We start from the raw sequence: 41,742 nt of genomic DNA, 5'->3' as shown, positions 1-41,742 counted from the left end.
CCCCACAGAAACAGAGAGAATCCCAAATCATGAAAAAACTCAACACCCAATCGCCCGATTTCCAAGCCGAACTCAAAGCCCTGTTGGCTTTTGAAACCGCGCAAAACCCCGAAATCGACCGCATCGTCGCCGACATCTGCGCCGACGTGCAAAAACGCGGTGATGCGGCGCTCATCGAATACACCAACCGCTTCGACGGCACGTCCGCCCAAACCATAGCCGACCTCATCCTCACTCAAGACGACTTGCAGGCCGCGTTTGAGCGTTTGCAGCCCGAAATTCAAACCGCCTTGAAAACCGCCGCCGCACGGGTCGAAAGCTACCACCAACGCCAAAAAATGGAATCGTGGACCTACGAAGACGAAGACGGCACGCTGTTGGGACAGCAGATTACACCGCTTGACCGCGTCGGCATTTACGTCCCCGGCGGCAAAGCGGCGTATCCGAGTTCCGTCATCATGAACGCCATGCCCGCCCATGTCGCAGGTGTGAAAGAAATCATCATGGTCGTCCCCACGCCCAAAGGCGAACGCAACGACATCGTGCTTGCCGCCGCCTTCGTCGCGGGTGTCACCAAAGTCTTCACCGTCGGCGGCGCGCAGGCGGTTGCCGCCCTCGCCTACGGTACTGAGTCCGTACCGCAGGTCGATAAAATCACCGGCCCGGGCAACGCCTTCGTCGTCGCCGCCAAACGCCGCATGTTCGGCGTGGTCGGCATCGACATGGTGGCAGGGCCGTCTGAAATCCTCGTCATCGCCGACGGCACCACGCCCGCCGACTGGGTGGCGATGGATTTGTTCAGCCAAGCCGAACACGACGAAATCGCCCAAGCCATCCTCATCGGCACGTCGCAGCCCTATCTCGACGAAGTCCAAACCGCCATGAACCGCCTCATCGAAACCATGCCCCGCCGCGACATCATCGAAGCCTCGCTCGGCAATAGGGGCGCGATGATACTCGCCAAAGACTTGGACGAAGCCTGCGAAATCGCCAACTACATTTCCCCCGAACACTTGGAATTGTCGGTAGAAAACCCGCAGGAATGGGCGAAAAAAATCCGCCACGCCGGCGCGATTTTCATGGGACGCTACACCAGCGAAAGCCTCGGCGACTACTGCGCCGGCCCCAACCACGTCCTGCCCACCAGCCGCACCGCCCGCTTCTCCTCGCCGCTGGGCACTTACGACTTCCAAAAACGCTCCAGCCTGATCCAAGTCTCCGAACAAGGCGCGCAGAAACTGGGTAAAATCGCCAGCGTGTTGGCACACGGCGAAAGCCTGACCGCCCACGCGCGCTCTGCCGAATTGCGTTTGAAAGACTGATTCGGGACGCAACTTGCCGCGAGGCCGTCTGAAAGCCTGTTCCGAATTGCCGGAACGTGTTTTTCGACGGCCTCGCGGCATTTTTGCGGCGTCTCAAACGAATATTCGCCCCGCCGTTTCCATACGGGCGGAACGGAATATGTAGTGGAAGCACTAGAAATAAAGGCCGTCTGAAATCTTTTCAGACGGCCTCAAACACTGCGTTACTCCACATCCAGCGGCACCCGGCGTTCAGGTACCGGAAAGGCGCGGTTAAGCAACGCCAGCTGTTCGTCCGACAGCTTTATCTGCAAACAGGCGGCCAGTTCCTTCATGTGCGCCAGCTTGCCGGTACGCGGAATCGACACCATGTTTTCCTGCGCCAGCGCAAAACAGAGCAGCACTTGGCAGCCGCTGACGCCCTGCTCCTGCGCCACCTGCCTGACCGCGGGGCTGTCTATCAGCCCGCTGCGCAACCCGCCTGCCTGCGCCAGCGGGCAATAGGCCATCGTCGGAATGCCGCGTTCGTCCTGATAGGGTTTCAACACGACTTCGATACCGCGCGACCCCAAGTGATACAGCACCTGGTTGGTCCGGCATCTGCTGCCGCCGTCGGTATCCTCCAGCAACTCCTGCATATCTTCCAAATCAAAATTCGACACGCCCCACGATTTGATTTTGCCCTTCGCCGCAGCCGCCTCCAGCGCGTCAACCGTTTCCTGAAGCGGCGTGCTGCCGCGCCAGTGGTAGAGGTACATATCCAGATAATCGGTTTGCAGCGCCTTGAGCGAAGCGTCGAGGCTCTGCTCCAGACGGTGGCGGCCGGCATTGGCGGGCAATACTTTGGAAACCAGATAGATTTCCTCGCGCGCAAACGGTTTGACGGCTTCGCCGACCAAACGCTCCGAGCGGCCGCCGCCGTAAAGTTCCGCCGTGTCGATAATCGTGATGCCCTGCTCCAATCCATAGCGCAGTGCGGCGATTTCCTCCGAACGCATTTCCGGACGGTCGCCCAAGCACCATGTCCCCATTCCCAATCTGCCGTGCCGCAATATGCCGTCTGCCATCGCCCTGCTCCTTTCAGTCCTGTGAAAATCCGTTCCGTTCGGACGGAACCCGGTATATTCGATTCAGACGGCCAAAAAAAGTTGCCTGTGGGCAGGAGGGCACCAAGGCAACAATTATCCAAAGAAAGTATATTTAGCTATAAAGTCTAGTAACCGTCTAGCTACAAAGAACTATATTATAAAACTTGCCTGATTGCAACTGTTTTTATTATTCATCCAATACCAGTCTCTGCTCAAACAGTTTTTTGATTTCAGATTGATGGCTGATACCGATGACGAGGGTGTCGGGTAAAGCACGTTTGAGGGTTTGCATCAGCGCCAATGCGGATTCGCCGTCGAGCTGGTTGGTGGCTTCGTCGAGGAACAGGATTTGCGGTTTGTGCAGCAGCGCGCGGGCGAGGCTGAGGCGTTGCTGTTCGCCGCCGGAAAGGATGCCGTGCCATTCGTATGGTTCGTCTAAATTATCTTTCAGGCGGTCTAGCCCGACCTGCTCCAAGGTCGTCTGAATAAGTCGGTCGTCTTGGCAGACGGTGTGGGGATAGCTGACGGTGTGGCGCAGGGTGTCGGCGGGGAGGTAGGGGCGTTGGGGCAGGAAGAGGAGGCTGCCGCCGAGGGCGAAGCTGCCTTGGTAATACGGCCATAAGCCTGCAAGGGCGCGCAACAGGGTGGATTTGCCGATGCCGCTTCTGCCTTCGAGCAATACCCATTCGGGGGCGTGGGCTTCGAGGTTGATGTCGGTGAGCAAGGGGCTGCCGGTTTGGGTGTGGACGGTGAGGTTTTGCAGGACGAGGATACCGCTTTGGCGGTGGTTGTTTAAAGTCAGGGCGGGTGCTGGGCGGGCGGCGCTTCTGCCTTCTTTTTCTACTTGTTCCAAGGCCGTCTGAAAACCGGAGAGGCGTTCGACGACTGCCGCCCATTCGATGAGGCGGCGGTAGGAGTCGGTGAACCAGCCGAAGCTGTCTTGGACGCGGGCAAACGATGTGCGGGTCTGCATCATGTCGCCGAAGGTCATGGTTTTGGCGAGGTACATGGGCAGGGTGGCGAGGATGGGGATGAAGATGCTGATGCGGACATAGGCCGCCCAGAAGGTTTCTTGGCGGAATTCGCAGTTGGTGAGCCGCCGCCAGTTGTCGCGGATGCGGAGGTAGCGTTGTTTCAGACGACCTGTTTCGGCTTCGCCGCCGTTGTAGAAGGCGATTTGTTCGGCGTGGTCGCGCACGCGCAGGAGGGCGGCGCGGTAGTCGGCTTCGCGGTGCTGACGGTCGATGTTGAGGTTTTTAAGTTTGCGGCCGACGAGGTGGGCAATCAGGGTGCTGATGACGGAATAAATCAGGGCAACCCAGACGAGGTAGCCGTGTATGGTGATGTCGCGCCCGCCGATGTTGAAGGTTTGCACGCCGGAGAGCGTCCACAATACGGCGACGAACGCGCTGAATTTGGCAATATTATTGATGAAAGAGCGGAACAGCCCGATGCTTTGGTCGGCGAGGAGGTAGATGTCTTCGGCGATGCGCTGGTCGGGGTTGTCGGGTTCGCCGGTCAGGCGCAGGCGGTAGTGTTTGTGGCCTTCGAGCCAGTTTTGCTGGAATTGTTCGGTCAGGTGGGTGCGCCAGCGGAAAATGAGGCGTTTTTGCAGCCAGTCGCCGCAGACGATGCAGCCGATTATCATCGCCATGTAGCCGAGGTATTCGACGATGAGTGCGGGCATGGACGCACCGTCAAACGCAGCCAGCGCGTCGTAGAAACGTTTGTCCCACGCGGCGATCCAAACGCTGATGGTGATGGAACAAAGGGTGAAGCCGATGAGGACGGCGAGCATCAGCCATTGAATGCGCCCGTGTGCCCCTGTCCAAAAAGGGCGGGCGAGTCGGAAGAATTTTTTGAGGATGTTCATGGATTTGTGTTTGTATCGATAATGAAAGGCCGTCTGAAATCGGGATTGTACTTTCAGACGGCCTTATTTCATACGGCGGCTACATCTTCCACTTCAGGCTGAACACGGCATTGCGCGGTTCGCCGTAGAAGCTGCCGCTGTTGGCGGCACGGCTGTATTGGTTTTCGTAGTAGCGTTTGTCGGTCAGGTTGTTGACCGCCAGCCCCAGTTGCAGGTTTTTGCTCGGGCGGTATTGTACGTTGGTATTCCAAACCGTGTAGCTGCCTTGCTTGATGGAACCGTAGGAGTTGGCAGTTTTGCTGCTGCTCTTTACTCCCAGTCCGACCGTCCATTTGCCGTCATCCACCGGCAGGATATAGCTGGTGTAGAGACGGAACATATGTTTCGGCGTATGGCTGCTGAAGTTGTAGCCTTTTCGGCGCGATTCAACATTGTCACCGACGCTGTTGCGGTTGGTACTGCGGTTGAAGGTGTAGCCTGCGTAAACCTGCCAACGGTCGGTCAGGCTGCCGGAAATTTCGGCGTCCAAACCGCGGCTGCTTTGATCCAGCGGTTCCCAATAAGGGTGCGGACGGGCATTGACGCGTTGGTTGTTGTTGTCTTTGTCGGTGCGGTAGAGGGCGACGGAAGTATTCAGACGACCTTCGTTCCATTCGCCTTTCCAGCCGATTTCGTAGTTGCGTCCCATAATCGGCGGCAGAAGGTTGTCGTTGTAGTCGCGGTTCATCGTTTGTTTGAAGATGGATGTATAGGCGGCGTAAACGCTTTGTTTAGGTGTAATGTCGTAAGTGATGCCGGCATAGGGGATGAAGCGGTTGCGTTTGAGCGCGTAATACGTGCCTTCCGAGCTGTCTTTGAGGTTTCTGTCCCAATAGAGGTTGCGGTGCCAGTTGGTATAGCGTCCGCCGACAATGACGTGCAGTTTGTCGGTAGGATTGATGCGCGCGCCCAAACCGAAGGCGTGGGTGCGGTAGCTGCCGTTGCCGCCGCGTGACTTGGCGGTATCGGCATTCCAATCGGGTTTGGCTTTTTCGCTGCCGTTGAATGCATCCGCGTTATAGGTGCTGCTGTCGTCGAACCAGCGGTTGCCCGTGTTCATCTTCTCTTTGGAATAGCTGTGCATGAAGAAGAGGTCATGGCTTTGGCCGAAGGCGAAGATGCGGCCGGTCAGGTTGTTTTGGAAAGTAAACTGGCGGCTGTCCGTGTCGTAGCGGTCGAAGCTGTAAGTTTTGCCCAAACCGTCCGTACCTATACCGTTATCTGTGCCGCCCAGCGTGTAATATTCTTTTAAGCTGTCGCTTTTGCGCCAGTCCAGCTTGCTGCTCAGTTTCCAGTTGTCGTTGAAATAATGTTCAAATTCGGCAAAGAGGTTGTGTTTTTTCAGACGGGCTTCGTTCCAATCTGCGCCGAGATAGCGGCTGCGTTTCCATTCTTTGCCGTCAGCGCGCATGGGCAGACCGTCGGGGTCGGGCGTTTTGGTTTGGTTGAGATAGCTTGCGCCCCAAGTGAGCTTGCTGTTGTCGCCGATGTCTTTGTCCATCACGCCGTAAAGCAGGATGTCGCGGCCGCCGGATTGGTCTTGGAAGGTTTTGTTGCTGCCAGCCGAGCCGACAAAGCGTCCGCGCAGGCCGTGTTCAGGACTTAAAGCGCCTGACGCGTCAAACGTGCCGCCCACTTTGCCCCATGTGTTGACCGTCAAATCGGCGGAAAGCTGGCGTTTGGAGGTCGGTTTCTTACGGACGGCGTTAATCGTGCCGCCCGGTTCGTTGTTTGCCTGCGTCAGCCCGGCCGCGCCGCGTACCACTTCGATGCGGTCGTACATCGCTATATCGGTTACGCTGGTCGGGTCGCCGGACGGACCGCCCAAGCCGAATCCGCCGGGCGAACCGATTTGAGTGGCAATGCCGTCTTCTTCAAGTTGCTCGATAAAATAGCCGCGCGACATGAAATGCGTGCGCCCGCCGCTTTTGAAGACGTTGACGCCCGTAGCGTTTTGCAACGCGCCTTCGAGACTGGTCACGCCTTGGTCTTCAAGTTGTTTTTTGGTGATGACGCTGACGGATTGGGGAATTTCCCTCGGAGAAAGCACCAATCCCGTAGTCGAACGCATCGCGGATACGGTGTAGCTGTTTTGATTTTCGGTACGCAAGCTGCGGTTTTTGCCGACCACATTGACCTGCTTTAATTCCACCTGCTGCACTTCTTCAGCGGCGTGAACGGCTTGCGGCAGCGCGGCAAGGCAGAGTGCCAAGGTGCTGAGTTTGAAAAGTTTCTCTTTGTTTATATTGTTCATTTGATTGATTCCAGATAAAGCTGTTGTCGTAAAATGTTTATTTTTATTTGATATTTATAACCATAAAAACTATAAATATTCAAAGTATTATGTTTTTCAGACGACCTGCGTCAGATAAAACGAATAAAATTTATCAAACCCTTGCGGATAAAAAAATGTTGCCGCCGGGCGGAATACCCAATGGCAACTACTTATCCAAGGTTGCAAAGATAGATATAAGGAACTAGCTGAAAATTAGTTATAAAGAACTATACTCTAGCTGTAAAAATTGGCAATCGTTTTTTTCAGACGGCCTCACGTTTTTTCACACATCTTGTCATAAATCAAAGTGGAGAGGATGGTTTTACGACCTTTGTCCGTGCATCCGAAAACCGCCATCCTAACCTTCCCCCGCCGGATCAGGGAAGATACGGGATGACTGTCGTGGTTAAGGTGGGCGTATGAAACCCTCTTTTTTGTAAATCCAAAGGCCGTCTGAAAACCCGACATGAAACTGAATTTCAGACGGCCTCCCAATCAGATACATATCGTTTTTTCTTTCCGTCCGCCAAAGCTATATGGGTTTTCAAGCGGTTTGGTTTTATAATCCGTTTTTTCGATCCTGCCCTGCCTCCTCCCATGCAAACCGCCCTTATCCTTCAGTCCCCGTCTCTGACAGACCGCAATTCAAACGTATTGGCCCATTTCAACCTTCCCGCCCCCGTCGCGGGCAATAACAGCCTGCGATTTGCCGTGGATTCGGCGTTCACGCTGCCGGCCGGAGAAAAGGAAGTCTTGGCCCGCCAACAAATCGACCATGCAATCCTGCCCGATATGGCTTTTGAAGATTTGGGACTGATTGTGAGCGATATGGATTCGACATTGATTACCATCGAATGCGTGGACGAAATCGCGGAAGGAGTCGGTTTGAAAGACAAAGTGGCGGAGATTACCGAGCGTTCGATGTGCGGCGAACTGGATTTCGAGCAGTCTTTACGCAGCCGCGTGGCATTGTTGGAAGGCTTGGACAGCCGCGTGTTGGAAGAAGTGTATGAAAACGTGCTGCAACTCTCGCCGGGCGCGGAATTTCTGTTGGACGAATGTAAAAAGCACGATGTGAAATTCATGTTGGTATCGGGCGGATTTACCTTCTTTACCGAACGTCTGCAACAACGTTTGGGCTTCGAATACCACTACGCCAACGTATTGGAAATAAAAAACGGCAGGCTGACAGGCCGTCTGAAAGGAAAAATCATCGACGCGCAGGCCAAAGCGGATTTGCTGCGCGAATACCGTAGCCGTCTGGGTTTGCAACCGCACCAAGTGCTGGCGATGGGCGACGGCGCCAACGATATTCCGATGCTGAAAGAAGCCGGTATCGGCGTAGCTTACCATGCCAAACCGAAAACCCAGGCCAATGCCGATGCCTGCATCAACTTCGGCGGCTTGGAGCGTGTGCGCGGCTGGTTCAGGTAATCAAGCAAAAGGCCATCCTGCAACGCCCGCCTTACCGGAATGGACCAAAAGGCCGTCTGAAAACAGTGTTTTCAGACGGCCTTTCATTTGAATCCGATAAAAATCAGGCTTCTTTATTTTCGGTCGCTTTTTGACGCAGGCGCAAACTCAATTCTCGCAGCTGTTTGTCGTCCACCGCATTCGGCGCGTTGGTCAGCAGACATTGGGCGCGTTGGGTTTTCGGGAAGGCAATCACGTCGCGGATGGATTCGGCGCCGGTCATCAGCGTCACCAGACGGTCGAGGCCGAATGCCAAACCGCCGTGCGGAGGCGCGCCGAATTTCAGGTTGTCCAAGAGGAAGCCGAATTTTTCCTGTTGCTCTTCGGGGCTGATTTTCAGAGCGGCGAACACTTTTTCCTGTACGTCGGCACGATGGATACGGATGGAACCGCCACCGATTTCCCAGCCGTTCAACACCATGTCGTAGGCGCGGGCCAGGCAGTTTTCAGGATCGGATGCCATCAGGTCTTCATGGCCTGGCTTGGGCGAGGTGAACGGATGGTGCATGGCTGCCCAGCGGTCGCCGTCTTCATCGTATTCGAACATCGGGAAATCAACGACCCACAAAGGTTTCCATTCGTCCACGAAGTAGCCGTTTTCCGCGCCGTGTTCCAAACCGACTTTGATACGCAGCGCGCCGATGGCTTCGTTCACGACTTTGGCTTTGTCTGCGCCGAAGAAGATGATGTCGCCGTTTTGCGCGCCGGTACGCTCAATGATTTCTTTCAGGGCGTTTTCAGACAGGAATTTCACGATTGGAGATTGCAGACCGCTGTCTTCGCCGTTGGAAAGGTTGCTGACATCGTTCACTTTGATGTACGCCAAACCTTTCGCGCCGTAGATGCCGACAAATTTCGTGTATTCGTCGATTTCTTTACGGCTGAATTTCGCGCCGTTCGGTACGCGCAGGGCAACCACGCGGCCGCCCTTCATGTCGGCTGCGCCACGGAAGACTTTGAATTCTTCCGTTTTCATCAGGTCGGTCAGCTCGGTGAATTTCAGGCTGATGCGCATATCGGGTTTGTCGGAGCCGTAGTAGAACATGGCTTCGGCGTAAGGCATACGCGGGAAATCGCCCAAGTCCACGCCCAACGCGTCTTGGAAGACTTGTTTCGCCATGCCTTCGGTGATGTCCATGATTTCATCCTCGTTCAAGAACGAGGTTTCCAAGTCGATTTGGGTGAATTCAGGCTGGCGGTCGGCACGCAAGTCTTCGTCGCGGAAGCACTTAGTGATTTGGTAGTAACGGTCGAAACCCGCCACCATCAACAGTTGTTTGAACAATTGCGGCGATTGCGGCAGCGCGAAAAACTCGCCCGGATGAACGCGGCTCGGCACGAGGTAGTCGCGCGCGCCTTCGGGAGTGGAGCGGGTCAACATCGGGGTTTCGATGTCGATGAAGCCTTGCGCATCCAAATAACGGCGAACACCCATAGCGACTTGATAACGCAGGCGCAGGTTGCGCTGCATCACCGGACGGCGCAGGTCGATAACGCGGTTGGTCAGGCGCACGTTTTCGCTGATGTTTTCGTCGTCGATTTGGAACGGCGGCGTAGCGGCGGTGTTCAACACTTCGATTTCTTTGGCCAGGATTTCGATTTTGCCGGAAATCATTTTGTCGTTGGTCGTGCCTTCGGGACGGTTGCGCACGCGGCCGGTAATGCTCAAAACGTATTCGTTGCGGGCGGAATCGGCAGTGGCAAACGCTTCGGGCGTATCGGGGTCAATCACGACTTGGACGATGCCTTCGCGGTCGCGCAGGTCGATAAAAATCACACCGCCGTGGTCGCGCCGGCGGTGTACCCAGCCTTTGACGGTTACGGTTTGGTCTAAGTATTGCTCGCTGATCAGGCCGCAATAGTTGGTACGCATAAAATCACCTTTTGATAATGTTTGATTTGATATTTAACAGGCTAGGCCGTCTGAAAACCCGTTTCAGACGGCCTGAAGTGGTATTTTAGGAAATCCGCCCTCCAGACTGCCCACCGTCTTCCGAAAGTTTGACGGGCAATTCGTCCGGCATCACCATTCCCAGCGAAATCACATATTTCAAGGCCTCGTCCACGCTCATGTCGAGTTCGCGCACGTCGCTCTTTTTCACCATGATGTAATAGCCGCCGGTCGGGTTGGGCGTGGTCGGAACATATACGGAAACGTATTCTTCATCCTGCGGCAAGCTGTTTTGCAACGCTTGGGGAATGCTGCCGGAGACAAATGCCAACGTCCAGATTTCAGGCTGGGGAAACGGCACGAGAACGGGCGTTTTAAACGAGCGGCTGCCGTCTGAAAGCAGCGACTCGGATACTTTTTTAACGCTGGTATAGATGGATTTGACGACGGGAATATGGCTCAGCATCCCGTCCCACGCGGAAATAATCCGCTTGCCCAATACGTTGGCCCCGAACAACCCTGTGATAAACAACGCCGCCACGGTCAGGATGACGCCCAATCCGGGCACATCGAATCCGATAAGGTTTTTCGGCTGCCACCGCAGCGGCAACAGATTAATCAACTGGTCGGAAGCCGACACGATATAGTTGATGACCCAAATGGTTACGGCAATGGGCAGCCATACCAGCACGCCCGTTATCAGGTATTTTTTCAATGCCTTGCCTATTTTGCCGCTTTCGGCTTTATGTTCTGCCATTTTATTCCGTATTTTGCATTCCGACGGTTTTTGCCAAACGCGTCATTATACGCGCTAGGCCGGTAGGAAACGAATGTTTTTGCGCACCGGCCGTTAGATTCCGTCCCAATCGTTGAACATCAGGCCGATGCCGATACCGTTCTGTTTGTGATTGTAATCAATAAGGCTTTCGCCATAGCCGTGGAAGCCGCGCACCACACCTTTCAGACGGCCTTTAAGCGGGAAGGTATAAGCCGCCTCCACTGCGCCGTGTCCGATTTTCGGGTTGTAACGCCAAACCGAATAAATATTTTTCTTGTCGTCCAAGCGGTATTGCACCTTCAGGTCGCCATAGCCCATGTAGTCTTTAATGTCGGGATTGTCGTTGTCGTCGTTACTTTTGTCGAACACGGGCAGCCACAGCCGCGGCACCAGCGTCAACCTGCCCCATTCCATGCCCGCCATCGTATATACCCTGTTCCACGAACGCGATTCCGGACGGCTCTGACCGTTGGATGTGTGCAGGAATCCCGCGCCTATCATGCGCAACTTGCCGCCGAAGGGCAAATCAGCCTTCACCGGCTGGGTGAGGAAAATTTCCGGCTCGTAGTCGGTATTGCGGAAAGGCGCAGATTTACGGCCTTGATTGTAAATCTGCCAATCGGATTTCTGAGTATATCCGAACCATAAATCGGCACGGCTTTTAAACAAATCTTCTGCAATTTTGCTTTTAAAGGAAACCTGCATTTTGACTTCGGCGCGCTTTTGCTCGGAGAAACGTTCCGCAGACGTCGTACCGCGGGTCGGTGAATGCGGGGAATAATTCGGGCTGCTGTTGTACCACACGGGTAAAAGGTACATGGGATTGTGTTCGCGTACAGACAAAATCCCGCGGGTGTCGTTTTTGTCCAAATCATACATGGCGCTCAGCGGCGAATACGATTCGGCGGCTTTGTGCAGGTCTTCCTCGGCAACATTATGTTCAGGCTTGTCGAAAACAATGACTGCTTCTTTCTTTTCCAAACCTTCGCTGACTGTTTTCTTCAAATCGACAGGTGTTTTGACCTCGGCCTTTTCCGTCGCGGCAGGAAGCGGTTTGACCGGCGGCAACTGCGCAGCATAGACTTTGTCGTAACAGGCCAAACGCAGCGCATTGTCTTCCACTGTCGTGCACTGCAAGGCGGCATCCGCCGCCCATGACATCGGCGACAGCACGGCAAATCCCGCGCCCAGAACCATATACTGTTTGAATTTCATACTGTTACCGTTTCTAAAAATCATTTTCAGACGGCCTCCGAAAATCCGTAACCCAAACAGCCGTTACCGCAAGACCATCTTGTTTTCGAAGTATATAGGCAGACAGGCCGTCTGAAAACATTTCCGCCGGACAAAGCAAAGCCCCTGGGAATATTCCGCTCAGGGGCATCTGCATCGTGCCGCGGCCTTTCCGCAGCGAAACCAGTCAAAATCAAGCCAATGCTTTAATTTTGGCAGACAGGCGGCTCTTGTGGCGGGCCGCTTTGTTTTTGTGATAAACACCTTTATCGGCGATACGGTCGATAACTTTTACCGACTCTTTGTAAACAGCCTGGGCGGCGGCTTTATCGCCTGCTTCGACAGCTTTCAGCACCTTCTTAACCGCAGTACGGAAAGCGGTACGCAGGCTGGCGTTGTGGGCGCGTTGTTTAACCGATTGGCGGGCACGTTTGCGGGCTTGTGCGCTGTTTGCCATATTGAATATCTCCTGAAAAAACTAATTTCATAAACGTGCTATTGTAAAGACTAAGGTATTTATGCGCAAGTAGTTTGTCTGTAAAAGCCTGTTTCCCCTTATCCTGCGAATCGGCCGGAATCCGGCTGAGATACGATGCCGAAGCCTTTTCCGCTCGGTATCGAACCCCTTATATCGCTTTGATTTTTATCGTTCATTACATTACAATAGCCCCACACCGCTCCGGGGTGTTTTGGGGCGCCGGTGTTGTTTTATTCCCTACAACCTTTCATCAGGAAAATAACCCGTATGAAAAAATCCGTATTAGCCGTATTGGCGGCATTGTCGCTGGCCGCCTGCGGCGGCGGGCAGAAAGCCGAACCTCAAGCCGGTGCGCAAGCATCTGCTGCCAACGCCGGTACGCCTGCCGCAACCGATACCCTCAATATCTACAACTGGTCGAACTATGTCGACGAAAGTACGGTTGACGATTTCAAAAAGCAGAACAAACTCAAACTGCGCTACGATTTATATGAAAACAACGAGACTCTGGAAGCGAAAATGCTGACCGGCAAATCGGGGTATGACCTAGTGGTGCCGGGCATCGCCTTCCTGCCGCGCCAAATCGAGGCCGGAGCGTATCAGAAAATTAATAAGGACCTGATTCCCAACTATAAAAATATCGACCCCGAACTGCTGAAGATGCTGGAAACCGCCGATCCGAGCAATCAGTATGCAGTGCCGTATTTCTCCGGCGTGAACACTTTGGCGATTACGGCGAAAGGCAAAGAAATCTTGGGCGACAAACTGCCTGAAAACGGCTGGGATTTACTGTTCAAACCGGAATACACCAACAAACTGAAATCCTGCGGCATCGCGCTGTGGGACACGCCGAGCGAAATGTTCCCGATTGTCCTGAACTATCTAGGTAAAGACCCCAAAGGTTCGAATCCTGCCGACATCAAGGCGGCGGCGGAAGTGTTGAAAGCCATCCGTCCCGACGTTAAACGCTTCAGCCCGTCCATCATCGACGAGCTGGCACGCGGCGAAATCTGTCTGGCGGCGGGCAACGGCGGCGATTTGAACTTGGCCAAAGCCCGCTCGGAAGAGGTGAAAAACAATGTCGGCATCGAGGTGTTGACTCCGAAAGGCATGGGCTTCTGGATTGAATCGTGGTTGATTCCGGTCGATGCGAAAAACGTCGCTAACGCCCACAAATACATCGACTACACGCTGGACCCCGAAGTGGCTGCGAAAAACGGTATTGCCGTTACCTTTGCGCCCGCAAGCAAACCGGCGCGTGAAAAAATGCCGGCCAAATTGGTTGCCACCCGTTCCATCTTCCCGACTGCGGAAGACATGAAAAACGGTTTCGTGATGCCGCAAATGAGTTCGGACGCAAAAAAACTGAGCGTGAACCTGTGGCAGAAAATCAAAGTAGGTTCGCACTAAGCGTTTGATGCCGTGAGGCCGTCTGAAATCGGTTTTTCAGACGGCCTCTGTTTTTTTTGCGCTTCCCTACCCGCCCATACAAACGCCCCGCCCGAAATTCTCTATATAATGGCGGCAACCTATTTCCCTCCGATTAGCCATGACCGTTTATTTCATTGCCGACCTGCACCTGAGCGAAGCCCGCCCGGACCTGACCGAACTCTTCCTGCACTTTATGTATGGCGAGGCGGAAAAAGCGCAGGCGGTTTACATACTCGGCGACCTGTTCGACTTTTGGATAGGCGATGACGAACGCTCCGTCCTGACGGATACGGTCAAACAGGCCATCCGCCATCTGACCGGACGCGGGGTAAAATGCTATTTTATCCACGGCAACCGCGATTTCCTGCTCGGCAAACGTTTCGCCGCGGAAACCGGCATGATTTTGCTGCCCGAATACCAAACGGTTGATTTGTTCGGACGGAAAACGCTCATCTGCCACGGCGACACCTTGTGTACGGACGATGTCCGCTACCAGCAGTTCCGCCGCAAAGTGCACCAAAAATGGCGGCAGAAGCTGTTTCTGCTGCTGCCGCTGCCGCTGCGAGTCAGCATCGCAAAAAAAATCCGCCAAACCAGCAAGCAGGACAAACAGCGCAAAGCGGCCGAAATCATGGACGTCAACCCGCAAACTGTGGCCGAAACGGTCGGCAGATACGGGGCGGACCTGCTGATACACGGCCATACCCACCGCCAGAACATCCACCGCAACGACGGATTTACGCGGATTGTATTGGGCGACTGGAAAAAGGACCAAGCGTCCATCCTGAAAATCGACGAACACGGATTTGGATTTATCTGAAACAAACCGCAGGCCGTCTGAAAATTGTTTCAGACGGCCTGCGGTTTGTTCAGCGGCTCCGTTGTAACAAAGTCAGACGGACTCCGTCAGAATGCTTCGCCCACTTTCACACCGCCCTCGGTGTCTTTCGGCGACGCCAGCCGCGCGGTGACTTCCCGGGCGGCTCGGAATGCCTCGGTCCGTATTGTTTTTTCTGCCTCGTCCGCCCCCAACGTATTGGCCATATACTGCCAGCGGGCGGCGAGTTCGGCATTGTCGGGCATATCGAAACCGTCCCTCAGTTCGTCAACCAAATCGGGGCGGTTGCACACCAGCACGATGTCGCAGCCCGCATCGAACGAAATCCGCGCCCGCTCTTTGATGCCGCCTGCGCCGCACGCGCCTTTCATCGTCAGGTCGTCTGAAAAAATCACGCCTTTGAAGCCGATGTCGCGGCGCAGGATGTCTTTCAGCCATTTTGCGGAAAATCCGGCCGGATTGCCGTCTACCTGCGGATAAACCACATGGGCGGGCATAACCGCCGCCATGCCTGCCGCGCTCATTCTGCGGAACGGCACGATGTCTGCGGCTTCCAGCTCCGCCATACTGCGGCCGTCCTGCGGCAGGACATGATGGCTGTCGCCTTCGACGAAGCCGTGGCCGGGGAAGTGTTTGCCGCAAGACTTCATGCCGCCGCGGTTCAGCCCTTTCTGTAAGGCCAAAGCCAGCTCGGCCACGGTTTCGGCATCATGGTGGAAACTGCGGTTGCCGATAACGGCGCATTGCCCCCAATCCAAATCCAGCACGGGGGTAAACGACAGGTCGATGCCGCAGGCGGAAAGTTCGGCAGCCAGCACCCAGCCGACCTGTTCGGCTTGCGCCTTGGCCGCATCGGGGCCTTGTTCGTCCCAAATCCGGCCCAATACGTTCATGGCGGGCAGGCGGGTGAAACCGTCGATAAAACGCTGCACGCGGCCGCCTTCGTGGTCGACCGCCACAATCAGTTCGGGCGTGCGCACGGCTTTGATTTCGCGCACCAGTTCTTTGAGCTGCGCCACGTTTTCGAAATTGCGGCGGAACAGAATCACGCCGCCGACGGCAGGGTCAAGCAGACGCTGTTTTTCTTCGTCGGTCAGACGGAAGGCGTTGACATCGGCCATTACCGGGCCACGCGGGATGATGGGTAGGGTCATTTTGTCCTTTCGGAGTCAGGGCGGCTGTGTTTCCCGCCGCTTTGAGTCTGTTTTGCATTTTCAGACGGCCTCCGGATACACGGAAGGCCGTCTGAAACAACGATTAATCAAGATTTCTGCGCGGCATTCTTACTTTTCAGCATTAAAATCAATGCGGTCAACACCACGCCTGTTACAGCAAAACCCAGCAGTGCCGATTTGGCGAAACCCAAAGCCAGATAACCCGCACCCGCCGCCGCCGCCACCGTCAGCGCATAAGGCAGTTGCGAGGTAACGTGGTCCATGTGGTTGCAGCGTGCGCCGGTGGACGACAAAATCGTCGTGTCGGAAATGGGCGAACAGTGGTCGCCGCACACTGCGCCGGCCATGACTGCCGACATACAGGGAATCACCAGCGTGGCGTCGACTTTGACCGCCATTGCGGCGGCAATCGGCAGCATGATGCCGAACGTGCCCCAGCTTGTGCCGGTAGCGAACGCCATCACGCTGGCCAATAGGAACAGGATAACGGGCAGGAAGCCGGAATTGATGTTGCCGGCAACCAGCGTGGAAAGGTATTCGCCGGTGTGCATTTCGCTGACCACGGTACTGATGAGCCACGCTAAAATCAAAATGGTAATCGCGCCGAACATGGATTTTATGCCCTGCCAAACCGCTTTGCCGTAATCGGAGGGTTTGATGGCGCCGACGGTGGTCAGCAATACCGCCGCCACACCCGACAACCCGCCGACCACCAGCGAAGTGTTCACATCGGTATTTTCAAACGCCCCCAAAATACTGAAAGTTTCCAGCGAACGGCTGCCGGTGTACAACATGGCGGACACGGTGGCAAAAATCAGCACCAGCATGGAAATAATCAGCGCGTAAACCCGCCCTTTCACGCCGTCTGAAATCTGGGCCTCGTCGTGGTTTTCATGTTGTGCGGCATGTTCGAGGCGCGCCATCGAGCCGATGTCGAAGGAAAACCAAGCGACGACAAACACCATAATCAGCGCGAACAAGGCGTAGTAATTCATCAGGCTCATGGCGACGAACGTGCCCATCGGCGTGTATCCGGTGATTTTGTAAGTAACGAGCAAACCGGCCAGCGTGGCGATAATCGAGGCGCCCCAGCTTGAGACGGGCATCAGCACGCACATCGGCGCGGCGGTCGAGTCAAGGATATAGGCCAGCTTGGCGCGGGAAATTTTGAATTTGTCGGCAACAGGGCGAGCAATCGCACCCACGGCGAGGCTGTGGAAATAGTCGTCGATGAAAGTAACGAATACCAGTCCCGCCGTCAGCATTTTCGCCCCGCGTTTGTCTTTGATATGGTGCTTCGCCCAATCTGCAAACGCCTGATTGCTGCCGGAATAAGTGAGCAGCGAGGTAAACACGCCCAGCAGCAGCAGGAAAATCAGGATTTTAAGCTTGCCCAGCGACCAGCCGCCGTCCGTCCAGACCAGCCCGACCGCCATATCTTTCAAGTGCAGCAGGGTGTTTGACGGATTCCCGCCCGCCAGCAGCACCGCACCGAGAATAATGCCGATTCCCAGCGACAGCAGCACGCGGCGGGTAACGACTGCCAGCAACAAGGCCAGCGCGGCGGGGACGACGGATAAGAACGAATGTGAATAATCGGCCAATTCCATAAGTTGTCTGTTTTCTTGTAATTTTCAGACGGCCCGACCAAGCCTCCGGGGCCGTCTGAAATATTGAACATACGCAGCGGGGCGCGGCCCCCCTGTCGTCGGGAAACGGACGGCAGCAAAATACCCGCCGTTTTGGAGCGGGTATTCTACCATCGATACAGGCTTTGATGCCGTCTGAAATGTTTTTTATTGCAGGTTCAACGCCAAAAACAGCGTGTTGCCGTCGCGCTGCACCAAGAGCGGCACGTTTTTACCCGCATTTTCCAATGCGCTGCGGAAGGTGGATTCGTCGTCTACCGTAATCTGGCTCACGGCTAAGATTTCGTCGCCGCGCTTCAAGCCTGCACGTTCGGCGGCCCCCGTTACCCGCGTTACAATCAAATGCTGTTTGTTATCGGAATTCTGCACCTGCAAGGTCAGTCCGGTATTTTCGACGGTAAAACCCGCCGCATCCGGCTGTTTGGCGGGATTGCTGCTGCCGGAGCTGCCGGTTTCCACCGATGCGCCGACGCTGCCGAGCTGTACTTTGACGGAAATTTCTTCGCCCTTACGCCATACGCCCAACCTGACTTCCTTACCCGGGGCAATCGCACCCACCATAACGGGCAGGTCGCTGGAGGCGCGCACTTCCTCGCCGTTGACGCTGCGCACGATGTCGCCCACCTGCAAACCGGCCTGGGCCGCCGGACTGTTGGGCATGATTTTGGCGACCAGTGCGCCGCCGGCCTTGTCCAAACCGAACGATTTGGCCAAATCATATGATACTTCCTGAATAATCACCCCGAGCTGGCCGCGCTGCACCTTGCCGGTTTTCTTGATTTGGTCGGCCACATTCATCGCCACATCAATCGGGATGGCGAACGAAATGCCCATAAATCCGCCGCTGCGGCTGTAAATCTGCGAATTGATGCCGACCACCTGCCCTTTCAGGTTAAACAGCGGCCCGCCCGAATTGCCGGGGTTGATGGCGACGTCGGTCTGGATGAACGGCGTATAGTTTTCGTTCGGCAGGCTGCGGCCCTTGGCGGACACGATGCCGGCGGTGATGCTGTTGTCGAAGCCGAACGGTGCGCCGATGGCCGCCACCCATTCGCCCGGTTTCAAATCTTTCGGATTGCCGATTTTGACCACGGGCAGGTCTTTGGCGTCGATTTTAATCAGGGCGACGTCGGATTGCTGGTCGGAACCGATTAATTTAGCCGAATACGCACGTTTGTCGTTCAGCAACACCTTGATATTGGCCATATTGGCAACGACGTGGGTGTTGGTCAGGATGTAGCCGTCCTGGCTGATGATGAAGCCCGAACCGAAATTCAGTTCGTCGCTGCCTTCGTCCTGTTCGGGCATATCGGGCATGTTCGGCACCAGACGCTTGAAAAACTCGTAAAACGGATCGTTGTCGGGAAACTGGCTCAAATCCATGCTGTTTTCTTCGGAATTGTCGGCACTCTTCACCGCTTTGGTCGCCTGGATATTGACCACTGCCTGCCCTTCCTGCTCGAACAGTTGGGCAAAGTCGGGCAGCAGCATGTTGACGCTGCCGTCGTTTTTCTTGGTTTCGATGCGTTGTACCAGCTCACCGCTTTTATCGTTGTTGCCGAAAAAACTTTCCACTTTGTCGCACCCGCCCAGCACCAATGCCGAAGCGGCTACCACTGCTAAATATGCGTGCTTTTTGTTCACGGAGTGTCCTTTTATTACCGTTGGCTGCTTTATTGTTTGAAGCTAAAGCCGGATTGTAAACGAAATCCGCCATATCCGCATCCGCCGGATATGCCGCCTTTCTTTTCAAAATAAACGATTGCCGAAGCGGATTTTGCCCTGAAAACAGCAGGTTCCAAGGCAGGTTGTTTCCAAATTGCCAATCCGCCCTTCGGCTCCATACTGCCCCATGTTGAGGCGGACGGTGCGTTCCGCAATAGCCGCCTGCCTGTTAGTCGCTTCATTTTATTAAAATTTACCGTTGCACACGCCGATTCCGCCCGATGCGGCAAACCGTCCCGGTTTCAGACGGCCTCTTTCCCCTGACTACATCAGTTTGGCCGGATATTCGCACAAATCGTTGATAATGCAGGTTTTACATTGCGGTTTCAACGCTTTGCAGGTGTAGCGGCCGTGCAGGATGAGCCAATGATGCGCGTCCATCAGAAACTCTTTCGGCACAAAGCGCATCAGCTTGTCCTCCACCTCGCGCACGTCCTTGCCCGGCGCGATTTTGGTGCGGTTGGAAACGCGGAAGATATGGGTGTCGACCGCCATGACCGGCTGCCCGAACGCCGTGTTCAGCACCACGTTTGCCGTTTTGCGCCCCACTCCGGGCAGTGCTTCCAGCGCGGCACGGTCGGCGGGCACTTCGCCGTGATATTTTTCCAGCAGGATGCGGCAGGTCTGCATGATATGTTTGGACTTGGTTTTGTAAAGCCCTATGGTTTTGGTGTATTCCATCACGCCGTCCAACCCCAAATCCAGCATCGCCTGCGGCGTGGCGGCCACGGGAAACAGTTTTGCCGTCGCCTTGTTCACGCCTACGTCGGTGGCCTGCGCCGACAAGAGGACGGCGATAAGCAGCTCGAAGGGCGAGTTGAAGTTGAGTTCGGTGGTCGGGTGCGGATTGGCGGCGCGGAAACGCTCGAAGATTTCTTGTCGGATGCGTTTGTTCATGATGCGGGTGCGGTTTGTATGTTTTTGAAATGAGTGGGATTATAACGCAAAAGGCCGTCTGAAACCCGACGTTTTGGGGTTTCAGACGGCCTCTATGCTTGGTTAGGCCTGTTCTGCCAACACCGCTTCAATCAATTCCTGCGCGCCGTCGTCCGCCAGCTTTTTGGCAACCGCGCGTCCGAGCGCGTCGGCGTAGGCGGCGGGGGCTTGCGCGTCTGCCTGCAAGATTACCGAGCCGTCGGGGTGTCCGACCAGTCCGCGCAGGGTGAGCAGGCCGTTTTCTTCGGTGCAATACGCGGCAAGCGGTACTTGGCAGCTTCCGCCCAACGCGCGGGCGAGGGCGCGTTCGGCGGTCACGCAGGCGTGTGTTGTGTCGTGGTTTAAGGGTTTCAATACGTCGAGAAGGTCGGTGCGGTGTGCGGCGATTTCGATGCCCAACGCGCCTTGTCCGGCAGCGGGCAGGCTGTCGGCTTCGGAGAGAATCAGGCGGATGCGTTCATCCAGTTCCAAACGCTGCAATCCGGCGGCGGCGAGGATGATGGCATCGTATTCGCCGTTATCAAGTTTGGACAGGCGGGTTTGCACGTTGCCGCGCAGGGGTTTAATCACTAAGTGCGGGTAGCGGGCGCGCAACTGGGCTTCGCGGCGCAGGCTGGATGTGCCGACGATGGCGCCTTTGGGCATTTCCTCCAAACGCGCGTATTGGTTGGATACGAACGCGTCAAACGGATTGGCGCGCTCGCCGATGGCGGCAAGGGCGAAGCCTTCGGGCAAATCCATCGGCACGTCTTTAATCGAATGCACCGCCAAATCGGCGCGTCCGTCTTGCAAGGCTTGTTCCAGCTCTTTGATAAACAGGCCTTTGCCGCCGATTTTCGACAGGGTTTTGTCCAAAATCTGGTCGCCGCGCGTGGTCATGCCCAAGATTTCGACTTCGCAGTCGGGATACAGGGCTTTCAGACGGCCTTGGATATGCTTCGCCTGCCACATGGCAAGCAGGCTTTCGCGGCTGGCAATGACGAGTTTTTTCGGATTCATAACGATGCTTAGGCAATTAAAACAGACAGGGCGTAAGTCTAACATAAACGGCCCGCCGCCACCTCACCGCGAAAGCCTGCCGAAATTTGATTTTACTGTTTTAAAAACCGCGCCCGAAATGATATATTCTGCATCACCCTCCTCCTTACGGCCTACCCCATGAAGCGTGCTAAAAAATACCCGTTCCTGCAATTACAGCGCCGGCGTTTTGTTTTAAACTTTGAAAACGCTTCGACCGCTTCGGGCGTGCCGTCTGAAAAAGACTTCTACCGCTGGGCATGGCTGGCGGTCAAACAACGCTACCGCCGCGCCGACATCAGCCTGATTCTTCTGGACGAAGAAGAAGCCCGCGCCTACAACCGCGATTACCGCGGCAAAGACTACGCCACCAATGTTTTGAGTTTCGCCCTGAATGAAGGCGAAATCCTGCCCGACCAGTTTTCAGACGGCCTCTGCGGCGATTTGATTATCTGCCCGCAGGTCGTGTTTAAAGAAGCGGCCGAACAGGGCAAAACCGCCGAACAGCACTTTGCCCACCTCACCCTCCACGGCACGCTGCACCTGATGGGTTACGACCACATCGAAGAACACGATGCCGAAGAAATGGAGGCACTCGAAATCCGCCTGATGCAGGCATTGAATTACCCCAACCCTTACCGAGAGGACGAATACTGAAATGGACGACAGCCAGTCGAAGCCCAATTTTTTCGAACGCCTGATTTCCCGACTGTCGGGAGAGCCGGATTCCGCCGAAGACGTCGTCAACCTGCTGCGGCAGGCGCACGAACAGGAAGTGTTTGATGCGGATACGCTTTTCCGTTTGGAGAAAGTATTGGATTTTGCCGAACTGGAAGTGCGCGACGCCATGATTACGCGCAGCCAGATGAACGTAATCAAAGAAAACGACGGCATCGACCGCATTGTGGCCTACATTATCGAGACTTCACATTCCCGTTTCCCCGTTATCAGCGGCGACAAAGACGAAGTGCTGGGCATCCTGCATGCCAAAGACCTGCTGAAATTCATGGCCAATCCGGAGCAGTTCAACCTGCAAAACATCCTGCGTCCGGCCGTATTCGTACCTGAGGGCAAATCGCTCAATTCCCTGTTGAAAGAGCTGCGCGAACAGCGCAACCACATGGCCATCGTCATCGACGAATACGGCGGCGTGTCCGGCCTCGTTACCTTTGAAGACATCATCGAACAAATCGTCGGCGACATCGAAGACGAGTTCGACGAAGACGAAAGCGCCGACAACATCCACGCCGTGTCCGCCGAGCGTTGGCGCATCAACGCCGTTACCGAAATCGAAGACGTCAACGCCTTTTTCGGCACGGATTACAGCGACGAGGAAGCCGACACCATCGGCGGGCTGGTCATTCAGGAACTCGGCCGCCTGCCCGTGCGCGGCGAAAAAGTCGTCGTCGGCCCGCTGCAATTCACCGTCGCCCGCGCCGACAAACGCCGCCTGCACACGCTGATGGCGGTGAGGGTGAAAGAAGAAAATTAACCGCGCCGGACAAAGCCTGCCAACCGTTTCGCAGGCCGTCTGAAAACGGTAAAAATTTGACCCAAATCGCAAAGCCGTCCGAAAACAGCCCCGCCGGGGTTAAAACTGTTTTCAGACGGCCTCTTTTGTATATAAAATCAAATAATAACCGACAAAACGGCCGGACACCGGCAAGTAAGGACGCACCATGAAAACCACCACGACCGCACTGACCGCCCTCATCCTCTTTTCTTCCGCCGCGTATGCCGCACCCGCAGCCGATGCCGCGCTGATGGCGAAGGGCAAAACCGTTTACGAAAAAAACTGCGCCGCCTGCCACGGCAAAAACGGCGAAGGGCGCGCGCCCGTGTTCCCGCCGCTGACGAAGGCGGACTATATCGAAGGCAAACCGCAGGTGCTGGCGAAAGCCATCGTCAAGGGCATCCGAGGCCCAATTACGGTCAACGGCAAACCCTACAACGGCATCATGCCCTTCATCGCCATGAGCGACGCCGACGCGGCCGCGCTGTCTACCTTTGTGATGAACGCGTTTAACAACGGCGGCGGTACGGTAACCGAAAAAGACATCAAGCAGGCACGGTCGCAGAAATAGGCGTCAATACGCGCTGAATTCCACTTGGAACACTTCGCCGCCGATATAGATGTCCGCCAGATAATCGCGGCGGTTTTCCACGCAAAACGGCAGGCGTATCTGTTCGGCCATCCATACGCCGCCGCCCTGCTGCACAAATTCGAAGCGGTTGAACCCCATATCCATCCCCTTCATGGAGAAGCTGATACCGGTTTCGCCGACGGCGGCGGGTACGTTTTTCAATTCGACGTCAAACGGCTGCTTCGCCGCGCCGGTGCCGCCAAACTTCACATACACGCCGTTAGGCAGCGTGCAGCCCCGACGCACGTCGCAGGCCGCGGCCTTTGCCGCCGGCTGCCGCTCCTGCCACCAGACCAGCGCGCCGACCTTGACGGCGGCGAACACCAGCAGCAGAACGCCCGCAAGCAGCAGTTTCTTTCGCTTATCCATGTTTCAGACGGCCTCTGTCTCTTCGCAGGCCAATACCGCGTGCGCACCGGCATCCAGCCAGCGGCGGCGGTATGACGCATTCCATTCGGGCGCGGCCGCAACCACCAGCGGCATGGAAACACCGCCCGCCAGCACGCCGCACACGGCTTCCGCCGCCTCCCTGTTTCCCACCTGCCACAATACCACGTCGGCATCCTGCACGCGCGGCCATTGCGAGGCCGTCTGAATCTTGACCCACACGCTTTCCGCCTCCGGCATCCTGCCCCTTGCGCGCAAAACGGCTTCGTCTATCAGGATGTGTTTGTGTTGCGGTTCGGCAAGTCCGAACGGCACGACGCGGTAAGCGCCCGAAGCGTTTTCGCCTTCCAGCCCCGTATCCGGCCGACCCGTAAACGACCGCGGCACGGACAGGGCTTTCAGCAGCGGGCCGTTGGCGGGCAGCATCGGCGACACGGTGAAATCGCCCGCCTTCTGCCAAGACCACGCCTGCCCTTCCCTAGCCTGCAATTCGCCCGTCCACCAGCCGGCTTCGACCCGCATAAACCGCAGGTGCACGCGCGCGTGTTCGTAAGAATGGATTTTGGTCAGCCACGGTACGGCGCGGCGGATGCGGATGCCGAGTTCTTCTTCAAACTCGCGTTGCAGCGCCTGAAATTCGGTTTCACCCGCCTCGACCTTGCCGCCGGCAAATTCCCAATACCCCGCGTAAGGTTTTCCTTCGGGGCGCGAACTGAGCAGGTAGTCGCCGTGTTCGTTCAGGATGATGCCGGCGACGACGCGGATGAGGGGGCGGGTGTCTGGTTCTGTCATGGTTGTCAAATCGGCCGGAATGCTCCGGCCTTCGTTCGGATTGGAAAAACAGGCCGTCTGAAACGCCGACGTTGTTTTCAGACGGCCTCCCGTTCGGCTACGGCAAAGGCCGAAACGGTGTCTTCTTCGTCGCTCATGCTCAAATGCACCCGCGCGATGCCTTGTTCTTTCAGCCACTGCGCCAGCGGGGCGGCGTAGAAAAATTCGGGCTTGCCCAATGCGTCGTGGCCGACGCCGACATTGCGGAACGTTACCGCGCCGCGGATGCCCGTGCCGACGGCTTTGGCGAAGGCTTCTTTGGCGGCGAACCGTTTGGCGAGGTAGTTAATCGGTTTGCCCACCTGCGGAAACTCCAGCAGCTCTTCGGGGCTGAGGATGCGTTCGGCAAAAGACATGCCGAATTTTTTATTGAGCCGCACGATGCGTTTGAGGGAAACGAGGTCTGTTCCGACGCCGTAAATCATGAAATTCTCCTTGGGAAGGCAGACGGCGCGGCAGGCCGTCTGAAAATGTCCGTTTTTAAACCGTATCCTACGGCATCATGCGTGCGCGGAACATGGCTTCCTTCATCTGGCGCACGGCTTCGGGCAGCCCGAGGAATACGGCCTGCGCAATCAGCGAATGGCCGATGTTCAATTCCCTGATAGCCAGAATCTGGGCTATCGGCGTCACGTTGTGGATGGTCAGGCCGTGTCCCGCGTTGACGACCAGCCCCAAATCGGCGGCGAAATGCGCGCCGTTTTCAATGCGGGCAAGCTGGCGGGCGCGTTCGGCGTGGTTCGGGGCGTCGGCATACGCGCCGGTGTGCAGCTCGATGACGGGCACGCCGACTTCGTGCGCGGCCTGAATCTGGCCGCCGTCGGCGTCGATAAACAGCGAAACCCGTATGCCCGCGTCGGTCAACGTTTTAACGTATTGCGCCACTTTGTCCTGCTGCGCCAACACGTCCAGCCCGCCCTCGGTGGTGATTTCCTGCCGTTTTTCCGGCACGATGCACACGTCTTCGGGCATGACGTTCAGTGCGTTTTCCAACATTTCTTCGGTCAGCGCCATTTCCAAATTCAGCCGCGTGCGGATGGCGTTTTTCACGGCGAACACGTCGGCGTCCTTCATATGGCGGCGGTCTTCGCGCAGATGCAGCGTAATCAGGTCGGCCCCGTGGGTTTCCGCCACCAGCGCGGCCTCCACCGGACTGGGATAAGTCGTACCGCGCGCATTGCGCAGCGTGGCGACATGGTCGATATTGACACCCAACAGCATTTTGTTTCCTTTCTCCTTAACGATATGTCCGGATGCGTTCAGACGGCCCCGATGCAGAAAGGCCGTCTGAAAACCGATACTCCGATGATAGGGGATTCGGCGGCGGATGGGAACCCTGCGTCCGGATTTCCCGCACATTCCGAACCGTCAGGCCGTGCGGTGTTTCCTGTGCTTGAGCCATTTGGTGAGCATCCCGCCCTCTTTGCCGAACACCACGGAAAACAGATACAGCGCGCCGCACCACAAAATAATCGCCGGACCGGAAGGAATCTCGACATGGTAGGAAAACAGCAGCCCGCCCAGACCGCACACCAAGGCGAAGGCCAGCGAGGCCAGCATCAGCCCGCCCATGTTCCTCGCCCAAAGCCGCGCGGTAATCGCCGGCAGCATCATCAGGCCGACCGACATCAGCGTGCCGAGCGCCTGAAAGCCCGCCACCAGATTCATCACCACCAGCACCAGAAACAGCACGTGCCAAACCCCGCCCCTGCCGTTGACCGCCCTTAAAAACAGCGGGTCTATGCTTTCCAGCATCAGCGGGCGGTAAATCACCGCCAGCGCGGTAACAGTCAGGCTGGCCACCGCCGCCACCAGTTGCAGCGCGGGCACGTCCACCGCCAGCACCGAACCGAACAGCAGATGAAGCAAATCGACGCTGTCGCCGTTTTTACTGACCAACACCACGCCAATGGCAAGGCTGCTCAGATAGAAAGCGGCGAAATTCGCGTCTTCCTTCAAAGAAGTGAAACGGCTGACCAGCCCCGCCAGCAGCGCCATCAGCATCCCCGCCGCAAATCCGCCGATACTCATCGCCGGCAGGCTCAGTCCCGCCGCCATATAGCCGACGGCCGCCCCGGGCAGCACCGCATGGCTCAAAGCGTCGCCGACCAGGCTCATGCGGCGCATCACCAGAAACACGCCCACCGGCGCGGCACTGAGCGCCAAGAAAACGATAGACGCCAGCGCATAACGCATAAAGTCAAATTCGATAAAGGGGGAAATAATCAAATCGTAGAAATTCATAGGGAATTTTCGCAGAGAAACGAAACCGGCGGATGCCGTGTTTCCGATAAAAAGGCCGTCTGAAAAATCACGCCTCGCACCAATCCGCCGAACCGTGCCGCTGCATCGCGGCATCGGCCTGCCGCAGGTATTCCTCGGTCAGCACGGCCTCCGTCGCCCCCGCCGCAATCTTCTCGCGCGCCAGCAGCAGCGTGTCGGCGAAATAGGCGCGCACCTGCTCGTAATCGTGCAGCACGGCAATCACTGCCCGCCCTTCGGTGTGACATGCCGCCAACACTTCCAGCAGCGCGTAAGTCGTTTTGGCGTCGACCGCGTTAAACGGTTCGTCCAGCAGCAGGAATTTCGCATCCTGAACCAGCATCCGCGCAAACAACACGCGCTGAAACTGCCCGTTGGACAAGTGCGCAATCTGCCGTTCGGCAAAATCCGCCATCTCCACCCGTTCGAGCGCGTCGAAAACACGCTGCCGCTGTCCGGCATTGACGCGGCCGAAAAAACCGATTTCGTACCACAGCCCCATCGCCGCCAGTTCGAAAACCGTCATCGGCTGGCTGCGGTCGGTTTCCGACTGCTGCGGCAGATAGGCGATGTCTCCGCGTTTCAGCCCGATTCGGCGGACGCAGCCGGTATCCGCCTTTTGCAGCCCCATCACCGCCTTGAGCAGCGTCGATTTTCCCGCCCCGTTCGGCCCGAACACCGCCCACATCGATTGGTCGGCAAACTCCGCCGAAACGTGGTGCACCGCGGGCCGGCTCCGGTAGCTGACGGTCAGGTTGTCCACAATAATGCTCATACGCCCGCCGCCCAAAAATAGATGCCCCACACGACGGCAAGCGCAATCAGCACGATGAGCAGCCGCTGGAACAATCCGGCCAGTAAAATGGATTTCATAACAGCCCCAAAATTTCAGACGGCCTTTGCAGTCCCAAAGGCCGTCTGAAAAACATTAAAGACAAACGGATGATACTGTATAACATCATGGTTGTAAACGGATTTGCCTGCCCGCCCCAACTAATCACTTCCTAATTTTATCCGTGTATCGTAGTATCTATTCCACCTATAACATACTTTCGGGAGAACCTAAAATGCGCGTACTGATAGTCGAAGACGACAACATGATTGCCGAGGCCGTCTGTGCCAACCTGAAAGACAGCGGCTACGCGGTGGACAGAGTGAAAAACGGAGCGCAGACCGCGGCGGCGGTACAGGCGCAGGAGTACGACTTGTTGCTGCTCGACCTGGGGCTGCCCGGGCTGGACGGGCTTCAGGTGTTGGCACGGCTGCGCAGCAGCGGCTGCCAGGTGCCGGTATTGATCGTTACCGCCCGCGACGACCTCCACAGCCGCCTGCACGGTCTGGACGGCGGGGCGGACGACTATATCGTCAAGCCTTTCGACATGGCCGAACTGCAGGCGCGGATGCGCGCCATCCTGCGGCGCAACAACGGCCAAAGCCAGCCGCTCCTGAGCAACGGCGTCCTCACGCTCAACCCCGCCACCTATCAGGTTCAGATTGCCGGACAAACCGAACCCGTCGCCCTGAGCAACAAAGAATTCGCCGTGTTACAAGCGCTGATGATGCGGCCGGGCACCATTTTTTCGCGCAGCGACCTGGAAGACAAAATCTACGGCTGGGGCGAAGAGGTGGAAAGCAACGCGGTCGACTTCCTTATCCATTCGCTGCGCAAGAAACTCGGCAAAGAACACATCCGCAACGTCCGCGGCGTAGGCTGGCTGGTGGAAAAGGGCGACGCCTGAAACACCCGCGCAGCGGAAAATTTCAGACGGCCACGCCTGCCGCGCCGACAACCATAACCCAATCCGCAGTACCATGAACGACTTTATCCACACAATTAAAAATTCCCTGCAAGCCCGCCTCAGCCTCGCACTGACGGCGGCCACGCTGCTGCTGGCCGCCGCCGCAGGCGGCTTTTCGTTTTACGCCACCTATCAAGAAACCGAAGAATTGCAAGACGACCTGCTGCGGCAGACCGCCGCCCACATCAGTCCTGCGTCCGACCATATGGCGGAACTGCCCGAAAGCGACAACGACGCCCATATCTTCGTCCAACTTCCGGGCAGCGACGGCCGCTTTGACATTCCCGCCCATCTTTCAGACGGCTTCCACAACCTGACCGACGACGACGACAACTACCGCGCCTACCTGCACCGGACCGGCCAAGGGCAGATAGCCGTCATACAAGAAAGCGAATACCGCGAAGACCTGGCTGAAAACGCCGCATGGCGCAGCACCCTGCCTCTGTTGCTCTCCATTCCGCTGTCTGTCGCACTGACCGTATGGATTGCCCACCGCACCATGCGCCCCGTCAAAAAACTGTCGCGAAGCCTGGGGCAGCGGCAGGACAACGACCTCTCGCCGCTCGCTACCGACGACGTTCCCAGCGAAATCACCGGCTTCGTTACCGCCATCAACCGCCTGCTGGAACGCACGCAGGAAAACATGCGCCAGCAGCAGCGGTTTATCGCCGACGCCGCCCACGAACTGCGCAGCCCGATGACCGCCCTCTCGCTTCAGGCCGAACGGCTCAACAGCATGTCCCTGCCGCCGGAAGCGCAGCAGCAGTCCGCCGTCTTGCAGCAAAGCATCAGCCGCAACCGCCACCTGCTGGAACAGCTCCTCTCGTTCGCCCGCGCCCAAACGCTCGAAGTGCAACGTCCGAAAAGCCTCATCAGCCTGCAAACCCTGTTCCGCCGCACCATCGAAACCCTGCTGCCGCTGGCTACCGCCAAAAACCAAGACATCGGCGCGGCGGTGGAAACCGAGTGCGAAATCTGGGCGGACGACACCGAAATATTCACCCTTGTCAAAACGCTGGCCGACAATGCCGTGCGTTACACGCCCGAAGGCGGCCGAATCGATTTGGGGTTCGACGAAACCGCCACGCATCTGGTTTTGTGGGTGGAAGACAACGGCAACGGCATCCCCGCCGCCGAACGCAGCCGCGTACTCGACCCGTTTTACCGCATCCTCGGCACGGAACAGCAAGGTACGGGGCTGGGGCTTCCCATTGCCGACGCCATCGCCAAACGCTACGGCGGCCGGCTGGTTTTGACCGACAGCAGGCAGTTCGCACACGGCCTGCTGGTTAAAGCGGAATTGGACAAAAAACGGTTGCAGCAGTGAACCGCCTTTGCGGAAATCCGTTCCTCCAGCCTCCTCGCCGCAATACGATACAGGCCGTCTGAAAATGTTTCAGACGGCCTGTATCGTATTGCGGACGCTTAGTAATCGATTCGCTCTCTAATGATTCTCAAATCGGGATAAGACAAAATAATGTCGTATTCGCGGCCGTCTCTAAAGGCTTCCACTTCCAGCACCGGCTGGCCGCGGAAGTCGTCGGCATCGACATCGTGCACGCGATAGCCGCGGTCTTTCAGCATCCTCACCGCTTTGGCGCGGTTTTGCTCGAAGTTTTTATCGCTGTAAATCCGGTGTTCGATATAGTCGTTGGCAAACGCGGTTGCGGCAGACAGGGCGATAACGGCGGTCAGCAAGATTTTTTTCATCATGTTTCCTTTCGTGTGTATCAGGTTTCGACATACACATTAAAACATCATCAAATTAGTGTTGAATTAGCGCGGGCCGGCATTTCGGAAAAAACGTTGTTTTTTTCAGACGGCCCCACCCACCGCCTTTAAACGACTACATTTCCTGCGCGTCCACATCCACCGACCATCGGATTTTGCCGTCGCGGTTTTGCTGCAACACCTGCACCCACAAACTCACGGCGCGGTGCAAATCCTGTCGGGATGTCGATTCGAGGAAGATTTGCGCGCGTTCGCGTTCGGCGAGGCGCACCATCAGCATGGGGGCGGCGCCGAACTGGGAGACGCTTGCGGGCAAAAGCGGGGCGAGGGTTTCTTTGGCGGTGTTGAGAAATTCCATCGCATCGGCAACGCGCGGCGCGTCGGCGCGGACGGCGGTCTGAAAACCGAAGGGCGGCATGGCGAACATTTGCCGCTCGTTCAATTCGTTTTCGGCAAACACGGCGTAGTCCTGCGCTTTGACGGCGGCGAAGACGGGATGTTCGGGCAGTTGGGTCTGTATCAGCACCTTGCCGGGTTTGTCGGCGCGCCCCGCCCTGCCGGACACTTGCATCAGCTCGGCGAACAGCCTTTCCGGCGCGCGAAAGTCCGCACTGTACAGGCTGCCGTCGGCGTTCAATACGATAACGAGGTTGAGCCGCGCGAAATCATGGCCTTTGGCGAGCATCTGCGTGCCGACCAGAATGTCGATTTCGTTGTCGGCGATGCGGCGGTACAAATCCGCCCAGTCGTTTTTGTGCGCGGTGCTGTCCCTGTCGACGCGGACGACGGCGGCCTTGGGCAGGAAGGCGCGCAGGGTTTCTTCGACGCGCTGCGTGCCGTGGCCGACGGCGGTCAGGTCTTGGTTGCCGCAGTCGGGGCATTTGAACGGGATGGGTTCGCGGTGATCGCAGTGGTGGCAGCGCAGTTGGCGGGCGCGTTGGTGCAGCACCATTTTGGCGGAGCAGTTCGGGCAGCCGAAGGTATGACCGCAGTCGCCGCAAAACAGCGCGGGCGCGAAACCGCGCCGGTTGAGGTACACCAGCGACATGCCGCCCGCTTCGAAGTTCTGTTTCAAAAGCTGCAAGGCTTGCGGCGAGAAGCCGTTGTCGAGTTTCAGACGACCCACGTTGAGGATGTCCACTTGCGGCAGTTGCGCAGCGGTATAGGCGCGTTCGGTCAGTTGCAGCAGGCGGTACGCGCCGCTTTGCGCTTTGTGCCAACTCTCTAGGCTGGGCGTGGCGCTGCCCAAGACGACGGGGCAGCCGCTCTGCTTCGCCCGCCATACCGCCAAATCGCGGGCGTGGTAGCGCAATTCGTTGTCCTGTTTGAACGAGCCGTCGTGTTCCTCATCGACCACAATCAGCCCGACATCAGGCAAAGGCGTGAACACCGCCAACCGCGTGCCGATCACCAGCTTCGCCTGCCCCAACATCGCACGCAGATAATCCTGCGTGCGCCTGCCTGCCGCCATCTGGCTGTGCAACACGGCGGTCGGCACGTCGGCAAAACGGTTTTCCACCCGCTTCAAAAGCTGCGGCGTGAGGTTGATCTCGGGCAACAGAAACAACACCTGCCGCCCCTGCGCCAACACTTTCGCCATCGCATCGAAATACACCTCGGTCTTACCGCTGCCGGTGATGCCGTACAGCAGAAACGGTTTAAAGCTGCCGAAGGTCGTCTGAATTTCATCGGAAGCCTTCTGCTGGTTTGGGTTTAACACAAATTCAGACGGCCTTAAAACGGGTTTCGCCGCTTCCGTCGTTTCAATCCAACCCTGTTCCGCCCAATCTTCGATTAACTTCGCCGCCTGCGCGTTTACCTGCTTCAACGCCGCCATCGTCATCCCGCCCGACAGCAGCGCGTCCCACAAAGCCGCTTTTTTGTTGAACCTTGCCGGCGGCGGCGTTTGCGCCCTACCCGCTTCGTTCAGCGCGTAAAACAACGGCGGCTGCGGCATTTCCACCGCGCGCGTTTCCTTCAAACCCTGCGGCAGCGCGGCAAACACCGCCTGCCCCGTCGGATAGTGGTAATAACGCGACGTAAACGAGAGCAAATCACGCCAGCTTTCAGGCAGCGGCGGCTCGTCCGAAAAGGTCGTCTGAACGCCCAAAATCCGCGCCGCATCCATATCGGGCGCAATATCCGTTTCCCACACAATCCCGACCACGGTCTTGTTGCGGAAAGGCACAAGCACCCGCGTTCCCTGCGGCAACGGCTCGGAATGGGAATAAGTCAAAAGGCCGTCTGAAAGCGGCACGTTTACGGCGATGCGGTGGTAGATCATCATGTCAAACAGTGTGGAAAGGCAGCTGGATTCTAGAATCCACATATTTTAAACGAATCCGCGCCAAGAAAAACCCGAGCCGCCTCCGCTGCAAGATGCGAATGCGACTTTCCGCCATCATTCCGAGCAAATTATCAAATGCGTATGCACCCCATGTTTGATACAATGCCCAATCTTTAACGGCAACACATCAACCTCACATATGAAAAACAAACTCGTCAAATTCCTTATCCCCCTTACCCTGCTGCCCCTGATTGCCTGCGGGCAGACCAACGGCAGCAGCAAAACCGCTTCGGCTCCCGCCGTAAGTTCGGCGGTTTCGGCCAAACCCGCCGGCGGCAACGTGGTCGAAACAGTGAAAGCGAAGCTGGAAAAAACCTACGCCGGCCAGAACCTGAAAGTCGTCAGTGTCAGCGAAACGCCGCTCAAAGGCATTTACGAAGTCATCGTAACCGGCAAACAGGTCATCTATACCGACGCTTCGGGCGACTACATGCTGGTGGGCGACCTCATCGACATCAACAAACGCCAAAGCATCACTGAAGAACGCATCGCCGAATTGAACAAAATCGACTTCTCCACCCTGCCTTTAGACAAAGCGATTAAAGAAGTGCGCGGCAACGGCAAACTGAAAATCGCCGTGTTCTCTGACCCCGACTGCCCATTCTGCAAGCGTTTGGAGCACGAATTTGAAAAAATGACCGACATCACGATTTACAACTTCATGATGCCGATTCCGAGCCTGCACCCCGACGCCGCGCGCAAAGCCGAGCTTATCTGGTGCCAGAAAGACCATACCAAGGTCTGGACGGAATGGATGCGCAAAGGCAAGCTCCCCGAAAACGGCAAAGCCGGCTGCAGCAACCCCGTCGCCGAAACCACTTCGCTGGGCGAACAACTGGGCTTCACCGGCACCCCGACGCTGGTCTTCCCCAACGGCAGAGTGCAGAGCGGTTACAGCCCGATGCCGATGCTGAAGGAAATCATCGAGAAAAACCAGTAACGGCAGGTTCTGAAATTTTAAAGGCCGTCTGAAAATATGTTTTTCAGACGGCCTTTTATTATTCAGGCGCGATCGGACGCTAAAACTTTTCCAACCCTTCCCACCCGCGCCGGTGATAGGCACTGTCCCAAAACAGCCATTCCAGTTTTGCCGCCGCCGTATAAGCCGCGTGCATCTTCCGCACGGTTTCGGCCGCGGCTACGGCTGCTGCGTCGACCGCGGCAATCACTCTGCGCACCGATTCGTTAAATTCTTCGCCCGCATAAGTGTCAATCCAAGCCTGATACGGATTGTCCGGCACGGATTGGGCGTAAATATCTTTACCGACTTCGGCATAAATCCAGAAGCACGGCAGCAGGCAGGCCAGCACCACGGGATAACTTTCCGACCAGGCCGTCGCCAACAGATACGACGTGTAATGGTGGCAGGCTGCGGTCAGCGGCGTTTCGGCGTACTGCTTGTCGGTAATGCCGAATTGCTGCATAAAGCCGCTGTGCAGCTGCCGCTCGACCTCCACCGCCTCCTGCGCAAACGCGGCAAACTGCAAAATCCCAGCAGCATCGGATGCTTTGGCGGCACACACCGCCAAGGCGCGGCCGTAAGCCTCCAAATAATGCGCGTCTTGAATGACATAATGGCAAAACGCCTCGCGCCCGAGCGTACCCCGCGCCAGCTCCTGATTAAACGGCAGATTCAGCGTGGCCTGATATAGAGCAGCATTGCGCCGCCATGCTTCCTGTGAAAACGACATCGGTTTCTCCTCGACTGGTTTCAATACGCATAACGCCCGAACGGCATCAAACCGTATCGAGCGTTTCCCTCATTTCACAATATCCGACAGCGGCCAGCGCGGTTTGACGTTGAATGCGCCTGCGGGCTGCCGCTCCTGCAACCTCATCGCGCCGGCGAAGGCAATCATCGCGCCGTTGTCGGTGCAGTATTCCATGGGCGGAAAACAGACTTTGATTTTTTCTTCCTTAGGCTTGGGTTTGCCTTTTTCAGACGGCTTTTTGACGCTCAGGCGGGAAAATTCGTCGCGCAGCTTCCAGTTTGCACCGACGCCGCCCGCAACGACCAAAGTTCTGAAACCGGTATCCAACAAGGCTTTTTTGGCTTTGGCGGCGAGGACGTCGATCACCGCGTCTTGAAACGCGCGGCAGATGTCGTTGCGCGTTTGCTCGGGGATTTCGCCGTTGTTTTCGGCGCGGACTTTTTCGACGGCGGTCAGCACGGCGGTTTTCAAACCGGAGAAGCTCATCTGCAAATCGTGCGAATGGAGCATGGGGCGCGGAAACGAGAAGGCATCGGGGTTGCCCAGCTTCGCCAGTTCGGACAGCTTTGCGCCGCCGGGGTAGGGTAGCCCCAAGAGTTTGGCGGTTTTGTCGAACGCCTCGCCCGCCGCGTCATCGACGCTTTCGCCCATCAGCGTGTAGTCGCCGATGCCGCGCACCGCCATAAACTGCGTATGCCCGCCCGAAACCAGCAGGGCGACGAACGGAAATTCAGGCTTGTCGGCCGCCAACAATGGAGAGAGCAAATGGCCTTCGAGATGGTGGACGGGGATGACGGGTTTGTTCAAGGCAAACGCCAAAGCATTGGCGTAGCCCGAACCCGCCAGAAGCGCGCCGCCCAAGCCCGGTCCTTGGGTGTAGGCGACGGCATCGATGTCGTCATAGGAAACGCCCGCTTCCTGCAAACAGCCCTGCGTCAGCGGCACGACGCGGCGGATGTGGTCGCGGCTGGCAAGTTCGGGAACAACGCCGCCGTATTCGGCGTGCATCGCCATTTGGGTGTGAAGATGGTGCGCCAACAGGCCGCGTTCGGTGTCGTAAAGCGCAACGCCCGTTTCGTCGCAGGATGATTCGATTCCTAGTACCAGCATGGTTTGAGGCCGTCTGAAAAATAATGAATGCGCTATTTTAACGGATTTCTTCCCCGCCCACCCGATTCAGGCAAACGATAAGCCCGCCGGCAGACACGAAAAACCGACTTGTATGTATTCCCTTACATTTGCCGTTTTCTGCAAAAGGCTGTAAGGCTGGGGCGGGCGGAAACGGGCGGATGTAAAACCAAGTACAGCCGCTTGCCACGATGATGCAGTATGCCTAACATTGCCTCCGACAGCCGTTTGACGCGGCTTTTGGCAACCTGAAAGGAAAGATAATGACTAAAGCAAAATCTCTGATGGTAACCGGCATTTTGGCCCTGTTCTCCGCCAGCGCATTCGCCGCACCGCTGCCGTCTGAAATTTACCGCCCCGCCGGTGCGCACACAGTAAAAGCAGACCATCAGGGCAACGGCGAGTTCGAATACGAAGCCGAACTTTCCGCCCGCCATACCTCCATCCCCACTTTGGCCAAAAAAGTCATCGCCCACGCCCACAGCAAAGGCTTCCGCGTGGTGGAATCCGAAATCAAACGCGACGATGCGGATTTGAAATTCAGACGCGGCCGCCAAGAATTGGACGTTTCCATCGAGAGCAAAGACCACGGACGCATCGAATACAAGGCGGATCTGGATTTGAACCGCTAACTGCCCGGCTTGCCTTTATATATCAAGAGGCCGTCTGAAAACTATCTTTCAGACGGCCTCTTTTCCATTTCGAACAGGCTTATAACGTTCCGTAAGAGTGCAAACCGCTCAAAAACATGTTCACGCCGATAAAGGCAAACGCCGTAACAAACAACCCGATTATCGCCCACCAAGCCAAAATCCTGCCGCGCCAACCTGCGACCAGCCGCAGATGCAGCCATACGGCGTAGTTCAGCCACACGATAAACGCCCACGTCTCTTTCGGGTCCCAACTCCAATAACGGCCCCACGCATCCGCCGCCCAAAGCGCGCCGAGGATGGTGGCAATGGTGAAAAACAGAAATCCGACGGCTATCGCTTTATACATCACCTCTTCGATAACCTGCGAATGCGGCAGCCACGACTTCCTGCCCTTATCTTCGCATCCCAAAGCCAGCAGCTCGGCGATGCCGAGCATCGCGGCGATGCAGAATGCACCGTAACCGATAAAGTTGGCGGGAACATGGATTTTCATCCACCACGATTGCAGTGCGGGAATCAGCGGCTGGATGGCATGCGCCTCGCGGGAAACGCTGTACCACAGGACGAATCCGACCACTACCGCCATAAAGGCGAAAACAAACCCGCCCAATTTCCGTATGCCGAAACGCTTTTCATAATAAAGGTACATTAGTGCCGTAATGACCAAAAACAAGATAAACACTTCATAAAGGTTGGCCACCGGAATGTGGCCCGCATCCGGACGCAACAGATAGCTTTCGTGCCAACGCACCAGCAGGCCGGTGAACCCCGCCACTGCCGAAATCCAGGCGAATACTGTCGCCATACCGAGCAGCGTACTGGTTTCGCTGTTGCGGCGGGTAGCAACGAACGCGCCCGAAATGTAGGCGAACAGGGCGAAAAAAACAAAGGCGCACTGCCACATAATCGCAGACTGGCTGCTCAAAAAATATTTGAGCAGAAAACCGTCGGCATTACCGATATCGCCGCGGTACAGGCTCAACGCGCCGTAGGCCAGCGCGAGGCAAAGCAAGATGAACCAGCGCATCGGCTTGAAAAACCAACCGAGCAGCATGGCCGCACCCGCACTGGTCCACAGGATCACCATTTCATAGATGTCCATATGAAAGTCGATATTGGTTTGCACGAACACGGCGACGGAGGCGATAACAAGGGCGAATATCCAATCAGCCGCATTCAGGCTGCGGATAAACGATTTGCGCCTCAGCAATTCATGTACGGGCAGGGTTTGGTCAGTGTTTGTGGTCATGGTTTAAATCTTTCGCAAGCTGTTGCAGATGCTGTAAATGCCGCGGAAATTCTTTTTGCAGGTCGCGCTCGTTGCGGCTGGAAGACATGGCAAAACGGATACGGCCGTCTGAAAACAACAGCCACGCGCGTTTTTCACGGATATAAAACATGAAAACCGTGCCCAGTACCAACAGCACCGAACCCAAATACACCAATGCCGCTCCCGGCGAACGGGTCATTTGCAGGCCGGACGAACGTACCTCCTTATAGCCGTTTAGCTGGAGCAGCATCGGTGCAGGATATTCGGTCAGCCCGGTGTAGGCATCCATGCTGTACATTAAAAAACGGTTGCGCGCATCATCCTGCTTCCAAGCAGGCAGGCCGTATTCCTTGATGGCCGCATCCAATGCGGCATTCATCGTGCCGTAGAGCATTTCATAGAAATAGCCCTGCATTTTTTCCTGTTCGGCTTTCGGAATATTTTTCACGACAAAATCGTTCAAAGCCAGATAACCGCCCTGCGCGAAAATACTTAACGTGTTTTCCGCCGCACGGGTAAACTGAACGCGGATATTGTCCGGTGCACCGACGGTCGCTTCCCGCACCACACGTTTACGGGCCGCATCGTCTTTCAGCAACTCGCGCAAAGCCATAAAAGTATCGACTTTTTCCGCCTTGTCGGCCGGAATGCGCAACCAGCGGTATTGTTGGTCCAGCCCCGAACGCGTGCCGGTGATGTAAAAATAACCGTCCTCCTGCTTAATCGGCAGCATATAGTTTTTATATTCGACCGCCTGACCCGCCTTATCGCGGATGCGGTATACAATCGAAGGCCCGATATTGGTGTATTTCTTGTTTTCCTGCTTCACCGCCCTGACATCGTTCAGGGCCGATTTCAACCCCTTATCCGTTTTTTCAGACGGCCCGCCCATATCTTCCACGTTCATGCCGGTAAACTGGTCAAATTCCAACTGATACCGTTTCCCGCCGAAATCCAGCGGAAACGTCCGCATCGAAGTTGCCTTCATGGTAATCGGCTTGCGGGACGCATCGGACAGATTCCACGCTTTGAAATTCAAATCCGACCCGCCGTCGGCAAAACTGGCCTGATAAATCGTGATGCCGTGCAGTGTCAGCGGATGGTTTACACGGATGGTCCGTTCGGTCTTCTTGCCGGTTTCCTTATCGGTAACGACCAAGTCGCTGGCAAAATCACGCGGCATACCGGTATCGTAAAAATCAATATGGAACTTTCTCAATTCGACACTAAACGGCAAGTCCTGCACCAGCAAGCCTTTATCGGCATTCAGAAACACTACGTCGGCACTTTGCCCTTCCGAAATATTGACATTACCGCGGAAAGACAGGTTCCCGCTGCCCAAAATGCTCTCGGATTTAAAATCTTTGGCATATACCGTTTGATTGTCAGGCACGATACGGCCCGACCAAATACCCAGTTTCAACAACAAATTACTGTCAATCAAACCACCCAAACAGATCACAATCAACGCAGTATGGGCGAAAATATAGCCCCATTTGTTCATTCCGCCTTTTTTTGCCGCCACCAGCACCGAACCGTCCGCGCGCGTAACTGACTTGCAGACAAATCCTTCGACGTCGAAATAACGTTGTGCGATTTCGGGTCGGATATCGCCTTCCAACAAAGCGGAATGGCGCATGGATGCCAACGATTTTTCCTTGGCGTTTTCTCTGAACGACCTGACCTCCTGTAAAAACGGCGGCACGTTACGCAGCAGACATAAACTGGTTGAAACCACCAGAAACAGCATAATGACTACGAACCAACTTGAAGCGTAAACATCATACAAACCCAAAAAGCCGAAAATTTCCGACCAAAACGGCCCGAATTTCACCACATAATTGACTTGTGGCTGGTTCTGCTGCAAAACGGTTCCGATAATAGACGCCACCCCCAGCAGACTGAGTAATGCCACAGCAAAACGCATGGAGCTGAGGAAAGCAAACCACGGCCTGCGGACAAGCGGAACGAAAGAAGGGGAATTATTCATGACCAATGGATTTTATTCTGCAATTTGAATGAGTTAGCCTATAAATTAAGCCAATCATAATGAAGCAAAAAAATTTTTTCGGCAATTAAAAAATACTTATTGCTTCGTTAATACCTGCCGAAAACCGCCTGCAAAACCCGCAACACGGTATGTACGTTTTATTTTCCGACCGTTCACGGAGAAAAAACGAAAGGGAAACGAAACAATGTACCAAAGGCCGTCTGAAAATATCGGTTTCAGACGGCCTCAACATAACTGTAAGCCCTATCAGTGCAGGCCTTGGATGAAGTTTGCTACCGCATTGACTTCCGCATCGGACATGCGGCCGGCAATATCGGCCATAATGGCATTGGCGCGCTGCCCTGATTTATAGAATTTCATTTGGTCAATCACATAAGATTTATGTTGCCCCCCTAAACGCGGGTAAGCAGCAATATCTGTTCCGCCGCCGGGAATCCCTGCCCCGCTCGGTCCGTGGCAGGACATACAGGCCGGCACTTTCTTATCGGCAATGCCGCCCCTGTAAATTTTCGCCCCCAATTCAGGTTCTTCTTTAGGACTGGTCTCGCCAGATTTAGGTTGTTGCTTGTTGTAATAGGCTGCAACATTGTACATATCCTGTTCCGACAGATTCATCACTATCGGTTTCATCACGCCGGAAGCACCCGTAGTGCGCTTGCCTTCCTTAATGGCTTTGGTTTGGCCGTAAATATAGGCGGCATGTTGCGCCGACAGTTTCGGATACATGGCGATACCGCTATTGCCGTCGGCCGCATGGCAGGACGCGCAAACGGTCGTCGCAATCTGTTTTCCTTTGTCCAAGTCGGCTTTCGGGGCCGCCGCCGCCATACCGGACACCACGGCAAAAGCCAATAAAGTGAATCGTTTCATGGGAGTGCTCCTAATTACAGCATTGTATGCCGCAACAATGCCCTTTTTTATACTCAAATACCAATACCGGATGAAATTTCCACCCTGTTAAACCGATGGTTCTATAAACATGGTATTCTATACTAAATTTACATTTTGTTACTACTATGAATTACTTTAAAAATGCAAAATTCTTTACCACCGTCAACCATTTGCAAGATTTACCGGATACGCCTGCCGAAATAGCGTTTGTCGGGCGCAGCAACGCCGGAAAATCCAGCGCAATCAACACACTGACCCAACACACCCGTTTGGCTTACGTTTCCAAGACCCCCGGACGCACCCAACACATCAATTTTTTCGAACTGAAAAACGGTAGTTTCATGGTGGATTTACCCGGTTACGGCTACGCACAAGTCCCCGAAGCCATCCGCACCCATTGGATACAACTGCTCGGCGGGTATTTGCAACGTCGAAGCCAACTCATAGGGCTGATTCTGATTATGGACGCACGCCATCCGCTAAAAGACTTGGACATCCGTATGCTGGACTTTTTTCACACCACCGGCCGTCCTGTCCACATCTTGCTGTCGAAAGCCGATAAGCTGTCAAAAAACGAGCAAATTAAAACTCTGGCTTCGGTAAAAAAATCACTCAAGCCCTATAAGGAACGCCAGCGTGTCAGCGTGCAACTTTTCTCCAGCCTGAAAAAACAAGGAATAGAAGAAGTAAACCGAATCGTTGGTGAATGGTTTGAGGCACACGCACAAGAAACAGAAAACGCGCAATTCTCAACAACTCCCCCAACGCCATAGCAAACAAACACGACTCCTACCTGCAACGCAGATGAAACAGCATTATTTAAATCATACAGACAGGCCGTCTGAAAACCAAGGGCATCATACCAAAGTTTTCAGACGGCCTGTCCAATCAACCGCAATCAGAACAATGAGTCCAACTGCTTATTATTGCCACCGCTGTTGGTCGGATTAACCGGAACTTCCCCCTGATTATCCGAAGAATCAGCCTGACCGCTTGAACGGCGGCGAGGTGTCCCGTCCTCATCAGCCGGAGAACGCGGGCGACCGACAGCCGGACGAGGGACACTGCCACTGTTATCCAAAGTCAGTTCGGGGCTGGTTACCAAACGCTCCTTCATATAGTACTCACCGCCTTTAGCTACGATGCCCTCAGGTACTTTCATACCTTTGCTTTCTGTTCCTTTTAAAGCAAAGCGCATGTAGTCAACCCAAACAGGCAAAGCAATCGTACCGCCGTAACCGGCACGACCCATGCTTCTCGGTTTGTCAAAGCCGACATATACCGCTGTTACCACACTCGGATTAAAACCGACAAACCATGCGTCTTTATTATCGTTCGTCGTACCGGTTTTACCTGCGATATCCGACCGGCCAATA

39 protein-coding genes (1 of these 39 running past the window's edge) are annotated in these 41,742 nt (G+C 55.8%); 12 read left to right on the top strand and 27 right to left on the bottom strand.

The window, feature by feature from the left end:
- The first annotated feature begins 29 nt into the window (after nt 1–29).
- Nucleotides 30–1,322, top strand: coding sequence for a histidinol dehydrogenase (hisD, locus tag ACI43T_RS04615; protein WP_405385677.1), 1,293 nt, complete (start codon nt 30–32; stop codon nt 1,320–1,322).
- A gap of 203 nt (nt 1,323–1,525) precedes the next feature.
- Here the strand turns inward: hisD and ACI43T_RS04610 are convergent, their stop codons facing one another.
- The 3 genes from ACI43T_RS04610 to ACI43T_RS04600 all read right to left on the bottom strand — a co-directional run bounded on the left by ACI43T_RS04610 (nt 1,526) and on the right by ACI43T_RS04600 (nt 6,555).
- A complete protein-coding gene (locus tag ACI43T_RS04610) occupies nt 1,526–2,368 on the bottom strand; it encodes an aldo/keto reductase (protein ID WP_405385663.1) in 843 nt (280 codons plus the stop codon).
- Between the two features lie 208 nt (nt 2,369–2,576).
- Nucleotides 2,577–4,262, bottom strand: a complete 1,686-nt coding sequence (locus tag ACI43T_RS04605; protein ID WP_405385662.1) for an ABC transporter ATP-binding protein/permease — start codon at nt 4,260–4,262, stop codon at nt 2,577–2,579.
- A 79-nt stretch (nt 4,263–4,341) separates the two neighbouring features.
- Nucleotides 4,342–6,555, bottom strand: coding sequence for a TonB-dependent siderophore receptor (locus ACI43T_RS04600; protein ID WP_405385661.1), 2,214 nt, complete (start codon nt 6,553–6,555; stop codon nt 4,342–4,344).
- A 618-nt stretch (nt 6,556–7,173) separates the two neighbouring features.
- Between ACI43T_RS04600 and serB the strand changes: the two genes are divergently transcribed.
- Nucleotides 7,174–8,010 carry a phosphoserine phosphatase SerB gene (gene serB / locus ACI43T_RS04595; RefSeq protein WP_308022686.1) on the top strand — a complete coding sequence of 279 codons (837 nt, stop codon included), beginning with the start codon at nt 7,174–7,176 and terminating at the stop codon, nt 8,008–8,010.
- Nucleotides 8,011–8,113: 103 nt separating this feature from the next.
- Here the strand turns inward: serB and aspS are convergent, their stop codons facing one another.
- From aspS to rpsT, 4 genes are all read right to left on the bottom strand, one after another.
- The gene (aspS, locus tag ACI43T_RS04590) at nt 8,114–9,922 is read right to left on the bottom strand and encodes an aspartate--tRNA ligase (protein ID WP_377081987.1); all 1,809 of its coding nucleotides are present in this window, start codon (nt 9,920–9,922) and stop codon (nt 8,114–8,116) included.
- A gap of 85 nt (nt 9,923–10,007) precedes the next feature.
- The gene (locus ACI43T_RS04585) at nt 10,008–10,697 is read right to left on the bottom strand and encodes a DUF502 domain-containing protein (RefSeq protein ID WP_009174568.1); all 690 of its coding nucleotides are present in this window, start codon (nt 10,695–10,697) and stop codon (nt 10,008–10,010) included.
- Between the two features lie 93 nt (nt 10,698–10,790).
- Nucleotides 10,791–11,915: a phospholipase A gene (locus tag ACI43T_RS04580; protein ID WP_405385676.1), complete on the bottom strand. Its 1,125-nt coding sequence runs from the start codon at nt 11,913–11,915 to the stop codon at nt 10,791–10,793.
- Nucleotides 11,916–12,144: 229 nt separating this feature from the next.
- Complete coding sequence (gene rpsT / locus ACI43T_RS04575) at nt 12,145–12,408, bottom strand: 30S ribosomal protein S20 (protein ID WP_009174570.1); 264 nt, start codon at nt 12,406–12,408, stop codon at nt 12,145–12,147.
- Between the two features lie 288 nt (nt 12,409–12,696).
- Between rpsT and ACI43T_RS04570 the strand changes: the two genes are divergently transcribed.
- Both ACI43T_RS04570 and lpxH read left to right on the top strand, forming a co-directional pair.
- A complete protein-coding gene (locus ACI43T_RS04570) occupies nt 12,697–13,839 on the top strand; it encodes an extracellular solute-binding protein (protein ID WP_405385660.1) in 1,143 nt (380 codons plus the stop codon).
- Between the two features lie 139 nt (nt 13,840–13,978).
- On the top strand, nt 13,979–14,680 hold the full coding sequence (lpxH, locus tag ACI43T_RS04565; protein WP_377080764.1) for a UDP-2,3-diacylglucosamine diphosphatase: 702 nt from the start codon (nt 13,979–13,981) through the stop codon (nt 14,678–14,680).
- A gap of 86 nt (nt 14,681–14,766) precedes the next feature.
- Here the strand turns inward: lpxH and nagZ are convergent, their stop codons facing one another.
- The 6 genes from nagZ to hemC form a co-directional block, all read right to left on the bottom strand.
- The gene (gene nagZ / locus ACI43T_RS04560) at nt 14,767–15,852 is read right to left on the bottom strand and encodes a beta-N-acetylhexosaminidase (RefSeq protein ID WP_405385659.1); all 1,086 of its coding nucleotides are present in this window, start codon (nt 15,850–15,852) and stop codon (nt 14,767–14,769) included.
- A 107-nt stretch (nt 15,853–15,959) separates the two neighbouring features.
- Entirely contained in the window at nt 15,960–17,483 is a 1,524-nt protein-coding gene (locus ACI43T_RS04555; protein ID WP_405385658.1) for a Na+/H+ antiporter NhaC family protein, read from the bottom strand.
- A gap of 186 nt (nt 17,484–17,669) precedes the next feature.
- On the bottom strand, nt 17,670–19,166 hold the full coding sequence (locus tag ACI43T_RS04550; RefSeq protein WP_009174575.1) for a DegQ family serine endoprotease: 1,497 nt from the start codon (nt 19,164–19,166) through the stop codon (nt 17,670–17,672).
- Nucleotides 19,167–19,195: 29 nt separating this feature from the next.
- Complete coding sequence (locus ACI43T_RS04545) at nt 19,196–19,366, bottom strand: hypothetical protein (protein ID WP_405385657.1); 171 nt, start codon at nt 19,364–19,366, stop codon at nt 19,196–19,198.
- A 145-nt stretch (nt 19,367–19,511) separates the two neighbouring features.
- Entirely contained in the window at nt 19,512–20,144 is a 633-nt protein-coding gene (gene nth / locus ACI43T_RS04540; RefSeq protein WP_293276131.1) for an endonuclease III, read from the bottom strand.
- Nucleotides 20,145–20,246: 102 nt separating this feature from the next.
- The gene (gene hemC / locus ACI43T_RS04535; protein WP_405385656.1) at nt 20,247–21,182 is read right to left on the bottom strand and encodes a hydroxymethylbilane synthase; all 936 of its coding nucleotides are present in this window, start codon (nt 21,180–21,182) and stop codon (nt 20,247–20,249) included.
- A gap of 159 nt (nt 21,183–21,341) precedes the next feature.
- Here hemC and ybeY point away from each other — a divergent pair, with 159 nt between their 5' ends.
- From ybeY to ACI43T_RS04520, 3 genes are all read left to right on the top strand, one after another.
- Nucleotides 21,342–21,857, top strand: coding sequence for an rRNA maturation RNase YbeY (gene ybeY, locus ACI43T_RS04530; RefSeq protein WP_314105659.1), 516 nt, complete (start codon nt 21,342–21,344; stop codon nt 21,855–21,857).
- A gap of 1 nt (nt 21,858) precedes the next feature.
- A complete protein-coding gene (locus ACI43T_RS04525; protein ID WP_009174579.1) occupies nt 21,859–22,692 on the top strand; it encodes an HlyC/CorC family transporter in 834 nt (277 codons plus the stop codon).
- 187 nt (nt 22,693–22,879) lie between these two features.
- Nucleotides 22,880–23,284, top strand: a complete 405-nt coding sequence (locus ACI43T_RS04520) for a c-type cytochrome (RefSeq protein ID WP_405385655.1) — start codon at nt 22,880–22,882, stop codon at nt 23,282–23,284.
- 3 nt (nt 23,285–23,287) lie between these two features.
- On the opposite strand, the gene ACI43T_RS04515 is transcribed toward ACI43T_RS04520, so the two are convergent.
- From ACI43T_RS04515 to ACI43T_RS04490, 6 genes are all read right to left on the bottom strand, one after another.
- Nucleotides 23,288–23,713, bottom strand: coding sequence for a hypothetical protein (locus ACI43T_RS04515; RefSeq protein ID WP_405385654.1), 426 nt, complete (start codon nt 23,711–23,713; stop codon nt 23,288–23,290).
- Between the two features lie 3 nt (nt 23,714–23,716).
- Nucleotides 23,717–24,523, bottom strand: coding sequence for an NUDIX domain-containing protein (locus tag ACI43T_RS04510; RefSeq protein ID WP_405385653.1), 807 nt, complete (start codon nt 24,521–24,523; stop codon nt 23,717–23,719).
- A gap of 77 nt (nt 24,524–24,600) precedes the next feature.
- Nucleotides 24,601–24,987: a holo-ACP synthase gene (gene acpS, locus ACI43T_RS04505; RefSeq protein WP_009174583.1), complete on the bottom strand. Its 387-nt coding sequence runs from the start codon at nt 24,985–24,987 to the stop codon at nt 24,601–24,603.
- 67 nt (nt 24,988–25,054) lie between these two features.
- Nucleotides 25,055–25,783 carry a pyridoxine 5'-phosphate synthase gene (locus ACI43T_RS04500; RefSeq protein WP_405385675.1) on the bottom strand — a complete coding sequence of 243 codons (729 nt, stop codon included), beginning with the start codon at nt 25,781–25,783 and terminating at the stop codon, nt 25,055–25,057.
- A 147-nt stretch (nt 25,784–25,930) separates the two neighbouring features.
- On the bottom strand, nt 25,931–26,806 hold the full coding sequence (locus ACI43T_RS04495; protein WP_405385652.1) for a metal ABC transporter permease: 876 nt from the start codon (nt 26,804–26,806) through the stop codon (nt 25,931–25,933).
- A 67-nt stretch (nt 26,807–26,873) separates the two neighbouring features.
- Nucleotides 26,874–27,599, bottom strand: a complete 726-nt coding sequence (locus tag ACI43T_RS04490; RefSeq protein WP_039850972.1) for a metal ABC transporter ATP-binding protein — start codon at nt 27,597–27,599, stop codon at nt 26,874–26,876.
- Nucleotides 27,600–27,891: 292 nt separating this feature from the next.
- On the opposite strand from ACI43T_RS04490, the gene ACI43T_RS04485 reads away from it, so the two are divergent.
- The gene (locus tag ACI43T_RS04485) at nt 27,892–28,563 is read left to right on the top strand and encodes a response regulator (RefSeq protein ID WP_009174587.1); all 672 of its coding nucleotides are present in this window, start codon (nt 27,892–27,894) and stop codon (nt 28,561–28,563) included.
- Between the two features lie 73 nt (nt 28,564–28,636).
- On the top strand, nt 28,637–29,950 hold the full coding sequence (locus ACI43T_RS04480; RefSeq protein ID WP_405385651.1) for an ATP-binding protein: 1,314 nt from the start codon (nt 28,637–28,639) through the stop codon (nt 29,948–29,950).
- Between the two features lie 98 nt (nt 29,951–30,048).
- Here the strand turns inward: ACI43T_RS04480 and ACI43T_RS04475 are convergent, their stop codons facing one another.
- Nucleotides 30,049–30,333 (bottom strand): PepSY domain-containing protein, encoded by a 285-nt coding sequence (locus ACI43T_RS04475; protein ID WP_039850974.1) that lies wholly within the window; start codon nt 30,331–30,333, stop codon nt 30,049–30,051.
- 136 nt (nt 30,334–30,469) lie between these two features.
- Nucleotides 30,470–32,638, bottom strand: a complete 2,169-nt coding sequence (locus ACI43T_RS04470) for a primosomal protein N' (RefSeq protein WP_405385674.1) — start codon at nt 32,636–32,638, stop codon at nt 30,470–30,472.
- Between the two features lie 202 nt (nt 32,639–32,840).
- Between ACI43T_RS04470 and ACI43T_RS04465 the strand changes: the two genes are divergently transcribed.
- Nucleotides 32,841–33,641 carry a DsbC family protein gene (locus ACI43T_RS04465; protein ID WP_314105670.1) on the top strand — a complete coding sequence of 267 codons (801 nt, stop codon included), beginning with the start codon at nt 32,841–32,843 and terminating at the stop codon, nt 33,639–33,641.
- Nucleotides 33,642–33,720: 79 nt separating this feature from the next.
- Here the strand turns inward: ACI43T_RS04465 and tenA are convergent, their stop codons facing one another.
- Together tenA and tsaD are read right to left on the bottom strand one after the other, a co-directional pair.
- Nucleotides 33,721–34,392, bottom strand: a complete 672-nt coding sequence (tenA, locus tag ACI43T_RS04460; protein WP_405385650.1) for a thiaminase II — start codon at nt 34,390–34,392, stop codon at nt 33,721–33,723.
- Nucleotides 34,393–34,461: 69 nt separating this feature from the next.
- Complete coding sequence (tsaD, locus tag ACI43T_RS04455; RefSeq protein ID WP_405385649.1) at nt 34,462–35,523, bottom strand: tRNA (adenosine(37)-N6)-threonylcarbamoyltransferase complex transferase subunit TsaD; 1,062 nt, start codon at nt 35,521–35,523, stop codon at nt 34,462–34,464.
- 281 nt (nt 35,524–35,804) lie between these two features.
- On the opposite strand from tsaD, the gene ACI43T_RS04450 reads away from it, so the two are divergent.
- Nucleotides 35,805–36,173 (top strand): hypothetical protein, encoded by a 369-nt coding sequence (locus tag ACI43T_RS04450; protein ID WP_009174594.1) that lies wholly within the window; start codon nt 35,805–35,807, stop codon nt 36,171–36,173.
- A gap of 79 nt (nt 36,174–36,252) precedes the next feature.
- Here the strand turns inward: ACI43T_RS04450 and ccsB are convergent, their stop codons facing one another.
- The 3 genes from ccsB to ACI43T_RS04435 form a co-directional block, all read right to left on the bottom strand.
- Nucleotides 36,253–37,443, bottom strand: a complete 1,191-nt coding sequence (gene ccsB / locus ACI43T_RS04445) for a c-type cytochrome biogenesis protein CcsB (RefSeq protein WP_405385648.1) — start codon at nt 37,441–37,443, stop codon at nt 36,253–36,255.
- Nucleotides 37,427–39,391 carry a cytochrome c biogenesis protein ResB gene (locus tag ACI43T_RS04440; RefSeq protein WP_405385673.1) on the bottom strand — a complete coding sequence of 655 codons (1,965 nt, stop codon included), beginning with the start codon at nt 39,389–39,391 and terminating at the stop codon, nt 37,427–37,429. Before ACI43T_RS04440 ends, ccsB begins: the two co-directional genes overlap by 17 nt.
- Nucleotides 39,392–39,721: 330 nt before the next feature.
- Nucleotides 39,722–40,345, bottom strand: a complete 624-nt coding sequence (locus ACI43T_RS04435; protein WP_314764426.1) for a c-type cytochrome — start codon at nt 40,343–40,345, stop codon at nt 39,722–39,724.
- Between the two features lie 146 nt (nt 40,346–40,491).
- On the opposite strand from ACI43T_RS04435, the gene yihA reads away from it, so the two are divergent.
- Nucleotides 40,492–41,139 carry a ribosome biogenesis GTP-binding protein YihA/YsxC gene (yihA, locus tag ACI43T_RS04430; RefSeq protein WP_405385647.1) on the top strand — a complete coding sequence of 216 codons (648 nt, stop codon included), beginning with the start codon at nt 40,492–40,494 and terminating at the stop codon, nt 41,137–41,139.
- A 125-nt stretch (nt 41,140–41,264) separates the two neighbouring features.
- On the opposite strand, the gene ACI43T_RS04425 is transcribed toward yihA, so the two are convergent.
- Nucleotides 41,265–41,742, bottom strand: the final stretch of a protein-coding gene (locus ACI43T_RS04425; RefSeq protein ID WP_405385646.1) for a penicillin-binding protein 1A. 1,922 nt of this gene lie beyond the right edge of the window; the window shows 478 of its 2,400 coding nt (coding positions 1,923–2,400); its start codon lies off the right edge, out of view; it ends in the stop codon at nt 41,265–41,267.

This window comes from Neisseria oralis (genome assembly GCF_045062685.1).
GTDB classification, from domain to species: Bacteria; Pseudomonadota; Gammaproteobacteria; order Burkholderiales; family Neisseriaceae; genus Neisseria; species Neisseria oralis.
The sequence above is the reverse complement of the archived record's forward strand: the minus strand, read 5'-3'. Positions and strand labels throughout refer to the sequence as shown.

Excerpts from the sequence above, each read along its gene's own strand:
- hisD (WP_405385677.1), top strand. The coding sequence starts at position 30 with ATGAAAAAACTCAACACCCAATCGCCCGATTTCCAAGCCGAACTCAAA.
- ACI43T_RS04610 (WP_405385663.1), bottom strand. The coding sequence starts at position 2,368 with ATGGCAGACGGCATATTGCGGCACGGCAGATTGGGAATGGGGACATGG.
- ACI43T_RS04605 (WP_405385662.1), bottom strand. The coding sequence starts at position 4,262 with ATGAACATCCTCAAAAAATTCTTCCGACTCGCCCGCCCTTTTTGGACA.
- ACI43T_RS04600 (WP_405385661.1), bottom strand. The coding sequence starts at position 6,555 with ATGAACAATATAAACAAAGAGAAACTTTTCAAACTCAGCACCTTGGCA.
- serB (WP_308022686.1), top strand. The coding sequence starts at position 7,174 with ATGCAAACCGCCCTTATCCTTCAGTCCCCGTCTCTGACAGACCGCAAT.
- aspS (WP_377081987.1), bottom strand. The coding sequence starts at position 9,922 with ATGCGTACCAACTATTGCGGCCTGATCAGCGAGCAATACTTAGACCAA.
- ACI43T_RS04585 (WP_009174568.1), bottom strand. The coding sequence starts at position 10,697 with ATGGCAGAACATAAAGCCGAAAGCGGCAAAATAGGCAAGGCATTGAAA.
- ACI43T_RS04580 (WP_405385676.1), bottom strand. The coding sequence starts at position 11,915 with ATGGTTCTGGGCGCGGGATTTGCCGTGCTGTCGCCGATGTCATGGGCG.
- rpsT (WP_009174570.1), bottom strand. The coding sequence starts at position 12,408 with ATGGCAAACAGCGCACAAGCCCGCAAACGTGCCCGCCAATCGGTTAAA.
- ACI43T_RS04570 (WP_405385660.1), top strand. The coding sequence starts at position 12,697 with ATGAAAAAATCCGTATTAGCCGTATTGGCGGCATTGTCGCTGGCCGCC.
- lpxH (WP_377080764.1), top strand. The coding sequence starts at position 13,979 with ATGACCGTTTATTTCATTGCCGACCTGCACCTGAGCGAAGCCCGCCCG.
- nagZ (WP_405385659.1), bottom strand. The coding sequence starts at position 15,852 with ATGACCCTACCCATCATCCCGCGTGGCCCGGTAATGGCCGATGTCAAC.
- ACI43T_RS04555 (WP_405385658.1), bottom strand. The coding sequence starts at position 17,483 with ATGGAATTGGCCGATTATTCACATTCGTTCTTATCCGTCGTCCCCGCC.
- ACI43T_RS04545 (WP_405385657.1), bottom strand. The coding sequence starts at position 19,366 with ATGGAGCCGAAGGGCGGATTGGCAATTTGGAAACAACCTGCCTTGGAA.
- nth (WP_293276131.1), bottom strand. The coding sequence starts at position 20,144 with ATGAACAAACGCATCCGACAAGAAATCTTCGAGCGTTTCCGCGCCGCC.
- hemC (WP_405385656.1), bottom strand. The coding sequence starts at position 21,182 with ATGAATCCGAAAAAACTCGTCATTGCCAGCCGCGAAAGCCTGCTTGCC.
- ybeY (WP_314105659.1), top strand. The coding sequence starts at position 21,342 with ATGAAGCGTGCTAAAAAATACCCGTTCCTGCAATTACAGCGCCGGCGT.
- ACI43T_RS04525 (WP_009174579.1), top strand. The coding sequence starts at position 21,859 with ATGGACGACAGCCAGTCGAAGCCCAATTTTTTCGAACGCCTGATTTCC.
- ACI43T_RS04520 (WP_405385655.1), top strand. The coding sequence starts at position 22,880 with ATGAAAACCACCACGACCGCACTGACCGCCCTCATCCTCTTTTCTTCC.
- ACI43T_RS04515 (WP_405385654.1), bottom strand. The coding sequence starts at position 23,713 with ATGGATAAGCGAAAGAAACTGCTGCTTGCGGGCGTTCTGCTGCTGGTG.
- ACI43T_RS04510 (WP_405385653.1), bottom strand. The coding sequence starts at position 24,523 with ATGACAGAACCAGACACCCGCCCCCTCATCCGCGTCGTCGCCGGCATC.
- acpS (WP_009174583.1), bottom strand. The coding sequence starts at position 24,987 with ATGATTTACGGCGTCGGAACAGACCTCGTTTCCCTCAAACGCATCGTG.
- ACI43T_RS04500 (WP_405385675.1), bottom strand. The coding sequence starts at position 25,783 with ATGCTGTTGGGTGTCAATATCGACCATGTCGCCACGCTGCGCAATGCG.
- ACI43T_RS04495 (WP_405385652.1), bottom strand. The coding sequence starts at position 26,806 with ATGAATTTCTACGATTTGATTATTTCCCCCTTTATCGAATTTGACTTT.
- ACI43T_RS04490 (WP_039850972.1), bottom strand. The coding sequence starts at position 27,599 with ATGAGCATTATTGTGGACAACCTGACCGTCAGCTACCGGAGCCGGCCC.
- ACI43T_RS04485 (WP_009174587.1), top strand. The coding sequence starts at position 27,892 with ATGCGCGTACTGATAGTCGAAGACGACAACATGATTGCCGAGGCCGTC.
- ACI43T_RS04480 (WP_405385651.1), top strand. The coding sequence starts at position 28,637 with ATGAACGACTTTATCCACACAATTAAAAATTCCCTGCAAGCCCGCCTC.
- ACI43T_RS04475 (WP_039850974.1), bottom strand. The coding sequence starts at position 30,333 with ATGAAAAAAATCTTGCTGACCGCCGTTATCGCCCTGTCTGCCGCAACC.
- ACI43T_RS04470 (WP_405385674.1), bottom strand. The coding sequence starts at position 32,638 with ATGATCTACCACCGCATCGCCGTAAACGTGCCGCTTTCAGACGGCCTT.
- ACI43T_RS04465 (WP_314105670.1), top strand. The coding sequence starts at position 32,841 with ATGAAAAACAAACTCGTCAAATTCCTTATCCCCCTTACCCTGCTGCCC.
- tenA (WP_405385650.1), bottom strand. The coding sequence starts at position 34,392 with ATGTCGTTTTCACAGGAAGCATGGCGGCGCAATGCTGCTCTATATCAG.
- tsaD (WP_405385649.1), bottom strand. The coding sequence starts at position 35,523 with ATGCTGGTACTAGGAATCGAATCATCCTGCGACGAAACGGGCGTTGCG.
- ACI43T_RS04450 (WP_009174594.1), top strand. The coding sequence starts at position 35,805 with ATGACTAAAGCAAAATCTCTGATGGTAACCGGCATTTTGGCCCTGTTC.
- ccsB (WP_405385648.1), bottom strand. The coding sequence starts at position 37,443 with ATGACCACAAACACTGACCAAACCCTGCCCGTACATGAATTGCTGAGG.
- ACI43T_RS04440 (WP_405385673.1), bottom strand. The coding sequence starts at position 39,391 with ATGCGTTTTGCTGTGGCATTACTCAGTCTGCTGGGGGTGGCGTCTATT.
- ACI43T_RS04435 (WP_314764426.1), bottom strand. The coding sequence starts at position 40,345 with ATGAAACGATTCACTTTATTGGCTTTTGCCGTGGTGTCCGGTATGGCG.
- yihA (WP_405385647.1), top strand. The coding sequence starts at position 40,492 with ATGAATTACTTTAAAAATGCAAAATTCTTTACCACCGTCAACCATTTG.